This is a genomic window from Pseudomonadota bacterium (assembly GCA_039193195.1).
Classification (GTDB): domain Bacteria; phylum Pseudomonadota; class Gammaproteobacteria; order Steroidobacterales; family JBCBZW01; genus JBCBZW01.
This window is the reverse complement of sequence record JBCCWS010000003.1, coordinates 115344-172266: the sequence shown is the minus strand read 5'-3', so window position 1 is coordinate 172266 and position 56923 is coordinate 115344. Positions and strand designations below refer to the sequence as shown.

Here is a 56923-nt window from a genome sequence, read left to right as displayed (position 1 = left end):
GCAGCGGCTGAATATTCACGACATCGCCGGGCTCACGCGGTTCGCCATAGAAGTCGGGTTGATAAACCTCAGCGAGACCCACCGTCCCTGAGCGAGCTGCGTTGCGGCAAACGGGGTCCAGCCCTCGCCGCGCGAGCCGACGCTGGCGCCATCGGTAGAGCGCCCGCCGCAAGGCGGGTATTATCTACCGCGCTATCCAAGGCCGACCCGATCCGGGCGGCTGCGGCGTCGAGGAGTCCCGAGCCAAGGTGCCTGATCGTATTCAGAGGCGGGCTGCGCAGAGCGGCGCCGCCGATGTCGCTATAGATGCGTCCGAAAACCTAATCACCTGCAGCGGCCGATGGACCTCCGGCTGCCTCGGCGACATGGAGCTGCGCCTGACGAAGCTCCCCCTGACCGCGGGCAGCGTGATCGTCGACCTCGAGCCCGTGTCCTCCTTGGACATGACCGGCGCCTGGCTAGTACACCGCACGCGAGAGCGGCTGGAGGCCGACGGGCGCGCGGTCCAGGTGGTGGGCGCCACGGACGTGGCCAGGCGGCTGCTCGAACTGGTCGAGAACAACCGACCGGGACAGATCCCGCAGAGCACGGATCACCATGGCCTGGTGGAAGACATCGGCCGGTCTAGCACGCGCCAGGTTGCCTTCTACGTCGAGTTCCTCGAATTCGTTGGCAACGTTACCTACCTGGCGATGCGAGCGGCCCTGCGGCCGGCCACCATGTACTGGTCGGTGATCGTGAGGGAGCTGGAGGAGGCAGGCTTCGACGCCCTGCCCATCGTGGGGCTGCTCACCACCTTGATCGGCGTGGTCATCGCCTATCAAGGCGGCATTGTGCTCGCCCAGTACGGCGGCAGCATCTTCATCGCCGACATGGTCGGAGCGGCGATCTTGCGAGAGCTGTCACCCTTGATCACCGCCATCATCGTGGCAGGGCGCACGGGATCGTCCTACACGGCGCAGATTGGCACCATGCAGGTCACCGAAGAAGTGGACGCCCTGCGCAGCATGGGCATATCGCCGATCGAGCTCCTGGTATTACCCAAAGCCATCGCCCTCGTGGTGGCCTTGCCCCTGCTGACCATGTTCGGCGACATCATGGGCCTGCTCGGTGGCGCCATCATGGCCAACGCCCTGCTGGACATCAGTCTCAATAGCTTCGTAGATCGTCTGAGCCAGGTGATCGACATCGAGACGTTCCTGATTGGGATTGGTAAGGCGCCCGTATTCGCCGCGATCATCGCCGGGGTCGGGACCTTCCAGGGCTTTCGCGTCAGCGGCGGCGCGGACTCGGTGGGCAAGCAGACCACCGTGTGCGTGGTTCAGTGCATCTTCCTGGTCATCGTGGTGGATGCGATCTTCTCGATCATCTTCTCGAGGCTCGGCATTTGAGCGACCGCATTCACATCGAGGGTGAACGCGAGGTGGTGGTCCGCATCCGTCGTCTCGCCACCCAGTTCGGCGATCGCGTCGTGCATAAGGACATCAACCTCGACATCTATCGCGGTGATGTGACGGCAGTGGTGGGTGGCTCGGGCAGCGGCAAGTCCACCCTGATGCGTGAGATGGTGATGTTGCAGGAGCCGTCGGCGGGTTCGGTCCAGGTGCTCGGGCAGGAGGTGGCCGGCATCGGTGATATGCAGGCATTACCCCTGCGCCGCCGCCTCGGTGTGATGTTCCAGTACGGCGCCCTATTCGGTGATCAGACGGTGCTGGAGAACGTCGGTGTTCCCCTGCGCGAGCACACTTCGCTCAGCGATGAGCTGATCGACGAGGTGGCCATGATGAAGCTCGGCATGGTGGGTCTAGACCCGGCCGTGGCGCCGCTCTACCCCTCACAGATTTCCGGCGGGATGCGCAAGCGCGCCGCCATGGCACGCGCCATCGCCCTCGACCCCGAGATGATCTTCCTAGACGAGCCCAGCTCAGGGCTCGATCCGGTCAGTGCCGATGCGCTCGATAGCCTGATTCTGCGCTTGCAGAGCTTGCTCGGCCTGACCGTTGTGTCCATCACCCACGATATGGACTCTCTGTGGCGTATCGCCGATCGGGTGGTATTGCTCGGCAAGCAACGCATCCTCGCGGTGGGTAGCATGGAGGAGCTGCGCGATAGCGACGACCCGGACGTGCAGGAATTTTTTGCAGGTCCGCGGGGCCGCTTCAGCGCCAGCGCGCACGTGAAGGAGCAGTCGGCATGACGCCCAAAACCAGCTACGTCCTCGTCGGCCTGTTCGTGCTGATGCTCGGCGCAGCCTTGATTGCTACGATTCTTTGGCTGACCACGGGCGGTCCGCCGAAGGACTACCGGGAGTACTTCGTGTACATGACCGAGTCGGTATCAGGCCTCGCGGTCGATTCCCCCGTAAAGTACAAGGGCGTGGATCGCGGACGTGTGCGCCGCATTGAACTCGATCCGGACAACCCCGAGCTTGTGCGGCTGACCCTATTGGTTCTGGAAGGTACGCCGGTGAACGTGGACACGGTCGCGGTGCTCGAGCAGCAGGGCATCACCGGCATTGCAGCCATCAACTTAAGCGGGGGCAGCATGGTGTCTCCGCCGCTGGAGCCAGGCCCGAATGGGGAGCCTGCGGTCATCAAGAGCCGCCCGTCCCTGTTCACCCGCCTCGACCAGGCGGCGTCCGAGCTCATCCAGAGCATCAACGAGACGAGCCAGCGCGTGCAGGATCTGCTGAACCTCGAGAATCGCGACGCCGTGCAGGATCTGCTGGCGAATCTGGTGGAGGTCTCGCGCAACCTGAACCAGCGCTTGGACGATGTGGAAGGCCTCGTAGACAACGTCGATGGACTCACGACGGAGTTGAGGACGGCTGTCACGGGGGCGCCCGCACTGCTGGAAACGGCCACCCAGAGTGCCGCTGCCTTCGGCGATGCGGCGCGCACCTACGAAGCGCTTGCAGGCGACCTGCGCGAGACCATCGACGGCATCAGCGAAAACTTGGTGGGCAGCTCTCGCGAGCTAGAGCATTTCGCCACCACCGCGTTGCCAGAGGCCGAGTCGCTCATGTACGAGCTGCGCTACGCCTCAGAGGCTCTGCGTCGGGCCAGCGAGTCAGTGGAGCGCGATCCCAGCGCGTTGTTGTTCGGTCTGCCTGCACCGCCGCCGGGGCCTGGGGAGAAGGGAGGAAGCTACTAGTGGTGTTCGCGAGCCAAGTTCGTCGGGCGATCGCGCCTCGCGTTCAGGCGCTCGTAGCGGCGTGCGCATTCGCGTTTCTGCTCGCTGGTTGCAGCCTGTTCGGCGGGGCTACGGAGCCGGTCGCCAGCTACCGACTCGAGGGGACGGGGAGCGGCGTCAGCGCCTTTTCGGGCGAGCCCTGCTGCCTACTCGAGGTACGTACTCCCCTGCCTGCGCCTGGCTTTGCTACGGCGCGCATGGTCTACGAACGTAACGACTACCAAAACGAGGCCTTCGCCTACGCAGAATGGGTGGACACGCTGCCCACGATGTTGCGGGCGAGCATGATAGATAGCTTCGACCGTCTCGGCCGCTTCGAGGCGGTAGTAGGGGCGCCCTCGCCGCAGCTGCCGGATTATCGCCTAGAGAGTCGAGGTCTGATGGTCATCCAGCGTTTCGACGGGGAACGTAGCGAGGTGGAAGTGGCTCTGCGCGCGCGACTGGTTGACGCTGACTCCCGCGCGCTTCTGGGCGCCCGACGCTTCTCAATCGTGGTGCCCGCGGAGCCCGCCAACTCCGAGGGAGGCGTAGAGGCCGCCAACGAGGCGCTCGATCAGCTTATGGAAGAGTTAGCTAGCTACGTGTTGGCGCTCGTCGACGGTTGATCCTGGCGCGCGCTGGCGCGCTCGAACAGGGCGCGACAGTAGCCCGCCACCTGCCGTGGCCGCTCGAGCATAGGCAAATGGCCCGTCTCCGGGAGAATGACCACTTCGGCATCTGGCAGTAGGCGCCCAAACACCTTGGCGTCTTCCACGGGCAGGACCCTGTCTTCTCGCCCCCAGAGCACTAGGGCTGGGACCGTGGGCAGGGCGGGGCCGTGCTCCAAGGGTTCGTAGCTCTCCTGATACTCTTTGAACACCCTCTCGTACCAGGCGCGCTGCGCCGTGGCCCGGTCGCCTAGGTGGTCTAGTACGCGGCCCGGCACCATCGGTTGCTTGACGAACATCATCGCCGTGAGGCGGCGAAAGTCCTGTCGCGAGTCGGCCAGCAGTAGGTTTGTGCCACCCTCCAAGGCCTCGTGGAACTCGGTTGTGCCCTGGGGGTCTACGCCAGCAGCATCGAGCAACCCGAGAGAGCGAACGCGCTCCGGGTGTGCGCGGGCGAAGGCCGCGGCCAGATGCCCGCCCATCGAGTTGCCGACCACGTGCACCGCGTCGAGCCCCAGGGCGTCGAGCAGGGTGCTCAGGCGTTCTACTTGTGCCGGCAGGGCGTAGGAGGCCTCGGCGTGGCAGCTGGACTCGCCGAAGCCCGGGAGGTCGGGCGCCACCACCTCGTACTGGCGCGTGAGGTGCACGGCCATGCGTGGCCAGTGGTAGCGGTCCGCGCCGAAGCCATGCAGTAGCAGGACTGGTTCGCCGGTGCCGCCGCGCAGGTAGGCGAGGTCGTGTCCGGCCACGTGCACCCGCGCGCTGCGCAAGCGCGCGCGTTCGCGCTCCGCCAACATGGCCAGTGCGTAGACTAAGTCTGGACGGAACTGGTAGAACGCCGCGGCAGCGAGGATGCAAAGGATAGCGAGTAGAATCCACATGGACTTGATTGTGGCGGCGCAGCAAAGATAAGGCAAGGAACTGCCCCCTCAGCTCCGCAACAGTTTGTAAATATTATGAAAAAGCAAATTATCTTCCTGGTCGCGGTGTTTGTTCTGATCCAGTATCGGATGGACCTACTGGCCTGGGCCTTGCCGAACGGGCCTAGCTACGACCCTCAGATTCACGGTGAGGTAGTTCTGCTAAGCACCAGCGGCTGCCGCTTTTGCAACAGTGAGCGCGAGTACTTGGCCGAGCACGACGTGCCCTTCGTCGAGTACGACGTCTCCTCGGATTCCCGCGGCGCTCAGCTGCTGCGCATGACGGGCAGGCATGGCGTGCCGATGCTGATCGTGGGCGATGAGGTCGTGCAGGGCTTCAACCCGCTGGCGATTCGCGGCGCTTTCGAGCGGGTCGCCGATGCCCACGCGGATCGGGGCTGATCTGCGCTAGAAGCCGTAGCCGAGCGTGCGAATCTCCGCCACCGCGCCGCCCTCCAGCCGTACCTGACGCATGAGCCGGCGGGGCCCGAAGTTGTAAGTCCACACTTCCACGCTCACCGGATTGAGTGGGGAGGCAAAGGGCGCGTAGAAGCGATCACCGAAAACGGTCGCCCCGGGCACCAGGAGGGCCGGGTAACGCTCGATCGAGGCCGGTTCGCCGCACTCCTTGAGCACCTCGATCTGGTGGTCACCAACGCTGACCACCGCCTGGCCGCAGCGCATGGCATTGCCGTGGGCCTGGTGGGTGGCCAGAAAGAGGCCAGTGAAGACCCAGACGACGAAGGACGATAGTGGCATCTTGCCCATGGGGTGCTCCTGCGCTGGGGAGCCGCCGCGTCGGCAGCTACGCTGACGGACATTGTCGCCAGTGCTCCTGAACAGCATCTTAACTCGCGTACAATCGGCCCCGCCTGCCGCGCCAGCGGCCGGGTCTTTTCCACCCACGGGAGTTCCTGCATGAGCACCGAGCTGCGTACGGGCCAACCGCCTGGCGATGCGCCCCCGCCGCCGCGAAAACCGGTGGAGGTCCTGGAGCGCCTGCTCGTCCCGGAGGACCTGGAGCAGGCGCTCGCGCGCCTGGACCGTCCCAGCGGCTCCTACGACTACGATCCCTGGGGCCTGTCGATCGAGCGCTCGAAGCTGTTCGTGGGTTTGGTGAAGCGCCTCTACGACAACTACTTCAGAGTCACAGCGCACGACCTCGAGAACGTGCCGCCCAAGGGTCGCGCCCTGATCATCGCCAACCACTCAGGGCAGTTGCCCATCGACGCCACGCTGATGGCGATGGCGATGCTGACCAATCCATACGCGCCGCGGGCGCCGCGGGCCATGATCGAGCGCTTCTTCCCCAAAGTGCCCTTTGTCGGCAATCTGCTGAACCGTGTCGGGGCAGTTATCGGCGATCCGCTCAACTGTTCCCGCATGCTCGAGAACGAAGAGGCGATCATCGTCTTCCCGGAGGGCGTGCGTGGCTCGGGCAAGCTGTACCGCGATCGCTATCAGCTGCAGCGCTTCGGCGCGGGATTCATGCACCTCGCCATGGAGCATCGGGCGCCGATCGTGCCGGTCGGCGTGGTGGGCTGTGAGGAGACCATGCCGTCGCTCGCCGACATCAAACCGATCTCCCGTCTGTTAGGTCTGCCCTATTTTCCGCTCACCACCTACGTGCCCCTGCCGGCGCGGGTCAGCCTCTACTTCGGCGAACCGATGGAGTTCGCCGGCGAGGTGACTAGTGAGGCCGATGTGGTGGCGCGGGTCGACCAGGTGAAGGATGCGATACGCGGCCTAATCGCCCGCGGCTTGTCCGAACGCGAGAGCATTTTCTGAAGGAATCCATGGGCAGATGAGCAAGGAGCAGGACGCATCAGTTGCGCGCGGCGGCAATGCCCGGCGCCCCACGGTGCTCGTCACCGGTGCCGCGGGCACCTTGGCGCGCCAGGTGATTCGCGGCTTGAAGGCGGACCATGAGGTGGTGGCTGTAGACTTCCGCTACGCCGCTCGCCTGGGACCACGAGTTCCCAGCTACAAGGTGGACGTGACCAAGCGCGGCTTCGAGGATGTCTTCCGCAAGCACGATATCGACGGCATCGTGCATCTTGGACGCATCGGCGAGGACTCTAGTCGCGAGAGCCGCTACAACGCCAATGTCCTAGGGTCGCGCCGAATGTTCGACCTGGCCCTCAACTACGGCGTGAAGAAGGTGGTGGTCCTGTCCACGTTCTACGTCTACGGCGCCGACGCCTACAACCCGGCTCTGCTCGATGAGGCCTCCCCCCTGAAGGCCTCCAATCTGACGATGGACCTGGTGGACAGCGTCGAGCTGGAAAACCTCGCCAATATCTACCTGTGGCGCTATCCCGAGCTCGACATGACAATTCTGCGCCCTTGCCACATCGCCGGCCCCGGTGTGCGAAACACCATGAGTCTTTTGTTGTCACAGCCGATGGCGCCCTTTCTGGTGGGCTTCTCGCCGATGATGCAGTTCCTGCACGTCGACGACATGGCGCGGGCGGTGGAGATGTCCTTCCGCCATCGCGGCCGCGGCATCTACAACGTGGCTCCAGAGGACTGGTTGCCCTATCAAGACGTGATGCGCGAATGCGGGTGTCTCGGCTTGCCTGTGCCCTCGCTGCCGCCGAACGTGCCCGCGACCCTGTCGCGCCTGATGCGGTGGAAGGCCTTTCCCAGCTTTCTCGTGGATTACTTCAAGTACCCGGTGGTGATCGATGGCTCCTTGTTCCGGAAGACCTTCGGCTTTCAGCCGGAGCATTCCATGGCCGATGTGTTCGAACACTACCGGCACAAAAAGAAGCGCTGAGCGCGCGAGCGGAGCTCGCTCCTAGTGCAGCGCCTGCAACGTATCCTCGGCCTCGCTTTGCCGATCATCGGCGGCATGGTGTCGCAGAACGTCCTCAACTTGGTTGATACGGCGATGGTCGGTCGCCTGCCGGATCCGGCAGCTGCCTTGGGGGCTGTCGGCATCGGTGGCTTCGCCAACTTTGCTGCCATGGCCCTGCTGCTCGGGCTGTCGACCGGCGTACAGGCCACAGCGGCGCGTCGTAAGGGTGAGGGTAAGTGCGAGGAGATGGCTCGCCCCCTCAATGCCGGCCTCGCGATCGCGGCGCTGGCGGCGCCTGTACTGTCCATCCTGCTGTGCTTACTAACGCCTTGGGTATATCCGTTTTTGGTGGACGATCCCGCAGTCATCGCCCTCGGCGTGCCCTATCTGCAGATCCGCCTCCTGTCTATGGTCTTCGTTGCCATGAATTTCGCTTTCCGCGGCTACTGGAACGCGGTGGACATGGCGCGTGTCTACATGACAACCCTGGTGGTCATGCACGCAGTTAATATAGTTCTGAACTACGTGTTCATCTTTGGGCACTTTGGCGCTCCGCAGCTCGGTGTGGCAGGCGCTGGGTTGGCTTCGGCGATCTCTACCGTCGTCGGCACTAGCGTGTACGCGTACATGGGTTTGCGCTTGGCGCGCCCGGCGGGTTTCTTGCGCCTCAGGCCCAGTTGGGCGGAAGTGCAGCGCTTGATCAGCCTGTCCCTGCCAAGCAGCGTGCAGCAGCTGGCCTTCTCCAGTGGCATGCTCGCCACCTTCGTCATCATCGCCCGCCTCGGCACCGTGGAGCTGGGTGCGGCCAATATCCTAATCAACGTGATGCTCGTCGCCCTGCTGCCTGGGATGGGTTTCGGCTTAGCGTCGGCCACCCTGGTCGGACAGGCCCTGGGGCGCAACGACGCAGCCGATGCGGAGCGTTGGGGATGGGATGTCTGTCGCGTCAGTGCGGCTGTGCTCACGCTGCTCGCGGTGCCCATGTGGGCCGCGCCGCAGCTGATTATCAGCCTGTTCCTCAGTGCGCAGCAGGCGGGCGGCGAAGCCATTGTCGAGGCGGCCACATTCCCCATGCGCCTGGTCGGGTTTTCCATGACCGTGGAAGCGGCCGGGATGGTGTTCATGCACTCGCTGCTCGGCGCTGGCGACACGCGGCGGGTGATGAAGGTGGCAGTGCTCATGCAGTGGGGCGTGTTCCTGCCCGTGGCCTGGCTCATCGGCCCGGTGCTGGGCGGCGGGCTTACGGCCGTGTGGTTCGCGCAGATCGCTTATCGCGGCGTGCAGGCGGGTGTCTTTGCCAAGTACTGGACCGATCGGCGATGGTCGGCAGTCACCGTCTAGCGATGCGGGGGAGTCACTTATGGTAGCCAGCCTTTCTGAGTGGCACGCCGCGGGCGCTCGCTTGGAGCTCCAAGGCGAACGAGTCTTCTATCGCGATTCGGACCCCGATGGCCGACTGGGTCTGCCGAGTCTCCTGCTCCTACACGGCTTCCCTACCGCCTCCTGGGACTGGCGCTTTGTGTGGTCCGCTCTCTCTCGCCACTACCGCCTGATCGCGCCTGACTTCCCAGGCTTCGGTTTCTCGGCGAAGCCTGTTCGCCCCTACCCGATCACCTCTCAGGCGGATGTGAGCGCTGGCTTGCTAAGCGCGCTTGGGATCGAAGGCACGGCAGTACTCGCCCATGATTACGGCGACTCGGTGGCCCAGGAGCTGCTGGCCCGTGCCGCCTCCGGCAGTGGCGCCATGCCGGCGCTGGATGCCGTTTGCTTCCTCAACGGCGGGCTCTTCCCAGAGGCACAGCGCCCCTTGCGGATTCAACAAGTGTTGGCAGGCCCTGCGGGCCCCTGGCTGGTCCACCTGGTCGACAAGCGCCGAGCGCTGCGCAGCCTGCGCTCGGTGTTCGGCGAGGACACGGGGCCTTCGGAGGGTGACCTAGAGTCCTACTGGTCTTTGCTCACGCGCGAGCGAGGGCTTCGCGTAGTGCCGGCGATCCTTGGTTATCTGGCCCAGCGCCGCGAGTACCGGGAGCGCTGGGTGAGCGGACTCCAGGGTGGAGATACCGCTCTGCGCTTCGTCGTGGGCATGCGCGACCCCGTCTCAGGCGCCGCGATGGCGAGCCGCTATCGTGAACTCGTGCCGCAAGCAGATGTCATCGAGATTGAGAGTGTGGGCCACTACCCGCAGTGCGAATCACCGGATGCGGTGATCGACGCGATGCTGGCCTTCGCCCCCGGCGCTGCGGTTTGAGTATACGTTCGCGGGCAGCTGAACGCGCGTTCTGCGACGCTCGCCACGGCTGTTGCCTCGGTACTCGCTGTCACCCGGTTCACGACTCCCTGATGGGCGGTCGCGCCGCCGCCCTCGTGTTGTAGACTCGACAGCTTTGGCTCGCCTTACCGCACTGATAGAAGGAAAGCACGCGCGCATGACGAGGTTAACGGACCTGCGAACTCTGCAGGGTCATATATCGCAGCAGGTCATTGGCCAGGGGAAGCTGGTTAACCGCCTGTTGATCACACTCCTGTGCGACGGCCACCTGCTCGTAGAGGGCGCGCCTGGTCTGGCGAAGACTCGCGCCATCAAAGTGCTGGGCGCCGGCGTGGAGGGTGACTTCCATCGCGTCCAGTTCACCCCCGACCTGCTGCCAGCCGACCTGACAGGTACGGAGGTCTACCGGCCCCAGGACGGTTCCTTCCGTTTCCAGCCCGGGCCATTGTTCCACAACCTAGTGCTGGCTGATGAGATCAACCGCGCGCCCGCCAAGGTGCAGTCTGCGCTCCTAGAGGCCATGGGTGAGCGTCAGATTACGGTCGGGGCCGAGACCTACCGCCTGCCCGACCTGTTCTTGGTGATGGCCACGCAAAACCCGATCGAGCAGGAGGGTACGTATCCCTTGCCGGAGGCGCAGCTCGATCGTTTCCTGATGCATCTGCGGATCGACTACCCAGACGCGGACACGGAGCGGGAGATCCTTCGCATCAACCGCGACGAGGCGCGCAGCTCCGGCGGCCAGCCGAGTGCCATGCCCGCGCCCCTGTCGCAAGAGGTCGTGTTCGAGGCACGTCGAGCGGTGCTCGATATGCACCTGGCCCCGGCCCTCGAGGAGTACCTCATTGCTCTGGTGCTCGCCACTCGCGAGCCAGGAAACTACGACGCTAGTCTCGCACGCATCATCCAGTACGGCGCCAGCCCTCGCGCCACCATTGCCCTAGACCGCTGCGCCCGCGCCCACGCTTGGCTGCGCGGCAGCGAGTTCGTCTCCCCGGATGACATCCAGGCGGTGGCCCCAGACGTCCTGCGCCACCGCATCCTGCTCAGCTTTGAAGCGGAGGCAGAGGGCATGACCCCGGACGATGTGATCGACCGACTGATCGAGCTGGTAGCCGTGCCGTGACATCGTCCGCCTCGACCGCGCCAAGCGATCTCACCCGAGGGCGCGAGCGGCAGTCCGCCGAGGCTCTGGCAGACGCCGTGGACGCTGGCGTACGGGTGAGCACCCAAGAGCTCGTCCGCCTGCGTCATGCAGCGGGCAACCTACCGCTGAACGCCATGCGCATTCGGGCCGCTGCCGCGGACACCCGAGCTTCGCCATTCAAAGGGCGCGGCATGGAGTTCGAGGAGTCACGGCCGTACCAGCCAGGCGATGATCTTCGCAGCCTCGACTGGCGGGTGATGGCGCGCACGGGGAAGCCGTACACCAAGTTGTTTCGTGAGGAGCGAGAGCGACCGGTGCTTCTGTGGGTGGATCTGCGCCGAAGCATGCTGTTTGCCACGCGCGGGGCGTTCAAGGCGGTACTCGCCGCCCGCCTCGCCGCCGCTGTGGCATGGTCCGCCCTGCGCCAGGGTGACCGGGTCGGCGGCCTGGTGTTTTGCGACAACAGTCACGATGAGGTACGCCCCTCGCGCGGCAAGGGCTCGGTCATGCGATTGATCGATACCCTGGGGCATCATAGCGGCTGGTCCGCGGACCTCGATGAAACGCCCGTCGATCTGGAGGCCGCCGCCGCTCGCCTGCGTCGCGTGGCGCGCCCGGGTAGCCTGGTGTTTCTGCTAAGTGACTTCTACGGGCTGACGGATATGGCAGTGGCTCATCTGCAGCGCACGGCAGCTCACTGCGATGTGGTGCAAATGCAGTTCTATGACCCCTTGGAGCGCGAGCTGCCGCAACCGGGGCTTTACAGGCTGCAAAGCGGCGGAGAGTCGCTGACCTTGGACACGGCCGATGGGTCGCGCCGTCGCGCGTACCAAGCGCGCTTCGACACCCACTGCGGCGAGGTGGAGGACCTCGCCCGCCGCTTGGCAATATCTTCCATGCGTTGCGCGACGGACGATGATCCCATCGATGTAGTGCGCGCAGGTCTCGGCTTGCGGGCCGGCGGGAGCGCGAGTCGATGACCGATCCCGCCGATCTCGATCTTCGCGACATCCACCTGCCTCCGGAACCGTCCTGGTGGCCCCCTGCCGTCGGCTGGTGGCTGCTCGTCCTCGCGCTCATCGTGGGTTTGCTGGTCCTCGCCCTGCGCTGGCGTCACTACCGTGCCGAGCGCGTACGGCGCCTGGCCCTGCAAGAGCTGGACGCCCTGGGCGAACGTTGCGCGAGCACGCCTCAGCGCTTGCCGGCGGAGCTTTCTACCTGGTTGCGCCGCGTGGCCCTCTCCGTCGGCGCCCGCCGGGAGCTGGCAGGCTTGACGGGGCAAGCGTGGTTGGGCGCGCTTGAGCGGCTCAGCCCGGACTCGCGCCTGACCCGGGAGTTTCCCACTCTCTTGGTCGAGGGGCCGTACGCCGGCGCAGCGCCGGCCTCCGAAGAGGAGCTAGCGGCGCTCTTGGCTGCGTGCCGAGAGTGGACCGCCAACCTGGAGCTGCGAACTTGATCAGCTTCGAATGGCCCTTGCTGTGGCTAGCCCTGCCCGTGCCGCTATTGGTGCGCTGGTTGGCACCGCCGGCGAACGTCAGCCAGCAAACCGCCCTGCGCGTGCCGTCCCTCACCCCATTCCAAGCGCTAGGTGGCGGTGGGGCCGGTGTGCCGAACCTGCGTTCTTGGCCGCTGGTAGTGGCCGCCCTCGCGTGGACGCTGTTGGTGGGCGCAGCGGCGCGGCCCATTTGGCAGGGGCAGGCGATTTCCCTGCCCGTGAGCGGACGCGACCTGATGATGGCCGTGGACATCTCGGGCAGCATGCAAAATCGGGATTTTCGCCTCGGTGGGCGCATGGTTGATCGCCTCGAGGCCACCAAGACCGTCGCCTCCGAGTTCATCATCCGGCGAGAAGGCGATCGCATCGGTTTGGTGCTGTTTGGACGTCAAGCGTATCTGCAGACTCCGCTCACCTTTGATCGGGAAACTGTGAAGACTCTGCTGGAAGAAGCAGAAGTGGGATTTGCCGGCAAGGAGACGGCGATCGGCGATGCGATCGGCCTGTCTTTAAAGCGTCTGCGTCGAGATGCAGGCGATGACCGCGTGCTGATCCTACTCACCGACGGCGCCAACACGGCGGGCGAGCTCGACCCCCTCAAGGCGGCCGAGCTCGCCGCTAGCGAGGGCTTGCGCATCTACACAATTGGCATCGGTGCAGCGGGTCGCGCCTCTCCCTTCACTCTGCGTATGCTGCCCGGCTCGGAGCTCGACGAATCGACCCTGATCAGCATTGCCGAAACCACGGGTGGTCAGTACTTCCGCGCTCACGACACAGCCGAGCTTGCACGCATCTACGCCTACCTCGATGAGCTCGAGAAGGTGGAGCAGGACGTCGGTGGCTTTCGCCCTCGCCACGCGCTGTTTGCGTGGCCCTTGGCTGGCGCCCTTGGCCTTAGCGGTTTGCTCGCCTGGCTACGGTTTCGGTTGGCGTAGAAATGGAGCATTTTCACTTTATTCGACCTCTCTGGCTTGTGCTTCTGTTAGCCTTGCCGCTGCTAGATCGTCTGTTGCGTAGTGGAGCGCTTCTGTCCAGCGCGTGGGCTCGCATCGTCGACCCCAAGCTTCTGCGCTACCTGCTCACCGATGGTGCAAGCGGATCGGTAGGGCGCGCCTGGGTGTTGCGCTGGGCACCTCTTGTGGCCTTTCTGCTCGCCGTGGTGGCGCTGGCCGGCCCGGCGTGGCGGGAGCTGCCGCAACCGGTCTTGCGCGATCAGTCCTCCCTGGTGATCGCCTTCGATCTGTCCCAGTCGATGAACGCGACGGACCTCACGCCATCGCGTCTGGAGCGGGCGCGGCTGAAGGTGATCGATCTGCTTGAGCGTCGCGAGGACGGGCAGACGGCCTTGGTTTCCTTCGCCGGGCTGCCCTTCGTGGTGAGTCCCTTGACCTCGGACGCGGCCACGATCCAGTCGCTGGTCCCGGTGCTGGAGCCGGACATCATGCCCTCGGGGGGAAGCCGCGCCGATCGTGCCCTGCGCCTAGCAGGTGATCTGATCGATGGCGGCGGCGACGGCAGCGGCAACATCCTGTTGGTCACGGACAACGCCATGGCACGCGATGTGGGGGTGGCCCGAGCCCTTGCGGAGCGGGGTATTCGAACGTCCGTGATGGGCGTGGGGACACGCGAGGGGGCGCCCGTTCGCGTCAGCAACGGTGCCCTGCTCAAGGACGCTCAGGGGCGCATCGTCCACACCCGACTAGAGGAAGACCTGCTGCGCGAGATCGCCAGCGTGGGTGGCGGCCGGTACACGCGCATGAGCATCGACGATGTGGATCTCGATCGCCTGAGCGACGCGCTCGCCAGCGGCGGGCAATTCGAAAACGAGGATGCGATGAGTACGGACATTTGGCGCGAAGAGGGGCCATGGCTGTTGTTGCCGCTGCTGCCCTTCGTCGCTTTGGTGTTTCGCCGGGGGGCGCTGGTGGTGTTGATAGGGTTGGTGCTGATGCCGGTCCCTCGTCCAGCCTACGCCTTCGAGTGGTCCGCCCTGTGGAGTCGCGACGATCAGCGCGGACGCCAAGCGCTCGAGGAGGAGCGCTACGATCAGGCGAGCGAGCTTCTCGCTGATCCTGAGTGGAAGGCCGCGGCCCATTTCCGTGGTGAGCGCTTCGAGGAGAGTGCCGGCCTGCTCGAGTCTCAGGAAGGCATACGCGCCCTGTACAACCGCGGTACCGCTGTCGCACGCAATGGCGATTACCGCACGGCGATCGAGCTCTATCGCGAGCTGCTGGAGCAGGCGCCGAACCACGAGGATGCTCTGCATAACCTCGAGATCCTGCTCGAGGAGCTCGAACAGCAGCAACAGGAAGGGGAGGGCGAGCAGGGCGAGGATGGCCAGGAGCAGGCTCAGAACAGCGACTCGCAGGGTTCGCAGCGTCAGCAGCAGGGAGGCGGGCAGGACCCCTCATCCCAGCAATCCCAGGGCGGCGGTGGCGGTGGCGATGATCAGGAGCAGATGGCCGATCAGCAGCCGCGCGATGACAAGATGACCCGCGAAGAAATCGAGGCTGAAGCCGAGCGTAGGGCGGCGCAAGCGCTGCCCGACGAGTCGCAGGGCGACGCGCAGGAAGAGCGGATGGCACAGCTTGGTGAGCCGAGCGATACGAGCGGCGAGGAGCGCGAGCAGGAGGCGGCGGTCGAGCAGTGGCTGCGGCGCATCCCGGACGATCCCGGTGGCCTCCTTCGGCGCAAGTTTGTGTACGAGCTACAGCGCCGTCGCCAGCAGGGCGAGGTGAGTGAGGAAGATCCATGGTAGCGATCCCCGACAGACTGGGTGCCGACCTCCGGGCGCGCACCGAACGCCGTCGCTGGGCTCTGCCTAGCCTAACGGCCTGGGGCGTGCTGGTGCTGTCGATGATCGCGTGTACTGCTCAGGCGCGCGTCGATGTTGCCGTCGATCCACCGATCTTATCTCTTGGCGAGAGCCTCACGGTGACCTTTAGTGCAGATGAGCGTGGTTTGACGGAGCCTGACTTCAGTCCGCTCGAAGCGCAGTTCGACGTCCTGCGGAAGAACAGCCGTGAGACGCTCCAGATCATCAACGGTCAGGCGCAACAGACCAAGGTGTGGCGCTTGACCCTGGTGCCGCGCGAGGAGGGGACGCTCGAGATTCCCTCCATCGAGTTTGGTGCGAACCGTTCGCCTTCCCGTCGCATCACCGTCACGCCCGCGCGCAGTGAACGTCCGGGGGAGGCGGAAGTGTTCATCGAGGTATCGGTTGATCCGCAAGGGCCCGTGTACGTGCAGTCGCAGGTGATGATGACCGTACGATTGCACTGGGATGAGGCGGTGCGCCTGAGCAATGCGACGCTGGCCAAACCGAGCAGCCGCGACGGTGACCTAGTGGTCGAGACGGTGGCCGAGGAACGTTCCGAGAAACGAATCGGTGAGCGCGACTACCGAGTGTTTGAGCAGCGCTACGCCTTGTTTCCCCAGCGCAGCGGTCAAGTGGAGCTCGACCCGATCGTATTCAGTGCGGACATGAGACTCTACTACGAGCGACCGTCGTTCCGGCGCGTGCAGTCCGACTCGGTAGTGCTTGACGTATTGCCAGCCAACCCGGGCGGCGCGCGACCCTGGTTGCCCGCTAGCGCGATCACCCTTGAGCAGTCCTTTCCAGACGCGGGGGAGGATGGGGAACTGGTCGGGCGGGTCGGTGAGCCGGTGACTCGATCGGTCACCCTGAACGCCCTGGGCCTTACCTCAGCGCAGTTACCCGAGGTGCAGATTCCGGTGCCTGTGGGCTTTAAGGTGTATCCAGACCAGCCGACCTTCGACCAGCGCGTGGCCCTAGAGGGTATTTTGGGCGAGCGCGTCGAGCGCCTAGCGATGCTGCCTACGGTGGCGGGCGTGTTCGAGCTGCCTGCCGTGGAGCTGGAATGGTGGGATGTCGCGGCCGACCTGCCGCGCACCGCGCGCCTCGATCCGGTCCGTATACGCGTGCTACCCGCGGTGGGGGACGGATCCAATGGCGATTCAGTCGGCAGCGCCAATGGGGTAATTGCGGGCGCTGACGGTGCCCTGGGTACGGTTCCGCCGGCAGGCGGATCCAGCGCTGTTGGCGTGCGCTACGAGCCGGGGCTTTGGCCTTGGTTGGCCCTGTTCATGGCCTTCGGGTGGGCCGCGACGGGCGGCTTCTGGTGGCAAAGTCGGCGTGCGGGAGAAGGAGCGGCTGGTGCCACCGAACAGGACCTGCGCTCATCCACCGATGAGTCTATCGCCGCGTCGCTAAAGCGCCTGCGCGACGCCGTTCAGGCGGGTGAGCCTGGAGAGGTGCGCATCGCTACCTTGCGTTGGGCGCGCGCCCGGTGGCCCAAGCACGGCGTGCGGGACCTGATCGACGTGCGCCGCCTCGGCGGCGAGACGCTCGAGGCAGCACTGGATGCCATGGATGCCGCTCGCTACGGTGACGGTGCGGATACCGATGGAGCCCTGCAGCGCGTCCTAGAGCAGGCAGAACTGCTCTCGGAGCAGATGCCACGCGAGGTGGCCGGGACGGGGCAATTGGAGCCGCTTTACCGCTAGTGGAGTGTTTCAGCGCGTCGTGCTCGCTGGTGAGGCCGTTTAGGCCTCGACGCTCGGGGCGCTGCCCCTGCCGATCGCCGGCGACCGGCAAGGGCGAGCGACCCTAGCGCGAGCTTTAGGGGTTCACGCCGATCGGTGTTTGCGCAACGACTGCTGCCGTGTCCTCGGCATCGTCGGGGTTGCCGTTGTCATCCACATCGCCGGGGCCGCCACAGGTCGGGTGGCCGAAGCCACTGGGGCTCGCGCCGTCCGCGTCCAGATCAAAGATGATGTTGTCGGCGGACACGCCGTTCGCATCACCTACGCCCCCCGGTACGAAGTCCAGGCTCAGGGCATCGCGCGTGCGCCAGGCGATGTTGTGGTCGGCACACGAGGTGTCGCCGCTCACCCCGATGGCACCGACCAAGGTGCCTTCCTCGTTGTACAGCGGTAGACCACCGCCGAAGACGTTCACACCGCCAATCAGTGAGCCCACCATCGGATCGTCCGCGTTGCCGTAGTTCACTACGTCAGCCGTATTCAAGCCAAGGGCGCGGGCGCCGCCATAGGCCGTCTGCGGATCGACCGGATTCGAGAACTGCAGGCCAAAGAGGCTGCCGCCGGGCTGCGTTGCAGCCCACAGATTGGCGGTGGAAAGCGCTAAACCTGGCAGGCTGAAGGCGTTCGCCGTGTTGGCCTTCTGCGCGGAAATGACGCGCGAGCCCGGCCACTGGTCACCGCGGTCAGCGCCGCTGCGCGCCACTGCGCAGACGATACCGTCACGGTCGACGATGCTCGCCCACATGTTGAGATCAAAACCACCGTTCGGCGTTCCGCTGGTCGGGGCCACGGAGGCCTGCAATGCAGCAGTAAGCGCTGCATGGTCTGGCAGGGCATCGCAGGTAGCGTGGGCGCTCAAGCTTAGGGTACCGATCGCGAGACCCGAGAGGATCGCGGAAATCGACTTTTGCATCGAGTATTTCCTTTTACTACTTGATTTTGAAAACAGAAGAGCGCCACCGAAGGGCAGCGCTCAGGAGGGATAGCAAACGATCAGTTTCGCTATCCCCAGAAGTTATGTGCCTTCAGGGGCCTATTCGTCGCACTGGCGAGGTCATTTGTTTGGTCCCTCGATCAGTGCACCGCGAATTCGCTCGCGAATGGCCTTTGCGGGTTCCACGCTTACCATCGCGCGCCTTACTGCACCGAGCAGCTCGGCTGGCTCACCCGCACCCGGGTAGACTTGGTCTATGCGCTGACGATGACCCATCCGAGAGAGGCGGTAGGCATTGTGGGGAAAGGGGACAGGCTAGTGGGCCGCTTGGTAAATGAGGTAGCGCTCAGTCTGCGTAGGGGCAGCGTCAGCAAGGCGCGTCGCGCAGCCAATGGCATCGCCATTGGCAAGCGATGCAACGCCGCGATGGCGCCCGTGCTACTCGCTGAGCGTCACCTCATTTACCAAGCGGCCCACTAGGCCTACCAGTGGCCACTCATCTCTTTCACCGTCGAGTGGGACGGGCGTTAGCCTTGCGGCCTGAGCCTCGATGATGCTGTCGCCCAGACCGACGCGGCCACCGACAGCGTGGCGTGCTCTACTACATGATCGACCGCAGGGCTGCGCGCGAGCGTCTGTCCGCTTAGCTGTTTGCTAGGTTCGCTGATGAGCTCGTCGTGATGGTTCAGGGCGGCTCAGGACGTAGGTGGCGCTGGCGCTCAGTACGACAGCCTGGATGGCGAGCACGGCAGGTGCCGCACCTAACACAATCGATAGAATCAAGATCGCTGCCATGGATACGGCAGCTGCCACCTTCGCCCTGCGTGAGATTGCGCCTTCGCGTTGCCAATCGATGATCAGAGGGCCGAACAGGGCGTGCTCTAGCAGCCAGCGATGGCAGCGACGCGATGAGCGAGCGAAGCAGTACGCAGCGAGGAGCACAAACGGCGTAGTCGGCAACAGGGGGAGCAGCACGCCGAGGGCGCCCAAGGCGAGGGCGATTGCACCGATACTGAACCAAAGGATACGGATAATCGGGCGAACACCAGCGTCGGCTGCGGTCACAAGACTTCTACCTGGTCGCCGACGCGCAGCGTTCCCGTGCCCGCGTAGAGCAGGTTCTGGCCGAAGTAGACCTTTCGATCTGCACCTCGTCGATAGGCACCGAGGGTGCGCAAGAGCTCGGGGTGGCGTTCACCCGTGCGTTGGTTGAAGGCGGGTACGGTGCATCGGTCGCAGGGCTTGGCGACCGTGAGCGTCATCTCCCCGATGCGAAGGCGCCGCCAGTCGTCTTCCGCGTGGGCAGCGCAGCCGTCCACCACGAGGTTGGGTCGGAAACGATCGAGGCCGACGGGCGCTTCGAGGCGCGCGTTGAGCTCGTCGAGGGCCGCTGCCGAGACGAGCAGTAAGGGGTAACCGTCGGCCAGGCTCACGGTTTCCCCGTCCTTGGCGTAGGTCGGGTCGACCGGTCGTCGCGCGTCATCGGGCAGATACACCAGGCGCAAGGGACGCTCGAGGCGTGCGCTTAACCACGCGGCCGCCTCCTCGCCCGCATCGCAAGCGCCGACCGTGTCGTCCCAGATAGCGACGTCGCGTGGCGCCGAGGTGGGGAACACGACCTCTAGCGCATCATCGCCGTAGCCTAGGCTCAGGCCTCGCGCGCTCGGTACGGCGTCCACTCGGGCAAGGCCGGGCAGCTGGCGCTGGGTGATGAATTGACCGTTGGGGTCGACCAACATCCAGCGTCGGTCACCCGCGGGGCCGAAACGATCGAGGGCCGTGCTGATGCGCGCCAGGCCGCGGCCTCCCTTCAGCGGGTAGATGTGAATTGAGGCGAGCGTGAACATCGCGAAGCGGTGCCTTCCTGTTCCTAGCGTCTAGCTGAGCACCATACGCCTCGCGAGTGGAAAAGGCAGTCTAGAGAGGTGATTTCGAGCGCTGGGTGGCAGAGCGCCCACAAGAAGAAAGCCCGCAAGCGCGCTTGCGGGCTTTCCCAGTACCGCGGGTTCCGGCCTTTCGGTGGCGGCGACCCGAGGGTCAGGCGCGTAGAGCCTTAGTCACAGACGTTCGGCACGCCGCTCGGTCCCGGTGCACCGCCCGCCTGGGAGCGGAACACGCGGAAGTCGAACCCGTTGGTGATGCCATCACCGTTGAAGTCCGTGTCCGCGTTGTCCGTGCCGAAGTTGTCGCGGAAGATCTGGAAGTCGGCGCCGTTCACGAAGCAGCTCTGATCGAGGTCCGCGTCGCAGATGTTGCCGATGCCGTCACCGTCCGTGTCGCGCTGGTCCGGGTTACGGCGCAAGGTGCAGTTGTCCTGATCATCAGGAATACCGTCCATGTCCGTATCGGTCGGATCACCACCGCCCTCGGTCACCGGCGTCAGACACCACTCGTTGAGGGTGCCCGTGTCCTGACCTTCGGCGTCGATCACCTGCAGGCGCCACGTGCCCGAGAGGCCTTGGCCGTCCACGGCGCCGAGGGGGCTGTTCGGCGTGAAGCTGCCGTCGATGGTCGGGATGCCCGCGGCGCACTCGTCTTCGATCGGCGAAGCCGCTTCGTCGTCGAGGGTGGCCAGGATGTTGTCACCGCCGCAGCCGAAGCCCTGGTTCACGCGCCCCGGACGGTCCATGAGCGTGACGCTGATCCCCGAATCGACGTTGGTCAGGATGGCGCTCAGATCGCCCACGAAGGTGTGGGAGATGTCGAGGAACACGTCCAGGTCCGTGAGCGTGCCGCCCTCGGCCACCACCAGCTCGTCGGTGATGCCCGCCGGGTTGTTGTCGGGGATCGCCGCCCCAGGCGTGGAGCAGATGAACGCGCCGGTGGTGAAGCGGAATACCGCCGAGTAGACGCCATCACCGCAGTCGTTGAGCGCGCGTACGCGCCAGAAGTACGTGGTGGCGCTCTGCAGGTTGCCCTCGAGGCGGTAGCTCGTGCCTTCCACGGTGGCGGCGAAGTCGACGCTGCCGAAGGCCGGGTCGTCGTCGATCTCGATCTCGTACAGCGATCCCTGAGCGACGGCGTTCCAGGTGAACTCCGGCGCTAGGGCCTGATCGCCGGCGCCGTCGGCGGGCATGGCGAGACCCGGTGCTCCCGGCACGTCGTCGAAGATCGTGACGTTGACGCTGAGCTCGCGATCGTTGGCCCCGGTGGATGCGCCGGCGATGGAGAAGCTGTAGTCACCGGCGCTCACGCCGTCCACTTCCACCGCCGCCGTGCTGGTGCCAGGCGGGATGACTGGGTTGGTGGAGAAGGTGCCCGAGAAGCCGCTCGGGAAGTTCTCGTAAGACAGGGCGACCGGCTCGGAGAAGCCCTGAATCTGAATCACCTCGACGTCGATGTCTTGCAGGCTACCTTTGCCGTCCGCCGCGCACACGGATTGTGAGAGCGGGCTACCGGTAAGGGAGAACCCGGGCCCCGCGCCCACGTTCAGCAGATTGGCAGCGAAGACGTCCTTCTGGTTCGGTGGGCCATCGCGGTTGTCGGTCCACACGCTGATGATGCGCTCGCCGATCACGGTGATGCCGTTGTAGTCGCCCCACTCCTGGCCGTCCGTGAGGTTGGCGGAGGTCTCGCCGGAGACGCGCGTGAGCTCGTTCCAGGTCACGCCGCCGTCGGCGGAGAAGGTGTAGTAGAGATCGACTCCCGTGCGATTTTGCGAGTTGCGCGTGTCGTAGAACACCACGTGCACGGTGCCGTTCTCATCCACGGTCAGCCACTGGTTGTAGCGGTCGACGGTGAGCACGTCGGCGGTTGGGTGCGGGATGCTCTCGTTCCAGGTGGCGCCGCCGTCGCGGGAGTAGGCCACGTGCACCTGGTTGTTGTTGGCCTGGGCGTTGAAGTCGTTGTCAGGCGCAATGGTGTCAGTCCAGGCCACGTAGATGCTGCCGTCGAAGGCGCCGCCAGAGCGGTCCGCATCGGCCGTGGCGTAGATCCAGGAGCGACGGCTTTCCATCGAGGGCACGGGCCAGTCGAAGGAGGCGTTGGTCTCGGCCACGGTGAACGGCGCGTCGAAGGTCACGCCGCCGTCCGTGGACTTCAGCATGGTGATCTCGCGCTCGTTGAAGGCGCCGTAGAAGTGGTAGACGTCACCGGCCGAGTCGGTGGTGACGTCGCTGCCGATGCCGCGCGGGGCGCCGGGGAAGGCCTGGATGTCCCAGGTGGCTCCCTGGTTCTCCGAGCGGGCGAACTGCATCACGTTACCGTTGTGGTAGGAGATGTAGATGTTGTCCTGGTGCGGCGAGGTGGGCGAGCGGTCGACGTGGAGGAACTCCTTGTCGCTGCCCGAAGGCGTGAGGTCGAAGCGGTCGACCCAGGTCTGCCCGGCGTCGAAAGAGCGCCAGAAGGACACGCCGATTGTGCCTGACAGCGCAGCCACGTAGGCCACGGAGCCGTCTGCGGACCAGCCGAGTGTGGGGTCGCAGCAGGTGAAGGGCAGCACGCCCTGGATGGTCCAGGTCTCGCCGCCGTCGCTCGAGTAGTACATCTCTTGGCCGCCGGCGTTGTTGGAGCCAGCGATCACCTGCATTGGGTTGGTCGGGTTGACCTCGACGGTCACCTCGTTGGCACCCAACACCTGGTTTAGCTGCAGCTCACCCTCGACCGGCACGGGCACCTTCGGTGTGGGGGGTGCGGTCGGCGTGTTGCTGTTCTGCAGGCCGCCGTAGCGCAGCTGGAACAGGGGCACGGCGGCGCGTGGGTACTGGATCGAGCCCTTGCGCGGCAGATCCATCTCTCGGCGCAGCTCCACGCGGAAGAAGGCCGGGATCGGGGCGATCAGCTCTGCTTCGTTGTCCGCGAGCAGGGCGAGGTCTTCCAGCGTTAGCTCATAGTTGCGTCGGTCCCAGGGACCGAACTTAAGGAGGTCCGTATAGCGAACCCGTTGATCGGCACCGAGCTCTTGGCGGACCACGGGGTCCGCGGCGAGCGCCGGCAAGGCGAGTGCAAGAAAGGCGGCGCCGAGCGCGGCCCTTCGGATAGCGGTAAGCAAGATGGTGACTCCCCCGTCCGGTTCCGTCCGGACTTCCTTTCAAGTTGTTGTATTGGCCGGCGCAGCGCGTGTGGCGACAGGCCACCACAGCGTCGGCGCTCGCCAGAGTAGGGGGCGTCTGAGGGGGGTGTCAAACGTCGGTTCGCCATGCCGCGGTGCGGCCCCCGCGTTGGTCAGATTCGCTCAGTGCCGTGCCAGACGCTGCCCGCGCTATTGCGTCATTCGGTTCCACGGTGGGCCTTTGGCGCGCCGGTGAGGAGCGAATTCGATGTTGTCTTTCGAGAATCTGCCGGCGGTCGGGTGGTTCAAGGATCCCTTGACGCGGCGCGGGATTATGGTGGCTGCGATGAGCATCGCGATGCTGATTCCGCTGGCCATGGTGCACGGCGTCGTAGATGAACGTGGCGCCCGCCAGCGCGGGTGGTCAACGAGCTGAGTGCCACCCTCGGCGGCCCGCAGAACATCATCGGTCCGGTGCTTGTGATCCCCTACACTCAGAGCACGGTGGTGGAAGAGCGCTTCGGCGATGCGCAGGGCGTCATGCAGCTGCGCGAACGGGTGACCGTGCGTGAGCGCGAATTCCTGGTCTTGCCCGATCAGCTGGCGCTGGACCTGAGCGGCGAGCACCGCCGGCGCGGCATCTACCGTGTACTCGCCACCGCGACGGTCTGCGCGCGAGTGGCAGCTACCCGTCGGCCTCCGTCCAGGCGCTTGTTGAGGACGAGGCGAACACCGTTCACTGGAGCCGCGCATTTGTGGCGATCGGCGTAAGCCACCCGCGGGCCATCGCCACCCTTGATGAGCTGCTCTTCAAACGGCGAGGCCGCGAGTCCCGCGCCCGGCACGCGATTGCAGGAGTTGCTCGGTGGCGGATTTCACGCATCGGTCGACGCCACGGCGCTGGCAAGCGGTTCCGCGAACTTTGATCTGGCGCTCGAATTCAAGGGCCTCGGCCCTGTGCGCTTCGCCCCACTGGGGGCGATTACCACGACCATCGCTCGCTCGAGCTGGCCGCATCCGAGCTTCCTCGGCCAGGCCCTACCGAGAGAGTACAGCGCCGACGCCTCGGGCTTCGAGGCGCGTTGGGAGATCCAGCAACTCGCCAGGAGCTATCCGCAGGCGTGCTTCGCCCATCTGGAGAATCCCGGCCTGCACGAGTTTATGGCCGGGGTTACGCTGTTCGAGCCGGTCTCGGTGTACACCCGCGTCTCCCGCTCCGTGAAGTACGGGCTGTTGTTTGTGTTGAGTACCTTCGTTGTGTTGCTCGCCCTCGAGCTCATGCTCGGGCGGCTGCTGCACGTCGCGCAGTGCGCGCTGGTCGGCGGCTCCTTGACGATGTTCTTTCTGGTGTTCTGTCGCTCGCCGAGACCATTGGCTTTGCCTTCGCCTATCTGCTCGCCACCGCCACCACCGTGATGATGACCGCGACCTACGCTGGCGCGGCGCTCGCCTCAAAGCGTCTTGGAGGAGGCCTCGGCGCGCTATTGTCGATCGCCTACGCGCTCTTGTACGGTCTGCTGTAGCTGGAGGATTTCGCGCTGCTGATGGGCACCGTAGTCCTGCTGGTGGCCCTCGGCTTGCTGATGGTGCTCACGCGCGGCTTGTCGCGAGACTGAGGGGCGGACGAAAGCGCCCGCCGCTTCGGCAGCCTTGCGGAAGGCGCATTGGTGACCGCGCGCATCGTGGGCATCCGCTGATCTTGTCCAAAGTCGGCACTCTGTGAATCATTCTCGAGGGTGGGTGTGCGGAATGGTGAATGTGCTGTGCAGGCAGTGGCAGGTGTAGGGCGATGACGAACGCTGACGCGCCAACGCGCTTGTTCATCTACGGCACCCTGGCGCCCGGGCGAGCGAATCATTACGTCGTGCACGATCTCGGCGGCACTTGGCAAGCCGCTAACCTGCGAGGAGATCTTGTCGACGAGGGGTGGGGTGCTGGCATGGGCTATCCTGCGATCGTCCCGCGCGAGGATGGCCCATCCGTCGAAGGGTTCGTGCTGTCCGCGCCCGCACTCGCCGCCCACTGGCCACGGCTCGATGCCTTCGAGGGTGAGGGCTACGAGCGCGTCGTGGTAACGGTCACGCTCGACACCGGTGAGCGAGTGGATGCGCAGGTCTATGCGCTGCGCAAGCGTTGAGCCTGACTGACTACTCCCTTGTCGTTGAGATGATTCCTAAGGGGAAGCGAATAGTATTATTCGCTTCGGGCGAACCGTTACGTACGAACGACTATCTCTCGCTGCTGGAGGGAGACGTACCATTCGCCGATTGGTACACCGCTCAGCTGCGCCGATTGAGCAGCACCGCTGTGTTCTGGGAGCACCCGGTAATGCGTCTAGATGCGGCGGCGACTGCGGCGGAGTTCGTACTGCTCGACGCGCCGGCGCTCGCCGGGGTTCAGCCCGATCACGCGGCTTTCGCTGAGCACTTGTCGGCCGAGACGGCTCTGGTGCGGGTATTTGACTCGCTCGGTAGAGATGCGCGGCTCATCGCACCGGTCCCCTCGAGCGACAAAGCTGACTTCGCGCACCTGGCGGTGTTTCTGCGACAGGCGTCGCTGGCGCAGACTCGCGCCCTGTGGTCAGCGGTGGCTTGTGCGACGAAGGTGGCGCTGCGCCGGCATCCGGTCTGGCTCAGCACATCTGGGCTCGGCGTACCCTGGCTGCACGTGCGCGTAGATCGTCAACCGAAGTACTACCAGCACCGGCCGTACGTGTCTGGAGACCCTTCTCTGACCCCTCCACCGCCTAGGTGACGGCGAGTTGCTGCGAGCCTTTAGCGGGTCGGTCAGTGCTGGCGCAGTGACTCAGCGAGGGCAAGCAAGGCGTGTACGAATTCCCCTCTGGTTGGCGACGAAGTATCTGTTGCAAGCGATCCCAACAATAAAACGAATGTCATTGTAAATAAGAATCAGTCTTGTTACGGTGCGCGCGCTTCGGCTATTCGACGCATCACACAGGATAGAATTGATGATCAAAAATTTAGCCGCTCCCCTGGTTTTGGTGAGCGTACTTGCCCTTGGGGGCTGCGAGGGAGACGACGGCATTGCGGGCCCGGCGGGCCCTGCCGGTCCCGCTGGCGCGGACGGTGCCGACGGCGCTGCTGGACCGCCGGGGCCGGCGGGAGACGCCGTTAGCGGGGCGAGCCTGCAAATCGTGGGCGACACCGTGACCGCAGCTGCCAACGACCTGCGGGGCATCAGCTATGCCCAGGTCGCGCCAAACGCCAACAAGATCTATGCGTCTGGTCATGTGGGTACGACGGACGACACGCGCCAGATCGTCATCGCGCGTTTTTTCGCGGATGGCACGCCGGACGCCAGCTTCGGTGGCGATGGCTTTGTAGAGCTCGAGGCTACCGCCACGGAGGGTAGCGGCGACGAGAACTCCTACGGCGTGGTCGAGCTGCAAAATGGCGATGTCGTTGCGACCGTCAACGCACTCGACGCGGACGGTGGGCAGTCCGTTTACCTCTTCCGCCTCGATGCCGACGGCAATCAGGTGGCTGGTTGGGGCGACGCGCAGGGCAAGGCCGAGGTGGTGTTCGGCTGGGCCAACGCCGACAACGGTGACTTTCCTGGTGCGCCCGCTACGTTCCCCGCGGATATCGCCTGGGACATTCAGGTTGATCGCAGTGTCATCACCAACCGCGTTGTGGTCTTCGGCCAAGGCGCCGCTACCGATGGTGTGCGCACGGACCGCGATCGCTACGTTGCCCGTCTCGATATCACGGACACGGGGGCAGAAGCCGATCCCACCTTCAACGGTGGGGTCGCCTATACCTACAATGCGACGGGTGTGCTCAACGACAACCAGCGCCGCGGCACGATCGAGGCGGATGGCAAGATCGTCGCTTCTGGCTACACGGATCTCGGTGGTGTTCTCGATAACCACATCTTCCTGATTCGCCTAGATGTCGACGGTAGCCTCGATGAAACGTTTGGTGGATTCAGTGACGAGGCGACCATTCCTGCCACGCCGGGTATCGCCGTGTTCAATCCGTTCAAGGCGGACGTGGGCTACGCTGAGGCCTACGCATCCGGCTTTCAGCAGGGAACCTCCTCCTACGTCGTTGCCGGCTACGGCGAAGCCACGGCGCGAGATTCGATGACCGGCTCATCGCTAGGCTACGCGACGTCGATTGCCCAGGACGTGGTGGTGTTCCGCGTCTCAAGCGGCTCTGCAACCGCGATCGATATGGGCTACGGCAACATGGGTACGGTGGCAATCCAGAGTGAGAGCCAGGGGTATCCGACGAACGAAGACCGCGGTCGCCACATCGTGGTGCTTCCGGATGATCGCGCTATCGTCGCGGGCCGCTATGGCGGTAACCCAGCTGCTTTCATCCTGACCGCCGACGGCGTGCCTGACACACGGGTTTTCGGTGATGGAGTCATCGAGTTGCCCAATGACGTGGTGACCAGTCAGTTCTTCGGCCTGGCGCTGTCGCCGGACGGCACCCGCGTCGCCTTGTCCACGAACACGGATGATGCGGGCGCCCGCGTCGTGGTGATCAAGGTCGCCTCGGACTGAGCGTCCGACGCGCATCTGTAGCCCCGGGTTTCCCAAAGCGGGAGCCCGGGGCAGTGTGTTTTGTGTCTGCTGGAGAGATTTCCATGTCGTCTGAACGGGTGTTTCCTAGGGTTGAGCGCCTAGGGTTTGCTTCGCGCTACGCCGGACCGCTAGCCGTGACCCTGATTCTGGCTGCCTGCGGTGGTGGTGGCGGCAACGGTGGTGGCGGCATTGCGCAACCTCCCGATCCGGAGCCGGCGCCGGACAACGATCCGCCGCCAGAAACTGGCGACGATGCGCGCCGCGCGGTCCTCTCCGACATAGGCACGGCCATCATCGTGCCGGCGCTTGAAGACTTCGACATGGTGGCGATGGGACTGCAGACGGCTGCCGCCGCTGTCGCGGCAACCCCCAGCGAAGTGCCCACGAGCGACGCCGCGAAGGCCGCGTGGAACACGGCAATGACCTCTTGGCAGCGCGCCGAAGTGCTGCAGGTGGGACCGGCTGGGCGCTCCACCAATCCCGACGCCGTGGCCGGTGGGCAGGACTTGCGCGACTCTATCTACTCATGGCCCTTTACGCTGGACACGTGCGCACTGGAAGCGGCAGCGGCAAACGGGGACGCCGTGGACGGCACCACACCGATAAACATCACCGGTCTAGGCGCAATCGAGCATTTGTTGTTTACGGACGCGCCGGATCCGGCTTGTGCTTCTCAGCCCGACGCAGCGGCACGAGCAGCCCATCTGAGCAGGCTAGCGGATCGCATCGCCTTGCTAGCCACTAGTCTTCTCGAGCGCTGGGATCCTGCTGCCGATGACTTCCTCGAGCAATGGACTACGGCTGGTCTCGATTCTAGCGTGATCTACGGCCGCCCTCAGGACGCACTCGACGCGCTCTCCATCGCCCTCTTCTACGTGGAGAAGCAAACCAAAGATCGAAAGGTGGCGCTGCCGACTGGCCTTCCCGTGACAGACTTGAACTGCGCTGATCCCGTCGCCTGCCCCGAGTTCCTTGAGTCGCGCCTGTCGCGGCGAACGGGTGAGAATCTCATCGCCAACTTCCAGGCTTTTCGAGATCTGTTTACCGGGGTCGACGGCGCTATGGGGGTCAACGATCTGTTGATTGGAATCGATCGCCAGGATCTCGCCGATCAGATTGTTGTCCAAGTCGATGACGTGTTGGCACTGCTCGCGCAGATCGAAGCCGACACGGGGTTTGATGCGGCGGTCGAGGCGATTACCGACAACGACGAGTGTGTGAACGCCTTCTCGTCCTCTTCGGGGTTGCCACCGTGTGCACTTCTCGGCGTGATGAAGAGCGCGTTGGACACGTTCCGCGGTCCGATCGTTAGCGCCCTTGGGCTCGCCATTCCATCGGCGGCCGCGGGCGACAACGACTAAACGACATCCACGCACAGGTGAGTATCGTCGCATCCGGCAGTGCGCACACCGTGTTAGCGGACTCGCTGTCCGATCGATTGCTGCGTGAATTGGCGGCGCCGCGAGATATCGCAGCCCTTGCCGTCTTTCGCATACTGATCGGTGGGCTGATGTGCGCCGGCGCTTTGCGCTTTGTGCGCAATGGATGGATCGAGCGCCTCTACGTCGAGCCTGAGTTTCACTTTAAGTATTGGGGATTTTCCTGGGTTCAGGTGCCCAGCGAGTTCGGACTTTACCTGCTCTACTGTGGAATCGCTCTGGCGGCGATCTGCGTCGCCATCGGGCTTTTCTATCGCGTGGCTATCATCACGTTTTGGTGCCTGTTCACTTACGCGGAGCTGATGGATGTTACCACCTATCTAAATCACTACTACTTTATCAGCGTGCTCACGCTGATTATGTGTTTTCTCTCGCCGCATCGGGCCTGGTCTGTGGACGCCTGGCGGCGCCCGGCGCTGCGCAGCCAAACGCTGCCTGCGTGGCAGACCCATTGGGTACGTTTCCAAGTAGGCTTGCTTTACTTCTACGCGGGATGGGCAAAGTTCGAGATCGATTGGTTGTTGCATGCGCAACCCTTGAACATCTGGTTGCCGCCGCACAGCGGGCTGCCCTTACTCGGTCCTCTCTTAGAGCAGACCTGGGTGCACTTTGCCTTCTCGTGGTTTGCGTTTCTGTTCGACACGCTGATCATCGGTTTCATGCTGTGGCGGCCGGCGAGGCCCTATGCGTTTTTGGTGATTCTCGTATTCCATTACTTCACGCACGTCTTCTTCAACATAGGTCTCTTTCCCTTCATCATGGTGTTTTCCGTGCTCATCTTCTTTGAGGCGGATTGGCCACGGAAGCTCGCCCGCTTGCTACGCGTACCGCTCGCGGCGCGTGCCGCGGTTACTCCCGCTAACGCCCCGCGCCGCTGGAGTCTCGGGCGCGCGTTGGCGACGCTCGCCGTGGTGTTGTTCTGCGCCCTTCAGTTCCTGATGCCGCTGCGCCATTGGTATTACCCCGGCACCGTGCTCTGGCACGAGCAGGGGATGCGCTTCTCATGGCGCGTGATGTTGCGGGAGAAGTCCGGCAGCCTGGAGTACCGCGTGGCGCTGACGCGCCACGATGGGACGCGCCGCACGGTCATCGTCTCTCCCCATCGCTACCTTACGGAGGAGCAGTACCGTGAGATGGCCGGGCAGCCCGACCTTATCTTGCAGCTGGCACACCACATACGTGACGACTACCTCGCCGAGGGCTTCGCCACCGTGGAGGTGTATGCGCAGTCCTTCGTCTCGTTGAACGGTCGGCTGGCGCATCGGATGATCGACCCCGCCGTCGACCTGGCCAGTACCGAGTTCGGTTTGGCGCGCGCCGGGTGGATCACCTCGGCGCCGCCGGAACCTCCGCCCCTGCAAAGACCTTTGCGACTGGACAGAAAATGAACATCTCCAATGCCCATCGCAGCGCGCTACTTGCCGCGCTGTTCCTAGGCAATGGCCTAGGTGCGAACGCGCAGGCGCCATCGGCGACTGCGGTTGATCATGAGATCGATGAGATTGTGGTGCGCGGCGTGTTCGTCGAGGCAGATCGGGTGACCGGGTCTGCCCACCGTGTCGACGCCCAGACCCTAGAGTTGTACGAGTACAACGATATCAGTCGAGTGTTGAACTTCGTGCCCGGCGTGTACGTGCGTGAGGAAGATGGCGTGGGCCTGCGCCCCAACATAGGCCTTCGTGGGGGCAGCGCGGACCGCAGCCAAAAGGTGATGTTGATGGAGGACGGCGTGCCTCTGTCACCTGCGCCGTACTCGGCGCCAGCTGCTTACTACTTTCCTCTGACCACGCGCATGGTGGGCGTTGAAGTGATCAAAGGTCCGGCCTCGATCCAGCATGGTCCGCAGACCATCGGGGGTGCGATCAACCTCGTATCGGCACCGATCCCGGACGCTACCGAGACGATGCTGCAACTCTCAGGCGGTAACTTCGGCCATCGCCTGGCCCACGGGCGCGCCGGGACCCAGTTCGACAAAGTGGGGCTATTGGGTGAGTTCGTGCACCTTGGCAGCGACGGCTTCAAGGACATCGACGGCGGAGGCGATGCCGGCTTTGAGAAGAACGAACTACTGCTGAAGTCATCCTTCGCCATTGGGCGGGGCGAGCTCGAACTGCGGTTGAGCTATGCCAATGAGGTGTCGAACGAGACCTACCTAGGATTGACCGAGGCGGATCTGCGCGAAGACCCCTTCCGTCGCTACCGTGCTAGCGTGCTCGATCGGATGGAGTGGGATTGGGCGGCAGGCCGTATTGACTGGCGTCACCCCCTTCTCGGCGGTCAGCTCAACGTGACCGGCTACTACCAGTACTTCGATCGCGCCTGGCGTAAGTTCAACAACTTCAACGGCGCGGACATCCGCGAGGTGCTCGCCAATCCGCAGACCCCCTTCAACCAGCTATTTGTCTCCATCCTCGACGGTGCTGACACCGATGGAGTGAGCGGATCGCCCGACGACATCCGTGTTGGCACCAACGATCGCAACTTCTACTCGACGGGTTTGCAGAGCGGGCTTCAGTGGTTCTTTGGTCGCCGCGCGACACACGCCCTCGAGATGGGCCTTCGCGTGCATGCCGATCGGGTTCGTCGCCTGCACGATGAGTTCGGCTTCGAGCAGATCGATAGGGAGCTACTCGAGAACGATCAGCCCCGTGACATCGTCACGGACAACACCGGTCAGACCCAAGCCCTTTCGCTCTGGATTCGCGATGAGATCAACGTTGGGCGCTGGCGGGTGGTGCCGGGTTTGCGCATCGAAGCGATCAGCAATACTTTCACCGACCGCCTCGCCGGGGGCGAGCAGGACAACGAGTACCTGGTGGCCTTGCCCGGTTTGGGTGCAGCCTTCGACGTGACCGATGGCCTTATGATGTTGGTTGGCGTGCATAGGGGATTTTCTCCCGCAACGCCCTCCTTGACCGAAGACATCGAGCCGGAGGACTCTTGGAACTACGAGGCTGGGGCACGATGGCGCGGGCCTCTTGGCAAGGTGGAAGTCATCGGTTTCTTTAACGACTACAATAACCTTACGGCCATCTGTACCATCTCCGCGGGGTGCCTGCCGGAGGAGATCGGTACGCAGACGAATGCTGGGGAGGTGAGGACCTTCGGGGTAGAGGCCGGCTGGAGCAAATCCTTTCGGGTCTCCTCAGGCTTAAGTGTTCCCTTCGCCGCCAGCTACACCTACACCAACGCAGAGTTTCGTGAAGAGTTCCAGTCGTCCAACCCGCAGTTCGGCAGTGTGGAGCCGGGCTTCAACTTGCCCTACGTACCGCCGCACCGTGCCAACGTCAACGCTGGAGTGGAAGGTGCGAACTGGGGGTTGCAGCTCTCGTTCGCCTACATCTCGCGGATGCGAGACCAGGCGGGCATGGGGCCGATCCCACCGGATGAAGGGTCTGATGAGACGACCTACGTGGATCTCGCGGCCTACTACGAAGTGAGTAAGCGCTTCAGGCTGGCGGGACGTGTCGACAACGTGACGGACGAGGTGTACGTAGTGTCGCGTCGACCGTTCGGTGCGCGCCCGGGCCGACCTCGCATGTTCCAACTCAGTGCAACCTATCGCTATTGATCGGCATAGTTTCGGTGCACGCCCAGTCGCGGGGGCGGGGCCGAGACCTGGGGAGCCCTGGCCACAAGAGGGGGAAGCGTGGCTGATCTACGACGGCCACTGTCCCTTCTGCGCGCGGTACACGCGCTACCTGCGCTTGCGGGATACGGTTGGCAGCGTGCGCCTGCTTGACGCCCGGTGCGAGGAAGAGGTGGTGGCGATGGTCAGGGCACGTCACCTGGACTTGGATGAGGGCATGGTGCTGCTGCTGCACGATCAGTGCTATCACGGCGCGGACTGCCTGAACGCCCTGGCGCTATTGAGTTCCCGCGTTGGGTGGTTCAACCGTCTCAACCACGCGCTGTTCCGACATCCTCGACTGGCGCGTGTGGCCTATCCGGCGCTGCGTGCCGGGCGGAACGTCATCCTACGCATACTGGGTCGTCGGCCGATCGATGCCCCATGAGGGTCTAGCCGAAGGCAAGGCCGATGGCCATGGATGTCCTATCGGCGCCGACCGACGGCTCCTCGCACGCCTGCGCGAGCCTGTGTTCGGTGTGCGGGCCCACCATCGCTACCGCGAGAAGAATGCCCACGAGAAGCGTCAGCAATTTGATGGACATGGGGGCTCGGTGTGCCGGGGCCACGGGAATACTCCTTCCGCTTACGTCGGTGCCAACGGGCACGGGCGGGGCGCACGAAGGCGCCTCGATTCGTCGTCTTGCCCCCATTGCGACAGCGCGGCCCAGTTTCCCTCGCTGCGCCTGCGCTTTCTCTACGCGTGTAATGATCGGCTCTGGTCGAGGACTACCCGGGTGACATTCCGCACATCGCGGTGGCGTGATCACTCACGAGGAGAAGGCCCATGCACGCATTACGCTACAACTTCAGTTCCCTCACCGCCCTGTTCGCTGGCGTCGATCCGCGGCGGGTGGCCCTCGCCGCCGGCGCCTTGGTGCTGCTGCTGCTGCTGTGGCGCAGGGTGCGCGACGGCTTGCTGATGGCCGTTGTCCTTGGTGCCGTCCTACTGGCCGGGCCGAGTGATGAGGAGGGCCCAGCGCCCGCCTCGCTTGAAGAGGATATCGCGACCCTCCCAGCCGTTATCTTGGCGTGAGCGCGGCGGCGTCCACACTGCCGGGCGCTGCGGGGGCGCCTCACGTCGTTGCGCGTGAGGAAGAGCCTGCGCCTAGGGTCGGGGCGACTGTGGCAGCAGTCGCCACCCCCTGCGCGCCGATCGCCCTCAACGAGGTGCTTGGCGAGTACGGGCCGATGCTCGCCCGCATCGCCGCCACCTACGAGGCCGATCCCATGCGTCGCGAGGAGCTGGTGCAGGAGATTGTGCTGGCCGTATGGCGATCATTGGAGCGCTTCGAGGGGCGATCCAGCGTGCGCACCTTCGTTGCTCGAATCGCCCACAATCGTGGCGTCAGCCACGTCGGCCGCGAGATCCGACGACCCCAAACCGTCGACGAGGGAGACGGTCCTGCGCACTCCGCCGCGGGGCCCGCCCAAGACCCCGTCCAGCAGGTGAACGCCGAGCAAACCTACGAGCGTCTGGTGTCAGCCGTAGGCCAACTGCCGCTCGGACCACGTCAGGTCGTCTCCCTCGCCCTGGAGGGCTTCGATCACCGTGAGATCGCGGACGCCTTGGGAATCTCCGTCAACAACGTGGGCGTGCGCCTGAATCGGGCGCGCCGCGCCCTCCGCGAGGAGTTGGAGTCATGAGCGGATCGCCGAACGATCGTGACGACCTAAGTGATCTGCAGGCGCTCTGGCAGACCCAGCCCAGCGCGGTCGCCGTGAATATCGAGCAGCTCCAGAGCACCTTGCGTCGGCGCCAGCGCATGACCCGACTGATGATGTGGGGCGATTGGGCGTGCACCGTGGCGGTGCTCGCGCTCATCGTCTGGGTGGCGTTGACGTCCCCAGCGCTAGCGCTGAAGTCGCTGGTATGGATGGGTTTCCTTGGCACCGCTGGAGTGCTCGCCCTGCTCGGTGGTATCCGCGTGCGCCGCCCCGTGTGGTCCGTGGCCGATGGGGTCGACGCGGATGCGCGCAGCCTTATCGACGCCTCGATTCGCCAGGCCCAGGCCAGCCTTGGAATCGTCCACATTGTTTACTGGACCGTGGGCGCTTGCTTCATCTTCATGGCGGGCTGGGCGGCTGTCGAGTTCTGGGGGGGCGATCCCCTGGGCGCGGATGATGTGAGGCGACGCTTGTACGCCTACGGCTTTGCCGTGGTCTACGGCGTTGCCTTTCTGGTGGGCGGCGCGGTGTTCGCCAGGCGCAAGCGTGCCGAGATCGCACGCTGGCAGGACTTGCGCGCGGCCCTCGCCGCCGACGGGTGACGTCGGCTTCTGACAACGGGTTCACAGGTCTCAGCGGGTGGCTAGGGTAGCGTCCGCCGCGTATCGGCGATTTGACGGAACATCGTCGATCCCTGTTGTCTTACCCACTTAGCCCAGCCGCGGGAGTGATCGCCGCATGTCAGACCTGTCCCTAGCGCGCCGGCGCTTCCTCGTTGGCTTTGCACTGTCTTTTTGCTGTGTGCTCGCTACCGCCGCGCACGCGAACTGGCATTCGCGCAGTGAAGGGGTCATGGGCACCAACATCGCGGTCCAGCTCTGGCACGAAGACGAGGCGGCAGCGGAGGAGGCCCTCGATGCGGTGATCCGGGAGATGCACCGAATCAACGCGTTGATGAGCACCTGGCAGGAGGACACGCAGCTGTCCGCCGTCAACCGTGACGCCGCGGATCGTCCGGTCAGCGTATCGCGTGAGCTTTTTGGTCTGATCGCCCGTGCGCTCGAATTCTCCGAGCTGACCCAAGGGGCCTTCGACATCACCTACGCGAGCGTCGGCTACCTCTACGACTACCGCAAAGGCATCAAGCCCGAGGCGAAAGCGGTGGTGCAGGCGCTGAAGGCCGTCGACTACCGTTTTGTGACCATGGACCCCCAGACCCACAGCATCCGCTTCCAGCGTGAGGGCGTGCGCATCGATCTCGGCGGCATCGCCAAGGGATACGCGGTGGAGCGGGGGAATGCGCTCCTACGCGCGCGAGGCATCGAGCACGCGATCGTCACCGCTGGCGGCGATAGCCGCATTCTCGGCGACCGCCGAGGAAGGCCATGGACCGTCGGTATTCGCAATCCGCGCACAGAGGGAACGGTGGTCACTCGCATTCCCTTGGTGGATGAGGCGATCTCTACCTCCGGTGACTACGAACGTTTCTTTGAGGTGGACGGCGTACGGCACCACCACATCCTCAGGCCCGGCACTGGCGAGTCGCCGCGTGAGGTGATGAGCGTGACCATCATCGGTCCGGACGCCACCACCACCGACGCCTTGTCGACGGGCGTTTTCGTGCTGGGGGTCAAAGATGGCCTGGCGTTGATCGACGCATTAGATCCCTACGAGACCGTAATCATCGACGCCAGAGGCCAGACTCACTACTCGAGCGGCTTGGTCGCGCCCGCTGCGAACGGCAACGCTGGCCCGTGAAGGCCCTCTCGGTATCCTGCCTCCCGTCAGGTTGCCTAGTGCTCTTGTTTGCCTCTGTCTGTCCGCTCGTGGCCGTGGGGCAGGGCGTGCCCGATGACTTGATCGCGCGTCTTGACTCCGTGCGCAAGGAGGAGCACGTACCTGCGATGGGGCTGGCGCTGGTGAGTACGCACGAGACCCTCCATGTAGGCGCCTACGGCGTGCGCGACCTCGAATCGCAGGTGCCGGTCGGGCCGGATACGGTCTTTCGCGTGGGCTCAATCACCAAGACCTTCACCTCCCTTGGGGCCCTAGTCCTGGCGGAGCGTGGGATGCTGCAGCTCGACGACCCGGTGACCGAACACCTCGACGGCCCCGCGCCCTTCGATAACCCCTGGGCGGACGAGGTGCCCGTACGCATCGCGCACCTGCTCGAGCACACGGCGGGGTTTCAGGATATGGTCGCGGACGAGTGGGCCGTGCGGGAGCCGATGAGCCTCGACCGGGCACTCGCCTTGCGTCCTGCCTCGCGCACGGCCCGCTGGCCACCCGGCACCCACTCCTCCTACTCCAACTCCGGCGCGGGGGTCGCTGCCAAGGTGTTCGAGGAGGTGAGCGGCCAGCCCTTCGAGCGCTTCATGCAGGAGGCTCTGTTCGCACCTATGGGCCTCACCAGTGCGACCCTTAGCCCGACGCCCGATACGCTCGCGCACCTGGCTAAGGGCTACGATCGCGACGGCCGCACACCGATGGTCTACTGGCACATGTTGTACCCCGCCTTCGGCGCCTTGAACCTGACGCCCAAGGACATGGTGCCCCTGCTGCAGCTGCTGATGGGTGAGGGTGTGGTAGAGGGTCGACGGCTACTGACGAGCGAGTCGATCACCCGCCTCGAATCCCCGCGCACCACTCTGGCCGCCAAGGCTGGTCTTACGGGCTGGGGCTACGGCCTCGGCAACTACGCTTGGGCGCGCAAAGGCGTCATCTGGCACGGCCACGGTGGCGATGCCGACGGCTACCTCGCCCACTACGGCTACAGCCGTGAGCTCGATCGGGGCTACTTCCTCGTCATCACCGCGTTCCGCAAGCAGTCCCTGCGGCGCCTGAGACGGGTGATCGAAGACGCCTTCGCGCCGGCCGCTACCTCGCCTCGGCCGAGCGTCCCGCCTGTCGCCAGGCTGGCGCCGAGCGACCTAGACGCCTACGCAGGCGAGTACCGCTCGGCCACGACGCGCTTCGCGGGCGCGCCGGTGAAGCGAATGGTGATCGAGCGGGAAGGCGGACGACTCCTGACCCGAATCGACGGCGGCTCCCCACGCCCTCTCTTGCCGCTGGGCGATCACACCTTTCGCCGCCCCTGGGAGCCGGCCGCCACCAGCGCATTCGTGCGCGATGACGAGGGCACCCTCTACCTACAAGGGGACATGGGCAACTTCCAGCGTGTGACCCCCTAAGCGCCTTTTGATGGCACTTTGTGAAGCCCGTCAGATAGGGGCTTGTAGTTGTGACCCGACACATTGAAGGTGAATCGACGCGTATGGGAGCGTAGCCAAGCCCGATGAGCGGCCTCCTGCGCCCCAGCTTCGGCGGTGGTGGACGCCCCCTCTCGTGGCCAAAGAATCATCTTTCGCGACCTGACGGGTGCCAAGCGTATGGGGACGGTATCGGGCGACCGGCGACAGTGGTGTCGGCGGACACTTATGAATGGGCGATCGTCGGGGGCAGCTCTGCTAATCGCTGCTGTTTGCCTGTTTGGCAGTCTGGCCAGCGCCCAGGAGCCGGGCGCCGGGGCCGACGCCGCCATCAGCCCGCCCGCTGCCGACGCGCCCCTCAAGGCGATCGACCAGGAAGTCCAGGACCTCAAGAGTGAGGTGCTGGCTCTCAACCGCGATCTGTTCATTCTCGAAGAAGAGTTGCTATTTCCCGCCAACACGCAAGTCACCGTCTTCCTCTCCTTCGACGTTGGCACCTACTTCGCCCTCGACGGCGTAGAACTCGAGGTGGATGGCAAGCAGGTGGCGAGTCATCTCTACACCCAACGCGAGGTCGATGCGCTCGTTCGCGGCGGCGTACAAAAGCTCTTCGTGGGCAACCTGCGCGCTGGCGAGCACGAGCTGGTCGCGCGTTTCACCGGTAAGGGGCCTCACGGGCGCGACTACCGACGCGGTACCACCCTCGAGTTCGAAAAGGGTCTAGGTACGCGCTATGTGGAGCTCCAGATTCACGACAGCGAGCGCAAGCAGCAGCCCGAGTTCGTGGCGCGGGTGTGGGAGTAGCTGTCGATGGGTCGAGGCTTAAGCGTCGCGTTGCTCGCCTGCGCGTTGATCGGCCTCGCCGACGACGCGGACGCGCGACGTAAGCGCTACGAACCTCGCGTGCGGGACCTCCACTACGGCGAGGTACTGTTCCACTTCTATCAGTACGATCACTTCGCCGCGATCACTCGCCTGCTCGCGGCGCGCGAACAGGAGCGCATCGCCCATCACAGCACCGAGGCGGAGCTGCTGCTCGGCGGCATGTTTGTCAGCTACGGCCAGCAGGAGGACGCGGAGCAGATCTTCCACAGTCTGCTAGCCCAAGACGACCGGGAGGAGGTGCGCGACCGGGCCTGGTTCTACCTCGCCAAGATCGCCTACCAGCGGGCCCAGCCTGACCGCGCCGCCCGCGCTCTCGAGGAGATCGGCGAGTCCCTGCCGCGCGACCTCGACGCCCAGCGCAAGCTGCTTGCCTCACGCCTTTACATGGACGCCGGGCAGTACGATCAGGCGGCCGCCCAGCTCGAACGTTGGAAGGGGTCGGACGAATACCTCGACTACGCGCGCTACAACCTCGGCGTCGCTCTCGTGCGCGGCGGTGATGTGCAGCGCGGCACGCGCTTCCTGCAGCGTATCGGCGCTGGCCGCGAGCAGCCAGACCGGGTGGGCTTCTTCGGCAGCCTTGGCTATCTCTTCACGCCTTGGCGCTTACTGAAGCGCGAGGGCGCGATCGATGTTGATCTCACCTACGAAGAACACCAGGCGCTCACGGACAAGGCCAACGTTGCCCTGGGCTTCGCGTTTCTGCAGGACGACCAACCGGACGAAGCCGCCCGGTACCTTGGCCGCGTGGAAGACGCCAGCCCCTGGAGCGCGCGGGCGCGCCTCGGTCTCGGTTGGGCCTACGCGGCGCAGGGGGAGTACGAGCAGGCCCTCGATCCTTGGCAGGCCCTAGAGGCGGGTGATCCCTTCGACCCTGCTGTGCAGGAAGCCTACCTGGCCGTGCCCTACGCCCTTGGCAAGCTCGAGAACTATCCCGCCGCGGTGGATCGCTACACGGCCGCGATCGGTTCCTTCAATGACGAGATGGCGCGCATCGACCGGGTCGCCTACGACGCGGCGGGCGGCGGCTTCCTCGGCGAGTTATTGGCCTCCGTCGAGGGCGATGATCTCGGCTGGTTCTGGCAGCTCGAGCGACTGCCGGACACCCCACAGACGCGCTATCTCTATCGCTTGTTGGCCGAGCACTCGTTTCAAGAGGCCCTCAAGAACTACCGAGATCTGCGCCTCCTGCGGCAGAACCTCGAGGGGTGGCGCGAGGGCGTCACGGCCTATCAGGACATGTTGGCCTCGCGGCGCACGCGTTTCGACGGTCGCGTCGAGTTGATGGGCGAAGCGCTCGCCAGCGGTCGCTTAGGGGCCCTCGACGAGCGCGCTGAGCGGGTCAGGGGACGGCTGGATCGCGTGCGCGAGCAAGCGGACGCGGCAGGATTGGTGAGCTCGGACGAGCAGGCAGTACAAGCACGCCTCGCCCGCGTGCGTCGCCGACTCGATACGCTGCCGGCGCACGCGGGACGCTATACTGAACAACTGGATGAGCTGCGCAACAAATACCGGGTCCTGAACGGGGTCCTGTCCTGGCAGCTGGAAGAGGAGTACGCCGCGCGCCTGTGGGACCGCACGAAAGCCGTGCACGAACTGGACGGCGCCCTGGCCGAAGCACATACGCGCACGGAGGCGCTGCTCGCCGCCCGCGAAGGGGCAGACGAGCGCCTGCAGCGATTTGCCGAACGCGTGGAGGCCATCGTGCCCCGCGTCGACGCACTCACCGCACGGATCGACGGGCTCATGGATGAACACGGCGATTACATCTACGCCTTGGCGACGCTCACGCTCGATCAGCGCCGAGCCCGCCTCGCCGCCTACCTTACGGAAGCCCAGTACGCGCTCGCGAGCGTCTACGACAGCGCTGCCCATGGAGACGGGCCGTAATGGCGGGTGACTCGCGACAACCGGGACGAAACGTCCTGCCAGCGGCGGTGGCTGGCGCGGTGCTCGCCGTCGCGCTGCCCGCGCAGAGCCAGGTGCTGTCTGATTTCCTCGACGCCGAGCGCGCGCGGGATAGCTACCACGCGTTCCTCGAGCTCGCGCCGGCCGATGACCCGCGCCGAGCCGACGCCCTGCGTCGCCTCGCCGATCTCGAGCTCGAGCGCGCCGAAGAGCTGCTCCTAGAGGAGGAGCGCTTGGACGCGGCCCAGGCTGCCTACGGTGAGGCGATCCGCCTCTACGCAGAGCTGGTCAATCGCTACCCCGATCGTCCCGAGGGCGACGTGGTGCTCTACCAGCTCGCCCGGGCGCACGATCAACGCGGCGAGCCGAATGACGCCGTGCTCGCCCTTTCGCGCCTGGTCACCGAACACCCCGACTCACCGCTGGTGGACGAGGCTTGGTTCCGCCAGGGCGAGGCGTACTTCCTGCGCCAGGATTTCGACCTGGCCGCGGATGCCTACGGCCAGGTGCTGGCTATCGGTGATCAGTCCGATTTCTTCGATCAGTCCCTCTACAAGCAGGGTTGGTCCCTGTTCCGTGAGGCGCGCTACGAGGACGGTACCGCTGCCTTCTGGCACCTCGCGGGGCGCATCCTTACATCCGATGACATCGCTTACAGCCAACGCGCCGAAGATGACATCTCCCGCGCCGAGCGCGAACTGCTGGACGATGCGATCCGCGCGATGAGCATCAGCTTCTCCTACCTCGACGGCGTCGACTCTCTGACGGCGTTCCTCGCCACGCAGGCAAATCCAGGCTTCGAACACCTCGTGTACGCAGGCCTCGGCGACCTCTACCTGGGGCAGGAGCGTTTCAACGATGCGGCGAGCACCTATGACGCTTTCTCGGTGGCCTACCCTGAGCACCGCGAGGCGCCGGTCCTGCAGCTGCGGGTGATCGACACCTTCGTCAATGCGGGTTTTGCCGACGAGGTCCTGGCAGCGAAGGAGGCCTTCGCCGAGCGCTACGCCCTCACGGCGCCGTTCTGGAGCCTGCACGCCCCCGCCGACTTGGAGGACGTGGTTGCGGCCCTCAAGGTGCACCTGACGGATCTGACCGAGTACTACCACGCGCGCGCCCAGGCAGGGGCTGAGGCCGGCACGGTCGATTCCGCTGCGGATTACGAGACGGCCACCTATTGGTACCGTCAGTGGCTCGCCTCCTTCCCCGCCGAGGTGGAGACGCCGGGCAAACGCTTCCTGCTTGCCGAACTGCTGTTCGAACAGGAGCGCTTTGCCGAGGCGACGGAAGAGTACGAGCGGACCGCCTACGAGTACGGCGACCACGAGCAGGCTGCCGAGGCCGGTTACGCGGCGCTGCTCGCTTACGACCGTGAAGCCGAGAGACTGGGTGATGGTGGGAGCCGCGACGGCTGGCGCCGCCAGGGCGTCGACAGCGCCCTGCGCTTCGCCGCAACCTTCCCGACCCACCCGCAATCGGTGCCCGTCCAGACGCGGGCGGCGGAAGACCTGTTCGCCTTCGGTGAGTACGCCGCGGCGAGCGAGGCAGCGGTCGTGGTGACGACCTGGGACCCGCCCGCCGAGCTGGCCCTCGCGCGTACCGCCTGGACCGTGGTCGGCTACGCCCAGTTCGAGCTGGCGGATTACCTGCGCGCTGAACAGGCCTATCAACAGGTGCTGGCCCTCGATCCTGCGCCGCAGGTGCGCGATGACATGACCGAGCGCCTGGCCGCGAGCGTCTACCGCCAGGGCGAGGCCCATCGTGATGCGGGCGACCTCGAGAGCGCCGTGGAGGACTTCCTGCGGGTTGCGCAGGTGGCGCCGAACTCCTCGATCACCGCCACCGCCGACTACGATGCCTCCGCCGCCCTGATTCAGCTCGAGCAGTGGGATCGGGCCGCCACCGCCCTGAACGACTTCCGCGCGCGCCACCCTGATCACGAGTACGGCGCCGATGTAACCCGCAAGCTGGCCACGGCGTATCTCGCCACGGGCGACGCTGCTGGCGCTGCGGTCGAGCTTGAACGGGTGGCACGGACGGACAGCGAACCCATGGACGTGCGCATCGACTCGGCGTGGAATGCTGCAAATCAGTACGAGCAATCGGCCAACCCAGCCAAGACGCTCGCCATGCTTGCCTTCCTGAGTGATCAGCTGCCCGTGAGCCTCGACGAACGCGTCGATGCCCAGGAGCGCACGGCCGCCACGCACCAGCGCCTCGGCAACGGTGCGGCGGAGCTCACGGCCTTGCGCCGCCTAGTGGACATCGATGCCGCGGCAGGCGCCAACCGTAGCGATCGCAGCCGCAGCGCCGCCGCCGGTGCGGCCCTCAAGCTCGCCGACGTGGAGCGCCAACGCTTCGAACGTCTGCAGCTGACCCTGCCGATCCAGGACAGCCTCACGGCCAAGCGCGGTGCGATGGAAAGCACGCTCGACGCCTACACCTTGGCGGCGGGCTATGGCATCGCCGGCGTCAGTACGGCGTCCGCGTACCGCATCGCGGATCTCTACCTTGGCCTCGGTCGCGCCCTGATGGACTCGGAGCGACCGCCGGAGCTGAGCGAACTGGAGTTGGAGCAATACGAGTTCCTGCTCGAAGAACAGGCCTTTCCCTTCGAGGAACAGGCGATCGAATTACATGAGGCCAATGCGCGTCGCACCGTGGACGGCGTGTTCGACGAATGGGTGCAGGCCAGCTTGGCACGCCTCGCCGAACTGGTGCCGGCGCGCTACGCCAAGGCAGAGAAGGGAGAGACCCTTGTCAGCTACATCGATTAAGCCTGCCCATCGAGTCGCGCGATCGAAGCGACCGGTGCCGACCCGCGCAGGCGCGCAGCTATTACTGCTACTTACTGGCGCACTCGTGCTGGCCGGCTGCTCTTCCGTGCCTTCCGATCGTAAGGCGAAGGGAGGCGAAGCAGGTGAGGCCGATGCGGTGGTAGTGTCGGCGCAGGTACAACGGGATTACGGCGCTGCCCTGGCGCTGCTCGAAGCGGGCGATTTCACCGGCGCCAGTGAGCGCCTCGAAGCGCTCATCGCGGCCCAGCCCACGCTGCTCGGCCCGCGCGTGAACCTCGGCATCGCGCTCTCCGGTGAGGGGGAGTTCGAGGCGGCAAAGAACGCCCTGCTCGGCGCCATCGAGCTGCGGCCGGACGCTGTTGAGGCCTGGAATCAGCTCGGTGTTGTCTATCGTCAGATGGGCCGCTTCCTCTCGGCGCGCGATGCCTACGAGAAGGCTATTGCAGCTGTGCCTGACTACGCGCTGGCGCACTTCAACGCCGCCGTGCTGCACGATATCTATCTGCACCAGCCCGCTGAGGCCCTGGTGCACTACGAACGCTATTTCGAACTCGCGGAAGAGCCGGACGATCGGGTGGAGGCGTGGATCGCCGACATGCGCAGGCAAGTGGAAGCCGAACAGCGAACGGCAGGAGTGGTCGATGAAGAATTCTAATCACCGAAGGCGCAGTCTGCTGGTCGTCGCCCTCGCCGGCGTGCTGACGGGCTTTGGCGCTTTCGCCCAGGAAGAGGAGGCGAGCGCGAGCGCGGCGGCCGATGCGCAGGAGCTGCCAGGGCCGGCGGTGGAGACCTCGCCAGCGCCCACCCGTATGCGTGCGACCCGCCGCGGCGGCCGGCAAGAGATCGAACTACAGACCACCTCCGTGAGCGGCAACCGGGAGTTGCCGCGCGTGATGGTGGTGGTGCCGTGGAAGTCCGCGGCACCCGCAGAACTCGGCGGACGACCGATCGTCAGCCTAGTGGAGGAGGCCCTGGCCCCCGTGGATCCGGAAGTATTTCGACGCGAACTCGAGTACTACGGCTTGCTTCACGGTGCGCCTAAGGATGACGCAGCACAATTGGCCAAGACGGCGACTAACCTGACTGAGGAATAAGTTAATGAACGCCTACAACGCGGTAGTCAGTTTCTTTCAAGACGGCGGGATGTTCATGTACCCGATCGTCATCGTCTTTGCGATTGGCCTCGCCATCGCCCTCGAGCGTTGGGTGGTGCTCTCCATGTCCGCTGTACGCAATCAGCAGGTCTGGAAGAAGGTCACGCCGCTGCTGAAGAGCGGCGACTACAACCAGGCGGTGATCGTGACCCGCCAGTCTAAGACCTCCGTCGGCAAGATCCTGTCCTACGGCTTCGATCGCCTGCGCAGCTCGCGCCGCCGCGACGACATCGAGCGCGCCATGGAGGAGAGCCTGATGGAGGAGGTGCCGCGCCTCGAGCAACGCACCCACTACCTGGCCACCTTCGCCAACGTGGCGACACTGCTCGGCCTGCTCGGCACCATCATCGGTCTGATCAAGGCCTTTACCGCGGTGGCCGCGGCCAACCCGGCGGAGAAGGCAGACCTCCTGTCCGCCAGTATCTCCGTGGCCATGAACACCACGGCCTTCGGTCTGATGGTGGCGATTCCGCTCCTGCTGATCCACACGGTGCTGCAGTCGAAGACCTCGCGCATCGTCGATTCGCTCGAGATGGCGGCGGTGAAGTTCCTGAACAACGTGAGCGAGCGCACGGCGCAGAAAGAGGCGGCCTAGGCCATGGCCATCGGTCGGCGCAAGTGGCGAGATCGGCACGCTCAGGAGACGGCAGAGCTCAACATCACGGCGTTTATGAACCTGATGGTGATCCTGGTGCCGTTCCTCCTGATCACTGCCGTGTTCTCACGCTTGGCCGTGATTGAGCTCAACCTTCCGGGTCCCGACGGTGCGGCTGCTCAGGCGGAGCCGGAAGAGACGCTCAATCTGGAGATCACGGTGCGCGCTAACTACCTGGAAGTGGGCGATCGCGACACGGGTCTGCTGAAGGCCTTTGCCAACACCGTGGATGGCAAGTACGACCTCGCGGCCCTCGCCGACTTCCTGAAGCAGGTGAAGGTGCGCTACCCCGACAAGACTGACGCTACGGTGCTGCTGGAGCCCGACATCGAGTACGACGTACTCGTGCAGGTGATGGACTCGGTGCGCGTGGAAGAAGTGGTGGAGAACGGCGCCAAGCAATTCGGTGAGCTGTTCCCCGAGATCGCCGTGGGCGATGCCGTACCTGCCTCGCCTGGCGTCGAAGCTGCCCTGACCGCTGACGCCGCGAGCGTCCTCGATGCGGGCGACTGACGCCTCTTAAGGAGCACTGATCGTGTCAACCAGATTCAATCGTCGCTTCAGTGGCGGGCGGCGCAACGCCAACGCGTCTGCGGCCGGCAAACTCAACCTCGTCTCACTGATGGACATCTTCACCATCCTGGTGTTCTTCCTGCTCGTGAACTCCAACGATTCACAGGAAGTGCCGTCCTCGAAGATCCTGGCGATGCCCGAATCGGTCGCCGAGGAGAAGCCCCGCGAAACGGTGGTGGTCATGGTCACGGGCGACCGCATCCTGGTTCAGGGGCAGCAGGTGGCGACGACCGAGGAAGCCGCTGCCGTAGAGGGCAACATCATCGCGCCCTTGCGCGAGGCCCTGGCCGCCGAACACGAGCGGCTGATCGCCGACGCGGGTCTGGCGGCCGACGAAGAGCCGCCGGCACACGAAGTCACCATCATGGGAGATAAGGGCACGCCCTTCCGCCTGTTGAAGAAGGTCATGGCGACGTGCACCGATGCGGACTACACGCGAGTCTCCTTGGCCGTCGTGCAGCGGGCGGGCAAGGACGAGCCGGCAGGAGGTGCCCAGTCATGAGCACTTACGTGCACAGCTACTACCGCGAGTACGACCTGCCGTGGAGCGTGCCCGAGGTTGACGCCAAGCGTCTGAACAAGTTCACGCTCCGGGTGCTCGCCGTCACCTTGGTGCTTGCGCTCATCGTGCCAATCCTGCCAACTCAGGATGCGGAGCAGGCGCGGCCGGAGGAGGTGCCTGAGCGTTTCGTGAAGCTCGTGATAGAACGCAAGAAGCCGCCGCCGCCACCGCCCGTGGTGCAGCCGGAACCAGCGCCTGAGCCTGAGCCGGTGGTGCAGGAGAAGCCGCCTGAGCCCGTGTCCGAGCCCGAGGTGAAGCCAACGCCTGAGCCCGTCCCGCCGCCGCCTGAAGTGAAGCCTCAGGAACGCGTTGCCGAGGCACGGGAGAAGGCCTCGCGTACGGGCGTCATGGCCTTCGCCGACCAGCTAGCAGACCTTCGCCAGCACTCGGCGGTGACTGTGGCGGCCAAGCCTCAGGCCCTATCGGATTCGGTAGCTGCTGCGGATCGCAGCGAGCGCTCGCTGGTGACCGCCGGGGCTGGCACGGCGAGTGGCGGGATTAACACTGCTGGCCTGAGTCGCAACACCGGAGGCACGCAGCTTACCGGTCGCCAGACCACCACGGTGGAGAGTGACGTCGCTGTCGCCCAGGTGGCGCGGGCTGCTGCGCAGGCTACAGGAGCGGTGGCCGTGACCCGCAGTCGGGAAGAGATCGAGATGGTGTTCGATCGAAACAAGGCAGCCATCTACGCCCTCTACCGACGTGCTTTGCGTCAGAATCCTGGTTTGCAGGGCAAGCTGGTGTTGCGCCTAACGATCGCGCCCTCCGGTCAGGTGGTCGCGTGTGAGGTGGTGTCGAGTGAGCTGAACTCACCGGAACTCGAAGCCAAGCTCGTGCGCCGCGTGCGCCTGTTCGACTTTGGCGCGAAGGACGTTTCAGAAGTCACCACGACCAAGCCGATCGAGTTCTTCCCCGCATAAAAATCTGCCGCATCTAGCGCGGCCCGAACACCGCACTGGGCAACCCCGGTGCGGTCTTACGTTATTCTGCGGCTGTTGGGCGTCACCCCCGCGCTCGTCGTACTCGACCGTCCATGGCAGATCCTTCTAAACAGCCGTTCAGGCTGTTTCCGCTGCTGCGCCTGATCGTAGCGCCCGACGCGGGTTTCTTTTACGTCGCCGCCATCTACGCGGTCGCCATTAGCCTGTTCACCTTGGCCGTTCCTATCTCGGTGCAGATCTTGATCGAGGCGGTGGCGAACACCACGGTGGTGCGGGCAGTCGTCGTGCTCTCCCTGGGCTTATTCGCGGTGCTCGCCTTGTCGGGGTTCCTGGTCGCTCTACAGGTGTGGGCGATGGAGGTGTTCGAGCGTCGCTTCTTTGCTCGCATGACCTCGGAGATTGCCCTACGCCTGGTCTACGCGGATCACGACGCGCTGCTCAATCGCAACCGCGACGACTTGATGAACCGCTTCTTCGAGATCATGAACCTGCAGAAGACCCTGCCCGCGATGGCCGTCGGCGGCACCACCTTGGTGCTGCAGACGCTAGTAGGCTACGTGGTGGTGTCCTTCTACCATCCGGTCTTCTTCGCCTTTAGCCTGGCCCACGCGCTGCTTGTCTACTTCGTTTGGCGAGTGGTAGACAACCAGGCCATCGCCAGCGCCGTCGACATCTCCTCAGCGAAGTTGGATATGGCGGACTGGCTGGAGTCCATCACCCGCAACAATCATTTTTTTAAGGCACGCCGTACGATTGACTACGCCCTCGAGCGAACGGAGCACCACGCTAACAAATATCTCGATCAGCACCGGCGTCATTTTCGCTACACCTTCACCCAAGTGATCGGTTTGCTCGGGCTCTACGCCCTCGCGAGTGCTGCGCTGCTCGGCATTGGAGGTTTTCTGGTCATCGCCGGCGAGCTGTCCCTCGGCCAGCTGGTGGCGGCGGAACTCATCCTTGGGGCGATCTTCGCCGGCCTGGCGGGGTTTCACTACTACCTCGAGCTCTACTATGACCTGTGCGCCGGCCTGCACAAGCTCTCCCAGTTCTACTCCCTGCCCTTGGAAGAGGCTGACCAGCCGCGCATCGATACGCTCGGCTCCAGCATTCGTTTGGTCGATGTCAGCCACAGCTATCGTGGGGTGATGTACTTTTTGGATGGGGAGTTTAGGGCAGGCAGTTGCACCTTGGTGGCATCGCGGAGCGGGGGTGCCGTGCACGTGATGCGCAACCTCCTGCAGCGCTTTCAGGAGCCTGAAAAGGGGCGCATCGAAGTTGGCGGACACGACATCCGCGATATCAATGTGCACGATCTGCGCGATCAGGTGCACTTCCTTAACGAAGACACGCTGATCGAAGGGTCGATCGCCGACAACCTTGCGATCGCCGGAGAACACGTCACCCGCGTCGCCATGCACGCGGAGCTCGAGCTGCTCGGTTTGAGCGATGCCCTCGATGAGCTTGTGGAGGGTTTGGAACTGCGCGTTGCCGCTGACGGCTACCCCCTCGTTTCCACCGAAGCGATGCGCGTGAAAGTTGTCCAAGCGCTGCTGATGCGACCGAGGGTGCTGGTGATCGCACCGCACTTCGATGCCCTACAGTGCGCGCACCGTCGCGCCATCGTGGCGCGCGCCCGGGAGCTTAGTATCACGTTGATCTTCCTATCCAACCGACGTGATTTGGACGCCTTCGATCGCTACGCCCTGCTCGACCCGCAGATCACTGGCGACGAGCCACGCACCTTCGAGACGCTCGCCGGTCTAATCAGCTTCGAGATTGAGCAGGGGATCTCCGATGTGACCGCTGGCGGTGAACTCGGCGCCCTGGCGCAGTCCAAGGAGGGAAGCCATGGTTGAGATCAGCGCACATCGATCCGGAGGGCGTCGAGGGGCAAGTCGCTTCCGTTTCGGCATGTTTGCTAATCCGGAGCATAGGCAGTACTTCGATAACTTTCAGAGCATTCGCTTGCCCAGCGTGGGGCTCGCGGTGGCCCTGTCAATCGTGCCCGCTATCGTCATGCTCGTGTTGTTCTTGCGCTTCACTCCGTGGGTGCAAACCTCCGTGGGCAGTGGCAGCGTTACGGCCCTCGACCCGGCGGATCGCTCCCAGGCCATCACGGCGCTTGCCGGCGGGCGCATCTCCCGCTGGTTCGTGCGCGATGGCAGCGTCGTCGAGGCGGGAGATCCCATCGTCGAGATCATCGACCTCGATCCCCAGTTCATCACGCGCTTAGAGCAGGAGCGCGCCGCGGCGGAGAATCGCTACCAAGCGTCTCGCTTAGCGGCGGAGACGGCCCGCCTCGATTACGATCGCAAGAAGCGCTTGTTCGATCAGGGGCTGGTGGCCCGCGTCGATTTCGAGGGGGCGGAGATCAAGTATCGGGAGGCGAGCGCCAAGGCGGAGTCTGATCGTGCCTCGCTCGCTGGCCTCGACATCAACCTGTCCCGCCAGTCTTTGCGCACGGTGTTGGCGCCGCGCGCGGGCACCATCGTCACCATCGAGGCGGGGGACAAGGCCACGCTCGTATCACCGGGGCAGACCATCGCCTCCTTCGTGCCGTCCGGTGTGCGTCTGGCGGCGGAGATCTACATTTCCGGCCTCGATGCGTCCATCGTGGAGCCAGGACGGCTGGTACGGCTTCGCTTCGAGGGATGGCCCTCGGTGCAATTCGGTGGCTGGCCCGAGGTGGCGATCGGTACCTTTGGCGGCATTGTCGCGTCGGTGGATCCGGTGGCCTCGGCTAACGGACGCTTTCGCGTGTTGGTTACGGAGGATCCCTCCGATCCGTGGCCCGAAGAGCGCTACCTGCGGCTCGGGGCCCGAGCCCAGGGCTGGATCCTGCTGAGTGAGGTGAAGCTCGGCTACGAGCTTTGGCGTCGCCTCAACAGCTTCCCGCCGCGGCCACCGGAGGCGCGAGGGGCTCCCGCGTCGATCGCGGCCCTGACTGAATGACCGTTCCTACGGGGCCTGCGTTGACCTGCTGGCTGCCGTCCCTGGTCTGCCTGCTCGCCGGGCCTACAGCCGCTCAGCAGTTGGATACGCAGGAGGCCTTGGGCCTAGCGGATGTGATCGCGCGTCCCGAGGCTCTTCAGGCCCTCGGTCCAATGGGCGGTCCGGAGGACTTAGGCACGGCGCCTGCGCTCGAAAGCGATGAGGTGCTGCGCTCTTCAATCGAGTCCTTTCCGAAAATTCTCGCTGCGGTGGAGAAAGCCGCCGCCGCGCGTGCAAAGGTGCTGTCCGCTCAAGGTGTTGCCTACGACAGTGAATGGCAGACCAAGTCCCTAAATTGGTTCAGTGGCTTCTACGAGGGGCTTACGGTCGACTCCAAGGTGGTGAAGCCCATTCGCGGCGACGCGATCGAATTCTCGGGCGGCTACCGTATCAGCGATGCGGACTTCCCCATCTACCAGGACGAGTACGTCACCAACGATTTGGGCGAGATCAACGTGGGTGTGGTGTTCGCCTTGCTCCAGGATCGCCAGTTTGGCCCTCGCCGCTTCGCCCTGCGCCAGGCAGATTTGGATCTGCGCCTTACGAATCTGGAGCTGCTGCGCACGCAGGTTCAGGTGCAGCACGGCGCCTTGCGCGCCTACTGGCGTTGGGTGGCGACGGGGCAGAAGCTGGTGGTGTACAGCGAGTTGCTGGATCTTGCCGTGCGCCGCGACGACGCTTTGCGGCGGCGCATTGCCGAAGGGGATCTGGCGGAGATCTTCCTCGTCGAGAACGCCCAGAATCTGTTCAAGCGCCAGTCGCTGGTGGTGCAAGCAGAGCGAGACTTCCGGGTTGCGGGCTTACAACTGAGCCTGTACTTGCGCGATGCAGATGGCGACACGACGGCACCACCCGGCGCCCGTCTACCCTTGGAGTTCCCCGCCGTGAGTCGCGCGATCATCGATGACCTTCCCACCGATCTGTTGCGCGCGATGGAGCAGCAGGTTTCGCTGGTCGCCGTGGATGCGCAGGTGGAGAAGGAGCGCAATCGCGTGGCTCTCGGCGAGAACGCCTTTAAGCCTCAGCTGGATCTGGAGGTGAAGCTAGCGCGAGACTTCGGTGCCGGTAGCGAGACCCGTCAGGGCAACGATGTGATCGTGAGCCTCGACGTAAAGTACCCGCTGCGTCGACGCAAGGCACAGGGGCAAATCGACGAAGCGCGGGCCAACATCCGGTCGCTGCAGCAGGAGCGTCGCCTGCTTGCCGACCAGCTCGACGCGCAAGTCTTGGGCATCGCTGAGCAGATCGTGGCGGACGTGCGCTTCGCCAGCATCACCTCAGTTCAGGTGGTTGCGGCCCAGCGTCTGGAAGAAGCGGAGCGGGTGAAGTTCAGCGAAGGGGCGAGCGATCTACTGGTGGTCAACCTGCGCGAGGAGCGCGCGGCTGATGCGCGTATCGCGGCGATCGACGCGCGCCTTGCCTACTTTCGAGCCCTCGCCGACTACTTCGCCGCCACCGCAGACTTCGGCGCCCTGGGAATCGGATCGGGTCTGCCGCGTTAGTCGGCGTCCTCCGGTCGGAACAGATCACCGGCGCAGTTGAGGTAGGCCGATCTCAGTGCCGCGGGCAGCGGTCGTTGCAAGGTCACCGACAGCGTAGGTTGATCCTCCAAGGCGATGCGCAGAGTGCCTCCGGAAAGGAACAGTCGTTGAAAAAGCAATGAGTTGTCCTCGATAGCCGTGCACCTGGATCGCGGTGAGGCGCCTGGTAGGTTGATCGGCGTCTCTAGGCGCATGGTGCTGCGCACTTCCAGGGCAGCCACGCCGGTTCTGGGCGTAGCCTGCAGAAGGTCGCGAGGCAGCGAACACCAAAGCACGCGCGTCTGCTCTCCCTCCCGTCGCTGGGTGAGTGAGGTGGTGATCAGCGGCTGGTCGTCGCGCAGCACGGTGATCTGTACCCCGCAGGCGGTGAGCTCACGCGACTCGGGCGCCAGTGCGATCACCGGCTCGTAGGCTACGGTGGTCTTGATCGGCTTACCCGGACCGTCCTGGGCGCTGGCGGCGGCCGCGAAGAGCAGGCCGAGCGCCACGGCGGCGAGCGATCGGGTGAGAGGGCTCATTCTTCCCCCTCCAACGCCTGGGCCTGTCGTTCAGCCTGCAGGTCGAGCTTGTCCAGCAGGCGCCACAGGGCGTCGATTTCTTGCTTGTTCAGGGCTTCCAACAGCCGATCCTCATGCCGTTGGGCGATGGGGCGGACCTGCTGGTAGACCCGGCGCCCGGAGGCCGTGAGGCTCAGCCAGGTGACGCGCCCGTCTTCACGGCTGGCCCGACGGCGCACGAAGCGGCGGTCCGCGAGCACGCGAACTGCGCGGGATATCGCCACCTTATCCATGCGCACGATAGGCTCGATATCCCTCGCCATGAGCTCCTCGTGCTCGGCGAGCACGGCCATGATGCGCCATTGGGGGATCGTGAGGCGGAAGCGGTCGGAGTACTCAGTGGCGATCAGGCCGCTGACACGGTTCGACAGCACGGACAGACGGTACGGCAAAAAATCCTGTAGGCGCAGGGTGTTGCGGTTTCCGTCGGCAGCTTTACGGGCACGTTTCTTCATCCTGCTATTTTAATTTCATTTGAAACAAAATACTATGAGGTCCTCACGAGGATGTCCCACGCCGCCGCAAGAATCGGGGTCGCGCAGCGCGCCGCGTTGGGGCGGACGGCGTCCTCATCGCCAGACACGCTCGAGGGAGATGCACCATGGCCACGGCGCAGAACGTTACCGAAAATCCGCTAGGGACTGACGGTTTCGAGTTCGTTGAGTTCACCAGTCCAGAGCCGGAAGCGCTCGCCAATCTGTTCGAGCGCATGGGCTTCGTCGCTGTCGGTAAGCATCGCCGCAAGGATGTGGTCCGCTACCGGCAAGGCGACATCAACTTCATTCTGAACCGCGAGCGCAGCGGTCAGCCGGCGGAGTTCGCCAACGTGCACGGCGCATCCGCCAACGCCATGGCATTTCGCGTGAAGGATGCGGCCTTCGCCTTCGCGGAGGCTCAGCGCCGCGGTGCGCAACCCGTGCAAGCGCCCGTTGGGCCGATGGAGCTGAACATTCCTGCCATCGCCGGTATCGGCGGACTGAACATCTACCTCGTAGATCGCTACGGTGCGCAGAGCATCTACGATGTCGATTTCGAACCTATCGAAGGCGCTGACCCCGCGGCCAGCGACATGGGACTCACGTACATCGACCACCTCACGCACAACGTGGATCGCGGTCAGATGGACAAGTGGGCGGAGTTCTACGAAGGCGTGTTCAACTTCCACGAGGCGCGTCACTTCGACATCAAGGGGCGTAAGACGGGGCTACTCAGCCGCGCCATGACTTCGCCCTGTGGGAAGATCCGCATCCCCTTGAACGAGAGCCAGGACGATAAGTCGCAGATTGCCGAGTTCTTGCGACGCTACAACGGTGAGGGTATCCAGCACATCGCCCTGGGAAGCCGTGATATCTATGCCAGCATTCCGGCCCTACGCGAGCGGGGTGTGCCCTTCCAGGATACGGTGGACGCCTACTACGAGTTGATCGATCGTCGCCTGCCGGACCACGGGGAAGATGTGGCGACGCTGCAAGCGCAGAAGATACTGATCGATGGCGGCGAGATGCAGGGCGGCGGCAAGCTACTGCAGATCTTCACCGAAGAGGTGATCGGTCCGGTCTTCTTTGAGATCATCCAGCGCAAGGGTAACCAGGGCTTTGGCGAGGGTAACTTCCAGGCCTTGTTCGAGTCCATCGAACTCGATCAGGAGCGCCGCGGCGTCATCTGAATCGCTCGCCGAGTTCGCTATTGGGTGCGCCACGCAAGCGCGCGTGGGGCGCTCATCGCTTCATTTTTTCGAGGAGTTCATTGATGAAGCTTGCTTCTCTCGCCAGCAAGGGGCGTGACGGCCAGCTGGTCGTGGTCAGCCGGGATCTTGGCCGCTGCGTCGCGGTGGACGAAATCGCCGCCACGATGCAGCAGGCCCTAGATCACTGGTCGATCGCTGAGCCGGCCCTGCGCGAGATCTACGACTTGCTCAACGGCGATCCCTCGCAGGGCATGCCTTTCGATCAGGCCCAGTGTGCGTCCCCGCTTCCGCGCGCCTACCAGTGGGCTGACGGTTCCGCTTACGTCAACCACGTGGAACTCGTGCGTAAGGCGCGAGGGGCCGAGATGCCCCAGAGTTTCTGGACCGACCCGCTCATGTACCAGGGCGGCTCCGACAGCTTTCTCGGGCCTCGCCAACCCATTGGCGTCGGTGATGAGTCCTGGGGGGTCGACATGGAGGCGGAGATCGCTGTGGTCACGGGCGATGTGCCCTACGGCGTGCCCGCGGCCCAGGCGGGTGCGCACGTTCGGCTGCTCATGCTGGTCAATGACGTAAGCCTGCGCGGACTCATCCCTGGCGAGCTTGCCAAGAGCTTCGGGTTCTTCCAGTCCAAGCCGTCCTCGGCCTTCTCGCCCGTTGCGGTGACGCCCGACGAGCTTGGTGATGCCTGGCGAGACAATAAGATCCATTTGCCACTGATCGTGCGTTTGAACGAAGCCTTGTTCGGCTGCGCCAACGCCGGCGTGGACATGACCTTCGACTTCGCCCAGCTGATCGCCCATGCCGCCAAGACCCGACCGCTCGGCGCGGGCACCATAATCGGGTCCGGAACCGTGTCCAATAAGCTGGACGGTGGCCCGGGCAAGCCCATCAGCGAGGGTGGTGTCGGCTACTCCTGCGTGGCCGAGGTCCGCATGGTCGAGACCATTCTCGAGGGGGCGGCGAAGACGCCGTTCCTACGCTTTGGTGATCGCGTGCAGATCGAGATGCGTGATGCCCAGGGTGCGGATATCTTTGGCCTGATCGATCAGATCGTTGAGCCGGTCGACGGCTGAGGCGAACTCGGTCGGCGCCGTCCGGCGTCGACCACCTGCGATCGACGATCGCTCATAAGGTTCGGTTGGCCTTGCAAGCACCGATAAGGCCGACATCCGTCGCGCTAGTACGTACTTTACCTGCGCCTTATGCGGGTGCGTTCACACCGACTGGCCCGCCGAACTCGCCGTTTGCCCGCCCTTGCTCGATGCGATTCGCAACAATTTGCTCACCGTGAAAACCGGCGCTACGTGCGCCATCAGAGCGAAGCAGGTAGATCGAGATGAGCAAGCAAGCATTGATCACGAGCGCAGTGGCGACGGCCATGTTGGCCGGCGGCGCCCTGGGCGCAATCCCGAACGGCAACGCGGCCACCGCCCCGACGATCGAGCCCCCTGTGAGTGCCCAGAAGACGGTTTGCGCGCGGTCTTACATCGTGCAGGCCGGTAGTGTGGCCATGGCGCGCGAACTGGTGCATACGGTGGGTGGGGAAATCACCGCGACGCTCGGCGTCATCAATGCGGTGGCCGCCACCCTGAACGCAGACCAGCACGCGCTGATCGCCGCCAACGCAGATGTACGCGTCTACGCCGATGCTGCCGCGGAGGTGAGTAGCCGTCGTCGCTCGTCACGTCGCAGCGGCTGGAGCGCCAGCCTGGCCTCGCTCTTCGGAAAGGCCCCCACGGACACCACAGCCGATGCGACGGGTGTTGTCGCGCCCACATCGGGCTCGGCGGGGGCTGTAGCTGTCGAGGCGGCACCGACCGACATGGCGCTGGGTGCGGCGAGCACTGCGGCCGACAGCAGCCCGACGGCCCCGCTCATGGAGACCGGTTTGTCGACCCTCGAGCTGTTTTTCGCGGGCATGGAGCGCTTCTTCTCCACGGCCGATACCTCCTACCCGCGCGCCATCGGGGCGATGGGCTTGCACACGCTCGGCTACACCGGGGAAGACGTTGGCGTGGCCGTTATCGACACCGGCTTCTGGGAGGAGCGCCAGGTGGATATGTGGGATCGCCTGGTGGTGCAGGTGGACACGACCCAGTCGCCGATCTACGAGAAGCGCGTGCACGAGTGGACCAACGGTGTCGATGACGCTAACGGCCACGGCACCCACGTCTCCTCCATCATCTCGAGCAGCTTTCAGGCGAGCAACGGCCGCTACGAAGGCGTCGCCCCCGGCGTGGACCTGATCTCCGTCCGGGCCTTCGGCGAGAATGGCGGTGGCAGCTACCAGGACGTCATCGAGGCCGTCGACTGGGTGGTGGCCCACAAAGACGAGTTCAACATTCGCGTGCTCAACCTGTCCTTTAGCGCAACGCCTCAGTCGCACTACTGGGACGACCCCCTGAATCAAGCCGTGATGGCGGCCTGGCAAGCAGGGATCGTCGTGGTCGCCTCGGCGGGTAACTCGGGGCCGGATGCGATGACCGTAGGCGTTCCGGGTAACGTGCCCTACGTGATCACTGTGGGGGCAGCGACAGATAACTTCACCTCGAACAACCCCGAGGATGATCGCCTCGCCTCATTCTCGGCCACGGGTCCCACCCACGAGGGCTTTGTGAAGCCCGACGTGCTAGCGCCCGGCGGCCATATCATGGGGTGGATGCCGTACAAGGGTTTCATCGCCAGCAACCATCCCGACTCGATGGCCATCAACCAGAAGCACTTCACCATGTCCGGCACGTCGCAGGCGGCTGCCGTGGTGAGCGGTGCGGTGGCGCTGATGCTGCAGGCCGATCCTTCCCTGTCACCCGACGAGGTCAAGTGCAAGCTCATGGCCAGTGCCCGTCCCGCCCTCGACGGGAAGGGGCAGCTTGCCTACAGCGTGTTCCAGCAAGGCTCAGGCTTCATCAACGCCGCCGGCGCCATCGCGAGCTCCGCGACCGACTGCGCGAACGTGGGCCTGGACATCGACGATGACCTCAAGGGCATCCGCCACTTCGGTGGGCCGGCCAACCTCGACGAGGACGGCAACTACTACATTATGGACATGGGGGCCTCTGAGCCCGGTCAGGCCATCGACAGCGACGGCTACACGTGGTCGCAGGGCTACACCTGGAGTCAAGGCTACACATGGTCGCAGGGCTACACCTGGAGTCAAGGCTACACGTGGTCGCAGGGCTACACCTGGAGTCAAGGCTACACGTGGTCGCAAG

56 protein-coding genes (2 of these 56 only partly in view) are annotated in these 56923 nt (G+C 64.7%); 47 read left to right on the top strand and 9 right to left on the bottom strand.

The genetic code is table 11. The annotated features are described in order from the left end of the window. The 5 genes from AAGA68_05110 to lptE all read left to right on the top strand — a co-directional run. Nucleotides 1–91, top strand: the final stretch of a protein-coding gene (locus tag AAGA68_05110; GenBank protein MEM9384418.1) for a response regulator transcription factor. 593 nt of this gene lie to the left of the window's left edge; the window shows 91 of its 684 coding nt (coding positions 594–684); the start codon falls outside the window, past its left edge; its stop codon occupies nucleotides 89–91. A 157-nt stretch (nucleotides 92–248) separates the two neighbouring features. Further along, complete coding sequence (locus AAGA68_05105) at nucleotides 249–1391, top strand: MlaE family lipid ABC transporter permease subunit (protein MEM9384417.1); 1143 nt, start codon at nucleotides 249–251, stop codon at nucleotides 1389–1391. Then, nucleotides 1388–2197: an ATP-binding cassette domain-containing protein gene (locus AAGA68_05100; protein ID MEM9384416.1), complete on the top strand. Its 810-nt coding sequence runs from the start codon at nucleotides 1388–1390 to the stop codon at nucleotides 2195–2197. The genes AAGA68_05105 and AAGA68_05100 overlap by 4 nt, the downstream gene beginning before the upstream one ends. Next, a complete protein-coding gene (locus AAGA68_05095) occupies nucleotides 2194–3153 on the top strand; it encodes an MlaD family protein (GenBank protein ID MEM9384415.1) in 960 nt (319 codons plus the stop codon). The genes AAGA68_05100 and AAGA68_05095 overlap by 4 nt, the downstream gene beginning before the upstream one ends. Then, a complete protein-coding gene (gene lptE / locus AAGA68_05090; GenBank protein MEM9384414.1) occupies nucleotides 3153–3797 on the top strand; it encodes an LPS assembly lipoprotein LptE in 645 nt (214 codons plus the stop codon). The genes AAGA68_05095 and lptE overlap by 1 nt, the downstream gene beginning before the upstream one ends. Here the strand turns inward: lptE and AAGA68_05085 are convergent. Continuing rightward, complete coding sequence (locus tag AAGA68_05085; protein MEM9384413.1) at nucleotides 3770–4720, bottom strand: alpha/beta fold hydrolase; 951 nt, start codon at nucleotides 4718–4720, stop codon at nucleotides 3770–3772. The two genes, lptE and AAGA68_05085, sit on opposite strands and share 28 nt — an antisense overlap. Before the next feature lie 75 nt (nucleotides 4721–4795). On the opposite strand from AAGA68_05085, the gene AAGA68_05080 reads away from it, so the two are divergent. Continuing rightward, a complete protein-coding gene (locus tag AAGA68_05080) occupies nucleotides 4796–5161 on the top strand; it encodes a glutaredoxin domain-containing protein (protein MEM9384412.1) in 366 nt (121 codons plus the stop codon). Between the two features lie 6 nt (nucleotides 5162–5167). Here the strand turns inward: AAGA68_05080 and AAGA68_05075 are convergent, their stop codons facing one another. Continuing rightward, a complete protein-coding gene (locus AAGA68_05075) occupies nucleotides 5168–5527 on the bottom strand; it encodes a DUF2845 domain-containing protein (GenBank protein ID MEM9384411.1) in 360 nt (119 codons plus the stop codon). Nucleotides 5528–5677: 150 nt separating this feature from the next. Here AAGA68_05075 and AAGA68_05070 point away from each other — a divergent pair, with 150 nt between their 5' ends. From AAGA68_05070 to AAGA68_05025, 10 genes are all read left to right on the top strand, one after another. Further along, the gene (locus AAGA68_05070) at nucleotides 5678–6547 is read left to right on the top strand and encodes a lysophospholipid acyltransferase family protein (GenBank protein MEM9384410.1); all 870 of its coding nucleotides are present in this window, start codon (nucleotides 5678–5680) and stop codon (nucleotides 6545–6547) included. A 16-nt stretch (nucleotides 6548–6563) separates the two neighbouring features. Continuing rightward, complete coding sequence (locus AAGA68_05065; GenBank protein MEM9384409.1) at nucleotides 6564–7538, top strand: SDR family oxidoreductase; 975 nt, start codon at nucleotides 6564–6566, stop codon at nucleotides 7536–7538. A 24-nt stretch (nucleotides 7539–7562) separates the two neighbouring features. Further along, nucleotides 7563–8900, top strand: coding sequence for an MATE family efflux transporter (locus AAGA68_05060; GenBank protein MEM9384408.1), 1338 nt, complete (start codon nucleotides 7563–7565; stop codon nucleotides 8898–8900). 19 nt (nucleotides 8901–8919) lie between these two features. Further along, nucleotides 8920–9807, top strand: coding sequence for an alpha/beta hydrolase (locus AAGA68_05055; protein ID MEM9384407.1), 888 nt, complete (start codon nucleotides 8920–8922; stop codon nucleotides 9805–9807). A gap of 178 nt (nucleotides 9808–9985) precedes the next feature. Then, nucleotides 9986–10954 (top strand): MoxR family ATPase, encoded by a 969-nt coding sequence (locus tag AAGA68_05050; protein ID MEM9384406.1) that lies wholly within the window; start codon nucleotides 9986–9988, stop codon nucleotides 10952–10954. After that, nucleotides 10951–11955: a DUF58 domain-containing protein gene (locus AAGA68_05045; protein ID MEM9384405.1), complete on the top strand. Its 1005-nt coding sequence runs from the start codon at nucleotides 10951–10953 to the stop codon at nucleotides 11953–11955. Before AAGA68_05050 ends, AAGA68_05045 begins: the two co-directional genes overlap by 4 nt. Then, entirely contained in the window at nucleotides 11952–12431 is a 480-nt protein-coding gene (locus AAGA68_05040; GenBank protein MEM9384404.1) for a DUF4381 domain-containing protein, read from the top strand. The genes AAGA68_05045 and AAGA68_05040 overlap by 4 nt, the downstream gene beginning before the upstream one ends. Next, nucleotides 12428–13405 carry a VWA domain-containing protein gene (locus tag AAGA68_05035; protein ID MEM9384403.1) on the top strand — a complete coding sequence of 326 codons (978 nt, stop codon included), beginning with the start codon at nucleotides 12428–12430 and terminating at the stop codon, nucleotides 13403–13405. The genes AAGA68_05040 and AAGA68_05035 overlap by 4 nt, the downstream gene beginning before the upstream one ends. Nucleotides 13406–13407: 2 nt before the next feature. After that, on the top strand, nucleotides 13408–15228 hold the full coding sequence (locus AAGA68_05030; GenBank protein ID MEM9384402.1) for a VWA domain-containing protein: 1821 nt from the start codon (nucleotides 13408–13410) through the stop codon (nucleotides 15226–15228). Next, nucleotides 15222–16997 carry a BatD family protein gene (locus AAGA68_05025; GenBank protein MEM9384401.1) on the top strand — a complete coding sequence of 592 codons (1776 nt, stop codon included), beginning with the start codon at nucleotides 15222–15224 and terminating at the stop codon, nucleotides 16995–16997. Before AAGA68_05030 ends, AAGA68_05025 begins: the two co-directional genes overlap by 7 nt. Nucleotides 16998–17112: 115 nt before the next feature. Here AAGA68_05025 and AAGA68_05020 read toward each other — a convergent pair whose 3' ends face one another. Beyond that, the gene (locus AAGA68_05020) at nucleotides 17113–17949 is read right to left on the bottom strand and encodes a heme-binding protein (GenBank protein ID MEM9384400.1); all 837 of its coding nucleotides are present in this window, start codon (nucleotides 17947–17949) and stop codon (nucleotides 17113–17115) included. A 288-nt stretch (nucleotides 17950–18237) separates the two neighbouring features. Here AAGA68_05020 and AAGA68_05015 point away from each other — a divergent pair, with 288 nt between their 5' ends. Continuing rightward, a complete protein-coding gene (locus tag AAGA68_05015) occupies nucleotides 18238–18450 on the top strand; it encodes a hypothetical protein (GenBank protein ID MEM9384399.1) in 213 nt (70 codons plus the stop codon). Nucleotides 18451–18624: 174 nt separating this feature from the next. Here AAGA68_05015 and AAGA68_05010 read toward each other — a convergent pair whose 3' ends face one another. The 3 genes from AAGA68_05010 to AAGA68_05000 all read right to left on the bottom strand — a co-directional run bounded on the left by AAGA68_05010 (nucleotide 18625) and on the right by AAGA68_05000 (nucleotide 22960). Beyond that, nucleotides 18625–19002: a YbaN family protein gene (locus tag AAGA68_05010; GenBank protein ID MEM9384398.1), complete on the bottom strand. Its 378-nt coding sequence runs from the start codon at nucleotides 19000–19002 to the stop codon at nucleotides 18625–18627. 29 nt (nucleotides 19003–19031) lie between these two features. Beyond that, complete coding sequence (locus AAGA68_05005; protein MEM9384397.1) at nucleotides 19032–19817, bottom strand: MOSC N-terminal beta barrel domain-containing protein; 786 nt, start codon at nucleotides 19815–19817, stop codon at nucleotides 19032–19034. Nucleotides 19818–20023: 206 nt separating this feature from the next. Then, nucleotides 20024–22960: a proprotein convertase P-domain-containing protein gene (locus AAGA68_05000; GenBank protein ID MEM9384396.1), complete on the bottom strand. Its 2937-nt coding sequence runs from the start codon at nucleotides 22958–22960 to the stop codon at nucleotides 20024–20026. 268 nt (nucleotides 22961–23228) lie between these two features. Between AAGA68_05000 and AAGA68_04995 the strand changes: the two genes are divergently transcribed. The 10 genes from AAGA68_04995 (at nucleotide 23229) to AAGA68_04950 (ending at nucleotide 32967) form a co-directional block, all read left to right on the top strand. Beyond that, nucleotides 23229–23396 carry a hypothetical protein gene (locus AAGA68_04995; GenBank protein MEM9384395.1) on the top strand — a complete coding sequence of 56 codons (168 nt, stop codon included), beginning with the start codon at nucleotides 23229–23231 and terminating at the stop codon, nucleotides 23394–23396. Continuing rightward, on the top strand, nucleotides 23381–23731 hold the full coding sequence (locus AAGA68_04990; GenBank protein MEM9384394.1) for an inner membrane CreD family protein: 351 nt from the start codon (nucleotides 23381–23383) through the stop codon (nucleotides 23729–23731). The genes AAGA68_04995 and AAGA68_04990 overlap by 16 nt, the downstream gene beginning before the upstream one ends. A gap of 27 nt (nucleotides 23732–23758) precedes the next feature. After that, a complete protein-coding gene (locus AAGA68_04985; protein ID MEM9384393.1) occupies nucleotides 23759–24376 on the top strand; it encodes an inner membrane CreD family protein in 618 nt (205 codons plus the stop codon). Nucleotides 24377–24749: 373 nt separating this feature from the next. Beyond that, nucleotides 24750–25097: a gamma-glutamylcyclotransferase family protein gene (locus AAGA68_04980; GenBank protein ID MEM9384392.1), complete on the top strand. Its 348-nt coding sequence runs from the start codon at nucleotides 24750–24752 to the stop codon at nucleotides 25095–25097. 155 nt (nucleotides 25098–25252) lie between these two features. Continuing rightward, a complete protein-coding gene (locus AAGA68_04975) occupies nucleotides 25253–25714 on the top strand; it encodes a hypothetical protein (GenBank protein MEM9384391.1) in 462 nt (153 codons plus the stop codon). Between the two features lie 214 nt (nucleotides 25715–25928). After that, the gene (locus tag AAGA68_04970) at nucleotides 25929–27491 is read left to right on the top strand and encodes a hypothetical protein (protein ID MEM9384390.1); all 1563 of its coding nucleotides are present in this window, start codon (nucleotides 25929–25931) and stop codon (nucleotides 27489–27491) included. Nucleotides 27492–27574: 83 nt separating this feature from the next. After that, complete coding sequence (locus tag AAGA68_04965; GenBank protein MEM9384389.1) at nucleotides 27575–28873, top strand: imelysin family protein; 1299 nt, start codon at nucleotides 27575–27577, stop codon at nucleotides 28871–28873. A 17-nt stretch (nucleotides 28874–28890) separates the two neighbouring features. Next, complete coding sequence (locus AAGA68_04960; GenBank protein MEM9384388.1) at nucleotides 28891–30339, top strand: HTTM domain-containing protein; 1449 nt, start codon at nucleotides 28891–28893, stop codon at nucleotides 30337–30339. Further along, on the top strand, nucleotides 30336–32522 hold the full coding sequence (locus AAGA68_04955; GenBank protein ID MEM9384387.1) for a TonB-dependent receptor: 2187 nt from the start codon (nucleotides 30336–30338) through the stop codon (nucleotides 32520–32522). The genes AAGA68_04960 and AAGA68_04955 overlap by 4 nt, the downstream gene beginning before the upstream one ends. Continuing rightward, entirely contained in the window at nucleotides 32503–32967 is a 465-nt protein-coding gene (locus AAGA68_04950; protein ID MEM9384386.1) for a DCC1-like thiol-disulfide oxidoreductase family protein, read from the top strand. The genes AAGA68_04955 and AAGA68_04950 overlap by 20 nt, the downstream gene beginning before the upstream one ends. 4 nt (nucleotides 32968–32971) lie before the next feature. Here the strand turns inward: AAGA68_04950 and AAGA68_04945 are convergent, their stop codons facing one another. Beyond that, nucleotides 32972–33124, bottom strand: coding sequence for a hypothetical protein (locus AAGA68_04945; protein MEM9384385.1), 153 nt, complete (start codon nucleotides 33122–33124; stop codon nucleotides 32972–32974). A 242-nt stretch (nucleotides 33125–33366) separates the two neighbouring features. On the opposite strand from AAGA68_04945, the gene AAGA68_04940 reads away from it, so the two are divergent. From AAGA68_04940 to AAGA68_04860, 17 genes are all read left to right on the top strand, one after another. After that, the gene (locus AAGA68_04940) at nucleotides 33367–33615 is read left to right on the top strand and encodes a hypothetical protein (GenBank protein ID MEM9384384.1); all 249 of its coding nucleotides are present in this window, start codon (nucleotides 33367–33369) and stop codon (nucleotides 33613–33615) included. 89 nt (nucleotides 33616–33704) lie between these two features. Next, nucleotides 33705–34226, top strand: a complete 522-nt coding sequence (locus AAGA68_04935) for an RNA polymerase sigma factor (protein ID MEM9384383.1) — start codon at nucleotides 33705–33707, stop codon at nucleotides 34224–34226. After that, a complete protein-coding gene (locus tag AAGA68_04930) occupies nucleotides 34223–34849 on the top strand; it encodes a hypothetical protein (GenBank protein ID MEM9384382.1) in 627 nt (208 codons plus the stop codon). The genes AAGA68_04935 and AAGA68_04930 overlap by 4 nt, the downstream gene beginning before the upstream one ends. 136 nt (nucleotides 34850–34985) lie before the next feature. After that, entirely contained in the window at nucleotides 34986–36005 is a 1020-nt protein-coding gene (locus AAGA68_04925) for an FAD:protein FMN transferase (protein MEM9384381.1), read from the top strand. Nucleotides 36006–36043: 38 nt separating this feature from the next. Continuing rightward, nucleotides 36044–37438, top strand: a complete 1395-nt coding sequence (locus AAGA68_04920; protein MEM9384380.1) for a serine hydrolase domain-containing protein — start codon at nucleotides 36044–36046, stop codon at nucleotides 37436–37438. Nucleotides 37439–37684: 246 nt separating this feature from the next. Beyond that, nucleotides 37685–38260: an AraC family transcriptional regulator gene (locus AAGA68_04915; protein ID MEM9384379.1), complete on the top strand. Its 576-nt coding sequence runs from the start codon at nucleotides 37685–37687 to the stop codon at nucleotides 38258–38260. Nucleotides 38261–38266: 6 nt separating this feature from the next. Next, nucleotides 38267–40231, top strand: coding sequence for a tetratricopeptide repeat protein (locus AAGA68_04910; protein MEM9384378.1), 1965 nt, complete (start codon nucleotides 38267–38269; stop codon nucleotides 40229–40231). Continuing rightward, nucleotides 40231–43026 carry a tetratricopeptide repeat protein gene (locus tag AAGA68_04905; protein ID MEM9384377.1) on the top strand — a complete coding sequence of 932 codons (2796 nt, stop codon included), beginning with the start codon at nucleotides 40231–40233 and terminating at the stop codon, nucleotides 43024–43026. The genes AAGA68_04910 and AAGA68_04905 overlap by 1 nt, the downstream gene beginning before the upstream one ends. A 34-nt stretch (nucleotides 43027–43060) precedes the next feature. Beyond that, a complete protein-coding gene (locus AAGA68_04900) occupies nucleotides 43061–43702 on the top strand; it encodes a tetratricopeptide repeat protein (protein MEM9384376.1) in 642 nt (213 codons plus the stop codon). Next, a complete protein-coding gene (locus AAGA68_04895; protein ID MEM9384375.1) occupies nucleotides 43689–44141 on the top strand; it encodes a hypothetical protein in 453 nt (150 codons plus the stop codon). Before AAGA68_04900 ends, AAGA68_04895 begins: the two co-directional genes overlap by 14 nt. 4 nt (nucleotides 44142–44145) lie before the next feature. Further along, entirely contained in the window at nucleotides 44146–44796 is a 651-nt protein-coding gene (locus AAGA68_04890; protein MEM9384374.1) for a MotA/TolQ/ExbB proton channel family protein, read from the top strand. A 3-nt stretch (nucleotides 44797–44799) separates the two neighbouring features. Beyond that, entirely contained in the window at nucleotides 44800–45369 is a 570-nt protein-coding gene (locus AAGA68_04885) for a biopolymer transporter ExbD (GenBank protein MEM9384373.1), read from the top strand. Between the two features lie 22 nt (nucleotides 45370–45391). Beyond that, nucleotides 45392–45931: a biopolymer transporter ExbD gene (locus AAGA68_04880; GenBank protein MEM9384372.1), complete on the top strand. Its 540-nt coding sequence runs from the start codon at nucleotides 45392–45394 to the stop codon at nucleotides 45929–45931. Next, a complete protein-coding gene (locus AAGA68_04875; protein ID MEM9384371.1) occupies nucleotides 45928–46911 on the top strand; it encodes an AgmX/PglI C-terminal domain-containing protein in 984 nt (327 codons plus the stop codon). The genes AAGA68_04880 and AAGA68_04875 overlap by 4 nt, the downstream gene beginning before the upstream one ends. Nucleotides 46912–47024: 113 nt before the next feature. Continuing rightward, a complete protein-coding gene (locus AAGA68_04870; GenBank protein ID MEM9384370.1) occupies nucleotides 47025–48788 on the top strand; it encodes an ABC transporter ATP-binding protein in 1764 nt (587 codons plus the stop codon). Beyond that, on the top strand, nucleotides 48781–49884 hold the full coding sequence (locus tag AAGA68_04865; GenBank protein MEM9384369.1) for a biotin/lipoyl-binding protein: 1104 nt from the start codon (nucleotides 48781–48783) through the stop codon (nucleotides 49882–49884). Before AAGA68_04870 ends, AAGA68_04865 begins: the two co-directional genes overlap by 8 nt. Further along, nucleotides 49881–51425 carry a TolC family protein gene (locus tag AAGA68_04860; GenBank protein MEM9384368.1) on the top strand — a complete coding sequence of 515 codons (1545 nt, stop codon included), beginning with the start codon at nucleotides 49881–49883 and terminating at the stop codon, nucleotides 51423–51425. The genes AAGA68_04865 and AAGA68_04860 overlap by 4 nt, the downstream gene beginning before the upstream one ends. On the opposite strand, the gene AAGA68_04855 is transcribed toward AAGA68_04860, so the two are convergent. Both AAGA68_04855 and AAGA68_04850 read right to left on the bottom strand, forming a co-directional pair. Continuing rightward, nucleotides 51422–51982, bottom strand: a complete 561-nt coding sequence (locus AAGA68_04855) for a hypothetical protein (GenBank protein ID MEM9384367.1) — start codon at nucleotides 51980–51982, stop codon at nucleotides 51422–51424. The two genes, AAGA68_04860 and AAGA68_04855, sit on opposite strands and share 4 nt — an antisense overlap. Further along, on the bottom strand, nucleotides 51979–52476 hold the full coding sequence (locus AAGA68_04850; protein ID MEM9384366.1) for a MarR family transcriptional regulator: 498 nt from the start codon (nucleotides 52474–52476) through the stop codon (nucleotides 51979–51981). Before AAGA68_04850 ends, AAGA68_04855 begins: the two co-directional genes overlap by 4 nt. A 146-nt stretch (nucleotides 52477–52622) precedes the next feature. On the opposite strand from AAGA68_04850, the gene hppD reads away from it, so the two are divergent. From hppD to AAGA68_04835, 3 genes are all read left to right on the top strand, one after another. Next, on the top strand, nucleotides 52623–53687 hold the full coding sequence (gene hppD, locus AAGA68_04845; protein ID MEM9384365.1) for a 4-hydroxyphenylpyruvate dioxygenase: 1065 nt from the start codon (nucleotides 52623–52625) through the stop codon (nucleotides 53685–53687). 83 nt (nucleotides 53688–53770) lie between these two features. Then, nucleotides 53771–54784 (top strand): fumarylacetoacetate hydrolase family protein, encoded by a 1014-nt coding sequence (locus tag AAGA68_04840; protein MEM9384364.1) that lies wholly within the window; start codon nucleotides 53771–53773, stop codon nucleotides 54782–54784. A gap of 263 nt (nucleotides 54785–55047) precedes the next feature. Further along, nucleotides 55048–56923 carry the 5' portion of a S8 family serine peptidase gene (locus AAGA68_04835; GenBank protein ID MEM9384363.1) on the top strand. It continues 113 nt past the right edge of the window, so 1876 of the gene's 1989 nt are visible here — the first part of the coding sequence; the start codon lies at nucleotides 55048–55050; its stop codon lies off the right edge, out of view.

Excerpts from the sequence above, each read along its gene's own strand:
- AAGA68_05050 (MEM9384406.1), top strand. The coding sequence starts at position 9,986 with ATGACGAGGTTAACGGACCTGCGAACTCTGCAGGGTCATATATCGCAG.
- AAGA68_05040 (MEM9384404.1), top strand. The coding sequence starts at position 11,952 with ATGACCGATCCCGCCGATCTCGATCTTCGCGACATCCACCTGCCTCCG.
- AAGA68_04925 (MEM9384381.1), top strand. The coding sequence starts at position 34,986 with ATGTCAGACCTGTCCCTAGCGCGCCGGCGCTTCCTCGTTGGCTTTGCA.
- hppD (MEM9384365.1), top strand. The coding sequence starts at position 52,623 with ATGGCCACGGCGCAGAACGTTACCGAAAATCCGCTAGGGACTGACGGT.
- AAGA68_04945 (MEM9384385.1), bottom strand. The coding sequence starts at position 33,124 with ATGTCCATCAAATTGCTGACGCTTCTCGTGGGCATTCTTCTCGCGGTA.
- AAGA68_04855 (MEM9384367.1), bottom strand. The coding sequence starts at position 51,982 with ATGAGCCCTCTCACCCGATCGCTCGCCGCCGTGGCGCTCGGCCTGCTC.
- AAGA68_05025 (MEM9384401.1), top strand. The coding sequence starts at position 15,222 with ATGGTAGCGATCCCCGACAGACTGGGTGCCGACCTCCGGGCGCGCACC.
- AAGA68_04910 (MEM9384378.1), top strand. The coding sequence starts at position 38,267 with ATGGGTCGAGGCTTAAGCGTCGCGTTGCTCGCCTGCGCGTTGATCGGC.
- AAGA68_04865 (MEM9384369.1), top strand. The coding sequence starts at position 48,781 with ATGGTTGAGATCAGCGCACATCGATCCGGAGGGCGTCGAGGGGCAAGT.
- AAGA68_04850 (MEM9384366.1), bottom strand. The coding sequence starts at position 52,476 with ATGAAGAAACGTGCCCGTAAAGCTGCCGACGGAAACCGCAACACCCTG.
- AAGA68_05075 (MEM9384411.1), bottom strand. The coding sequence starts at position 5,527 with ATGGGCAAGATGCCACTATCGTCCTTCGTCGTCTGGGTCTTCACTGGC.
- AAGA68_04955 (MEM9384387.1), top strand. The coding sequence starts at position 30,336 with ATGAACATCTCCAATGCCCATCGCAGCGCGCTACTTGCCGCGCTGTTC.
- AAGA68_04985 (MEM9384393.1), top strand. The coding sequence starts at position 23,759 with ATGAGCTGCTCTTCAAACGGCGAGGCCGCGAGTCCCGCGCCCGGCACG.
- AAGA68_05030 (MEM9384402.1), top strand. The coding sequence starts at position 13,408 with ATGGAGCATTTTCACTTTATTCGACCTCTCTGGCTTGTGCTTCTGTTA.
- AAGA68_05065 (MEM9384409.1), top strand. The coding sequence starts at position 6,564 with ATGAGCAAGGAGCAGGACGCATCAGTTGCGCGCGGCGGCAATGCCCGG.
- AAGA68_05005 (MEM9384397.1), bottom strand. The coding sequence starts at position 19,817 with ATGTTCACGCTCGCCTCAATTCACATCTACCCGCTGAAGGGAGGCCGC.
- AAGA68_04980 (MEM9384392.1), top strand. The coding sequence starts at position 24,750 with ATGACGAACGCTGACGCGCCAACGCGCTTGTTCATCTACGGCACCCTG.
- AAGA68_04915 (MEM9384379.1), top strand. The coding sequence starts at position 37,685 with ATGAATGGGCGATCGTCGGGGGCAGCTCTGCTAATCGCTGCTGTTTGC.
- AAGA68_04860 (MEM9384368.1), top strand. The coding sequence starts at position 49,881 with ATGACCGTTCCTACGGGGCCTGCGTTGACCTGCTGGCTGCCGTCCCTG.
- AAGA68_05085 (MEM9384413.1), bottom strand. The coding sequence starts at position 4,720 with ATGTGGATTCTACTCGCTATCCTTTGCATCCTCGCTGCCGCGGCGTTC.
- AAGA68_05095 (MEM9384415.1), top strand. The coding sequence starts at position 2,194 with ATGACGCCCAAAACCAGCTACGTCCTCGTCGGCCTGTTCGTGCTGATG.
- AAGA68_04870 (MEM9384370.1), top strand. The coding sequence starts at position 47,025 with ATGGCAGATCCTTCTAAACAGCCGTTCAGGCTGTTTCCGCTGCTGCGC.
- AAGA68_04890 (MEM9384374.1), top strand. The coding sequence starts at position 44,146 with ATGAACGCCTACAACGCGGTAGTCAGTTTCTTTCAAGACGGCGGGATG.
- AAGA68_05055 (MEM9384407.1), top strand. The coding sequence starts at position 8,920 with ATGGTAGCCAGCCTTTCTGAGTGGCACGCCGCGGGCGCTCGCTTGGAG.
- AAGA68_04995 (MEM9384395.1), top strand. The coding sequence starts at position 23,229 with ATGTTGTCTTTCGAGAATCTGCCGGCGGTCGGGTGGTTCAAGGATCCC.
- AAGA68_05080 (MEM9384412.1), top strand. The coding sequence starts at position 4,796 with ATGAAAAAGCAAATTATCTTCCTGGTCGCGGTGTTTGTTCTGATCCAG.
- AAGA68_04930 (MEM9384382.1), top strand. The coding sequence starts at position 34,223 with ATGAGCGGATCGCCGAACGATCGTGACGACCTAAGTGATCTGCAGGCG.
- AAGA68_04905 (MEM9384377.1), top strand. The coding sequence starts at position 40,231 with ATGGCGGGTGACTCGCGACAACCGGGACGAAACGTCCTGCCAGCGGCG.
- AAGA68_04885 (MEM9384373.1), top strand. The coding sequence starts at position 44,800 with ATGGCCATCGGTCGGCGCAAGTGGCGAGATCGGCACGCTCAGGAGACG.
- AAGA68_04970 (MEM9384390.1), top strand. The coding sequence starts at position 25,929 with ATGATCAAAAATTTAGCCGCTCCCCTGGTTTTGGTGAGCGTACTTGCC.
- AAGA68_04940 (MEM9384384.1), top strand. The coding sequence starts at position 33,367 with ATGCACGCATTACGCTACAACTTCAGTTCCCTCACCGCCCTGTTCGCT.
- AAGA68_04840 (MEM9384364.1), top strand. The coding sequence starts at position 53,771 with ATGAAGCTTGCTTCTCTCGCCAGCAAGGGGCGTGACGGCCAGCTGGTC.
- AAGA68_04965 (MEM9384389.1), top strand. The coding sequence starts at position 27,575 with ATGTCGTCTGAACGGGTGTTTCCTAGGGTTGAGCGCCTAGGGTTTGCT.
- AAGA68_05070 (MEM9384410.1), top strand. The coding sequence starts at position 5,678 with ATGAGCACCGAGCTGCGTACGGGCCAACCGCCTGGCGATGCGCCCCCG.
- AAGA68_04875 (MEM9384371.1), top strand. The coding sequence starts at position 45,928 with ATGAGCACTTACGTGCACAGCTACTACCGCGAGTACGACCTGCCGTGG.
- AAGA68_04895 (MEM9384375.1), top strand. The coding sequence starts at position 43,689 with ATGAAGAATTCTAATCACCGAAGGCGCAGTCTGCTGGTCGTCGCCCTC.
- AAGA68_05015 (MEM9384399.1), top strand. The coding sequence starts at position 18,238 with ATGACCCATCCGAGAGAGGCGGTAGGCATTGTGGGGAAAGGGGACAGG.
- AAGA68_05020 (MEM9384400.1), bottom strand. The coding sequence starts at position 17,949 with ATGCAAAAGTCGATTTCCGCGATCCTCTCGGGTCTCGCGATCGGTACC.